This is a genomic window from Streptomyces albus subsp. albus (genome assembly GCF_000719865.1).
Classification (GTDB): Bacteria; Actinomycetota; Actinomycetes; order Streptomycetales; family Streptomycetaceae; genus Streptomyces; species Streptomyces albus_E.
In genome coordinates this window covers 56,277-113,207 of sequence record NZ_JOID01000019.1, presented here as the reverse complement: position 1 = coordinate 113,207, position 56,931 = coordinate 56,277, and the positions used below count along the sequence as shown (strand labels likewise).

Genomic DNA, 56,931 nt, shown 5'->3' with positions numbered 1-56,931 from the left:
GGATCTCCACGGCGTCGTCGGCCACGGAGAGTTCGACCTTCACCCCGGAGACCGCCAGCGGATGGCAGAGCGGGATGAGGTCGGGGGTGCGCTTGGCTCCCATGATGCCCGCGATGCGCGCGGTGGCGAGGGCGTCGCCCTTGGGGACGCCCTCGCCGCGCAGCAGTTCGACGACGCGCGGGGAGACGAGCACACGGCCGCTCGCACGGGCGGCGCGCGCGGTGACGTCCTTCGCGGAGACGTCGACCATACGGGCGGCGCCCCGGTCGTCGAGGTGTGTGAGGTGCTGCTGGGCGCTGCTCATCGTTCTCCCGGTCCGGTCCTTCCAGGGCAGCAACCGTACCGGGGCTTCTCCGGTTCAGCGCAGCAGGATGGCCTCCACCTCGCCGCCGGGCGGAACCGACGTGGTGTCCTCCGGGACGACGATCAGGGCGTCGGCGTCGGCGAGCGCCTTGACCAGATGGGAGCCGGGGCCGCCGACCGGGGTGACGAGACCGTCCGCGTAACGGCCGCGGAGGAACTGCCGCTTGCCCTCGGGCGATGAAGCGATGCCCTCGGGGCAGATCGCGCGGATGGTCTCGCGCCCGTCCGGAGCGAAGCCCATGAGGGCGCGGATCGCGGGGCGCACGAAGAGCTCGAAGGAGACGTACGCGCTGACGGGGTTTCCGGGGAGCGCCAGCAGGGGCGTGCGGTCGGGGCCGACGCGGCCGAAGCCCTGCGGTTTGCCGGGCTGCATGGCGAGCTTGCGGAAGTCGACGCGGCCGGGGCCGGGGGCGGCCGTCGCGGCGGGGGTGGCTCCGGGCTCCGTGGTCTCCACGGCCGGGGTCGCCGCGGCTGCCCCGGTCTCCGCTGCGCCGCCGGGGGCCCGTTCCGTTCCCGGCTCTCCCGTCTCCGGCCGCGCGTCCGTCTCCGCGCCCGGCTCCGCCGGCCGGTCGGCGGACTGATCGGCGGGCAGGTCTTCGGGAGCGTCTCCGGAGAAGGCTTCCTTCACGACGTCGTAGGCGCCGACGCTGACGCCGCCGCTGGTGACGACGAGGTCGGCGCGGAGGAGCTGGTCCTCGACGGCGGAGCGGAGGGAGGCCGCGTCGTCGGCGACGGCGGTGACGCGGTAGGCGATGGCTCCGGCGTCGCGGGCGGCGGCGGTGAGCGCGAAGCTGTTGGAGTCGTGGATCTGCCCGGGGCCCGGCTGGGTACCGGGCGGCACGAGTTCGCTGCCGGTGGACATGACGACCACTCGCGGTCTGGGGCGGACCCGGACGGTGGCCCGGCCGATGGCGGCGAGCAGCCCGATCTGCGGCGGGCCGAGGAGCGTGCCGGCCGACAGCACCGGGCTGCCGGCGGAGACGTCGCCGCCGCGGGAGCGGATGTGGGCTCCGGCCTCCGCGGGGCGGTGCACGCGGACCTCGCCGGCCGCGCCCTCGGGCGCGGCACTGTGGGCCGTCATGGCGGTGGCGGGGCCGCCGCCGGCGCCGCCGTCCGTCCACTCGACCGGCACCACCGTGTCGGCGCCGGGCGGCAGGGGGGCGCCGGTCATGATGCGGGCCGCCTCGCCGGGCCTGATGGTGGGCAGTCTGCCGCTGCCCGCCGCGATGTCGCCGATGACGGTGAGCACCGCCGGGGACTCCTCGGTCGCGTCGGCGACGTCGGCTGTGCGGACGGCGTATCCGTCCATGGAGCTGTTGTCGAACGGTGGCAGGGCCACGGCCGCGGTGACGTCCTCGACGAGGACGCAGCCCTGGGCGTCGAGCAACTGGAGCTCCAGCGGTTCGAGCGGCTGGATGTGCCGGAGGATGTCGGCCAGGTGCTCGTCGACGCTCCACACGCGCGGTGCGGCTCCGCTTCCCTGACGTCCCCGACCGCCGCCGGGCCCGCTCCGGCCGTCCGGGGCGGGGGACGGGACGGCGGCGGTTCCGGCGGTTCCGGCGTCGCCGCCGGGGTCACCGGCGCTGCCCGCGGGGGCCGTCCCCGGCTCCGCGGTCTCCTCTGCGGCCCGCTCAGTGGTGCTCAAGGTGCTACATCTCCTCCGCGACGTACCTCCGAAGCCAGTCCCGGAAGTCCGGTCCCAGATCCTCACGTTCGCATGCCAGTCTGACAATGGAGCGGAGGTAGTCGGCGCGGTCCCCGGTGTCGTAGCGGCGGCCCTTGAAGAGGACGCCGTGCACCGGGCCGCCCAGGTCCGGGTTCTGGGCCAGGGTCTGCAGGGCGTCGGTGAGCTGGATCTCGCCGCCGCGGCCGGGCTCCGTCTTCCGCAGCACGTCGAAGACGGCGGCGTCGAGGACGTAGCGGCCGATGAGCGCGTAGTTGCTGGGCGCCTCCTCGCGGCTGGGCTTCTCGACGAGGCCGGTGACCCGGTGGATGTCGTCGTCGCCGGTGGGTTCGATCACGGCGCAGCCGTAGAGGTGGACCTGGTCCGGGTCGACCTCCAGGAGGGCGACGACGCTGCCGCCGTACCGCTCCTGAGCCTCGATCATGCGGGTCAGCAGCGGGTCCCGGGGGTCGATGAGGTCGTCGCCGAGGAGGACCGCGAAGGGCTGCTGCCCGACGTGGGGCGCCGCGCACAGCACGGCGTGGCCGAGGCCCCGCGGGTCGCCCTGGCGCACGTAGTGCATGGTCGCCAGGTCGCTGGACTCCTGCACACGGGAGAGGCGGTCGCCGTCGCCCTTGTGGCGGAGCATCTCCTCCAGCTCGTAGTTGCGGTCGAAGTGGTCCTCCAGCGGGCGCTTGTTGCGCCCGGTGACCATGAGGACATCGGAGAGACCGGCGCTGACGGCCTCCTCGACCACATACTGGATCGCGGGCTTGTCGACGACCGGCAGCATCTCCTTGGGAGTGGCCTTGGTGGCCGGCAGGAAGCGGGTCCCGAGTCCTGCTGCGGGAATGACAGCCTTGCTGATCCGGGTACGCGATGCAGTCATGCGGAGAACCATAACCGGCGCGTATGAGCGGAACGTGATGATCCGGTAAGTGTGGCCGCATACGAGAGGATTCCCGGCTCAGATGACCACCCCGAAGTCTCGCAAGGTCCGGTTGCGGCACGGTCTCGGCAAGATGAGGTCGCGGTTGACGGAAGATGACGTGTCGGCGGCGGGGGCCGCGTTCGCCCGTCATGCCCTGGCGCTTCCCGAACTGGCGTCCGCCCACACCGTCTGCGCCTATGTGTCGGTGGGGCGGGAGCCCGCCACGGGGCCGCTGCTGGACGCGCTGCGCGCGCGGGGGGTGCGGGTGCTGCTGCCCGTCCTGCGGGACGACGACGACCTCGACTGGGCCCCGTACGCGGGGCCGGAGCGGCTGGTGGCGGCCGGCCGGGCGGGCCGGATGGTGCTGAGGGAGCCGGCGGACGCGCCGCTGGGCCTGAACGCCGTGCTGGAGGCCGACGCGCTGCTGCTGCCGGGGCTCGCGGTGGACGGCCGCGGGCTGCGGCTGGGCCGCGGCGGCGGCTCGTACGACCGGGTGCTGGAGCGGCTGGCGGAGGCGGGGGCGGACCCGGCGCTGATCATGCTGGTGTACGAGGAAGAGGTGCTGGAGGAGGTGCCCGCCGAGGCGCACGACCGGCCCGTTCAGGCCGCCGTGACGCCCTCGGGGGTGCGCCGCTTCGGTGCCTGACGGCGCCCGGTGCGCCGCGGCGGTGCACTGCGGCCCGATGCGCCGCGGCCCCGGTGCGCCGCGTCGTGTGAGCGCGGTGCACCGGGGCCGCCGGTGGACGGTGCGGGGCCCGGAGCGCCGGAGTACCGGAGCCGCCCCGCGGCGGGCTCAGGGGATGAGCGCCAGGGTGTCCTCGGTCGCCTTCTCGACGCTCTTCTTGCTGAACGCCCAGGGCAGCAGTTCGCCCTTGGCCCACTTGGTCGTCTGGTCGCTGTAGTGCGTGTTGTACGCGTGCCCCGACGCCCCGGAGAGGTTGATCCACTGGGACTTGTCGAGGTCCGCGAGGTTGACGATCATCCGCATCGACGGCACCCAGACGACGCCGTAGCCGCCGGCCGCGTTCCAGCCGGTCGCGTTGACTGCCGCCTCGCCGCCGCCGAGGTTCCACGGGCCGCGGTTGAGCGCCCAGCGGAGCACGGCGGGGCCCTTGATGCCCAGCGTCTGGTTGCGCAGCGTCAGCTGGTGCAGCCGGCCCCAGCTCCAGCTGTCGATGTCCTTGCCGAGCTTGGCGGTCAGCTCCCAGCGGGCGTCCGCCATGGCCTGCTTCAGCAGCTTGTCGCGGTCGCCCTCACCGGAGTCGGGGCGGGTGCTCGTCTTCCACCAGTCGTTGTCCTCGTCCTCCAGGATGGTCCGGACGACCTCGAACCAGCGGTCGCCGCCGTCCGGCTGGGCCGCGTCCCGCGCCCGCTCGCCGCACTCGCGGACCAGGGAGTCGCCGTCCAGGTCCTCCAGCGGGCCGGAGTCGTCGGCCGGCGGCACGCGCAGGCATTCGCCGGTGACCCGCAGTTCCTTCGGCAGCTTGTGGCCGAAGGCCAGCTTGAGGGTGTTGCGCCAGACGCCGTTGAAGTAGGCGGCGGCCGCGGAGTCGGAGTCCTGGGTGTAGTCCCAGCCCTCCAGCAGCTTCTGCGCCTCGCGGATGTACGGGTCCTCGATGTCGATCTTGAGCAGGTAGGGCGTCAGCAGCTTGGCGATCTCGCTGCTGTCGTCCGTCTGCATGGTCTGCATGTCCTTGGTCGAGATCTTGCCGCCGTCCTTGATCTTCGACTGGACCAGGTTGTCGAGCCGCTGGCTGCGCGCTCCGTAGCCCCAGTCCTCGGTGAGGAGGTAGGGGTACTTCTCCGGGTCGATGACGGCCTGGTTGGCGGTCACGATGTAGCCGCGGGCGGGGTCCTTCTCCCAGGGGAGCGCGGACTGGGGGACGTAGCCGGTCCACCGGTACTCCGGGTCCCAGCCCGGGGCCGGGTAGCGGCCGTCGCCCTTGCCGCGGACGGGTATCCGGCCCGGCGCCTGGTAGCCGATGTGGCCGTCGGTGTCGGCGTAGAGGAGGTTCTGCGCGGGGACGTCGAACAGCCGGGCGGCCTTGCGGAACTGGTCGAAGTCGGCGGCCTCGTTGAGGGCGAAGACGGCGTCCATGGTGCGGCCCGGGCTGAGGGCGGTCCAGCGGAGCGAGACGGCGTAGCCGCTGGCGCGGTCGGGTGAGCCGTCGGTGACGGGCGCTGTCTTGCCGACGTCGCCCATCTCGTCGCTGCGGTCGGAGACGATCGGGCCGTTGGCGGTGCTGCGAACGGTGATCCGGCGGTCGGCGCCGCCCGCGACCTTGATGGTCTCCTTGCGGGTCGTGAACGGCTTCTGCTCGCCGTCGTAGAGGTAGCCGTCGGCGGTGATCTTCTCCAGGTAGAGGTCCGTGACGTCGGCGCCGAGGTTGGTGAAGCCCCAGGAGACCTTCTGGTTGTGGCCGATTATCACGCCCGGCATACCGGAGAAGGTGAAGCCCGCGACGTCATAGCGGCACTTGTCGCTCACGGAGCGGCAGTGCAGGCCCATCTGGTACCAGAGGGACGGCATCTGCGGTGCCAGGTGCGGGTCGTTGGCGAGCAGGGGCTTGCCCGTGGTGGTGTGCTTCCCGGAGACCACCCAGGAGTTGGAGCCGATGCCGTCGCCGTTGGGGCCGAGGAGGGCGGGGATCTCCTCCAGGGTCTTGGAGAGGGCACCGAGCTGGGACTGGAGGCCGCCGGTGCCGGCGCCCGTGCCCGTACCGCCGGTGCCGGTGCCCGCGCCCGCCCCGGGAACACCCGTGCCCGTGCCGCCGGCGCCCGTGCCGCTGCCCGTGCCGGTCTCCGTGGCGGTCGCCTCCGGGTCGAACGTGTCGGTCAGTTCGCCGACCGCGCCGTCGCGCACGATGGGCTTGTTCCGGTCCGCGGGGTAGTCCGGGTACAGCTGGTCTATCTGCTTCGCGGAGAGCCTCGTCGTCATCAGGGAGCGGTCGATCTCGTCCTGCATGTTGCCGCGCAGGTCCCAGGCCATGGCCTTCAGCCAGGCGACCGAGTCCACCGGGTCCCAGGCCTCGGGCTTGTAGTCGTTGGTGAAGCCCAGGGCCGCGTACTCGACGGAGAGCGCGGCGCCCTCGTGCTCGGCGAGATAGGCGTTGACGCCGTCGGCGTACGCCCGGAGGTACTTCTTCGTCCGGGACGACAGCTTGGTCTCGTACTCCTTCTCCGCGACCTGGCGCCAGCCGAGGGTGCGGAGGAAGGCGTCGGTCTCGACCTGGCTCGCGCCGAACATCTCGGAGAGCCGGCCGGCGGTGAGATGGCGGCGGACGTCCATCTCCCAGAAGCGGTCCTGCGCCTGCACATAACCCTGCGCGCGGAAGAGGTCCTCGTCGCTGCTGGCGTAGATCTGCGGGATGCCGTGGCCGTCCCGTTTCACCTCGACCGGCCCGGACAGGCCCTTGAGGCGGATCGATCCGGTGGTCTCGGGGAAGGACGCGCGGACGGTGCTCACGCTCCAGAACGCGCCGTAGCCGACACCCGCCACGAGGGCCAGCACGATCGCGATCACGAGGAGCCGCGCGCGGCCCCTCTTCTTCTTGCCGGAAGGGCCGTTTGTGTTGGCGGGCATCGCTGTCCTTCGCGGGGCAGGGTGGTCCTGGGAGTGCTGGAGCAACTGTAGGCGCAGGCACGCGGTCGCCCCTACACGGAGTCAAGTCCGGCGGTACGGCTCACGGAGACGTCAAGAACCCGTAAAATGTTAGGTAAGGCAATGAAGTTCCGGCCGGTCGCGCGGGACGAAACGTCCCATACCTCACGGAAGGGTCCAGGCCCCTGACTATCCATCAGCTGAATGAACTCATGCTGCTCGGCTCGGTCGTGCTGCTCGTCGCGGTGGCGGCGGTACGGATCTCCTCGCGGTCCGGGCTTCCCAGCCTGCTGATCTATCTCGGCATCGGGGTCGCGATCGGGTCCGACGGGCTCGGAATCGACTTCAGCGACGCCGAGATGACCCAGGTGATCGGCTATGCCGCTCTCGTCGTGATCCTCGCGGAGGGCGGTCTCGGCACCGCGTGGCATGAGATCAGACCCGCGCTGCCGGTGGGCGCCGCGCTCTCCACCGTCGGTGTCGCCACCAGCGTGGGCATCACGGCCGCCGGTGCGCACTATCTCGTCGGCCTGGACTGGCGGCAGTCGCTCATCATCGGCGCGGTGGTGTCCTCCACCGACGCGGCCGCGGTCTTCTCCGTCCTGCGCAGAGTGCCGCTGCCGTCCCGGCTGACCGGCGCGCTGGAGGCGGAGTCCGGCTTCAACGACGCACCCGTGGTCATCCTGGTCGTCGCCTTCGCCACCACCGGTCCGGTCGACGCCTGGTACCTGCTGATCGGAACGATCGTCCTCGAACTGGCCATCGGCGCGGCCATCGGCCTGGCGGTCGGCTGGCTCGGCGCGCTCGCCCTGCGGCACGTCGCCCTGCCCGCCTCCGGCCTCTATCCGATCGCCGTGATGGCGATCGCCGTCACCGCCTACGCGGCCGGTGCCCTCGCGCACGGCAGCGGCTTCCTCGCCGTCTATCTCGCCTCGCTGGTCCTCGGCAACGCGAAGCTGCCGCACGCGCCGGCGACCCGCGGCTTCGCCGACGGGCTCGGCTGGCTGGCGCAGATCGGCATGTTCATCCTGCTGGGCCTGCTGGTCACACCGCACGAACTGGTCGACGACATCTGGCCCGCGGTGATCGTCGGACTGGTGCTGACCTTCGTGGCCAGGCCGCTGTCCGTGCTGCTCAGCAGTCTGCCGTTCCGGATGCCGTGGCGGGAACAGGCCCTGCTCTCCTGGGCCGGGCTGCGCGGCGCGGTACCGATCATCTTCGCCACCATCCCGATGGTGGCCGGGGTGCCGGGAAGCCGGCGGCTGTTCAACATCGTCTTCCTGCTGGTGATCGTCTACACCCTGGTGCAGGGCCCGACGCTGCCCTGGGTCGCCCGCCGGCTGCGGCTCCGGGACCCGGAGGCCGCGGCGGACCTCGGCATCGAATCGGCGCCGCTGGAGCGGCTGCGCGGGCATCTGCTGTCGACCACGGTCGCCGAGAATTCCCGGATGCACGGCGTGGAGGTCGGCGAGCTGCGACTGCCGCCGGGGGCCGCGGTCACCCTGGTCGTCCGCGACGGCGAGAGCTTCGTCCCGGGCCCGACGACCATGCTGCGCCGCGGGGACGAACTCCTGGTCGTCGCCACCGACCCGGTCCGGGACTCCGCGGAGAAGCGGCTCCGGGCGGTGGCCCGGGGCGGCAAGCTCGCGGGATGGCTGGGCACGGAGCCGGGAACGGGCTGACGGCGGGGGCGGCGTACGGGGGCGGCGGGGCGCGAGGGCGGCGCCCGCCGCGGGGGCGGGTGGCGGCCGGGCCCGGTGCGCGGCCGGTGCTGTGCTCGCATTGGCGTTCGGTCCCGCGCGCGGCGCTGCGCCCGGTGCCGGTCTCGGCGCGGGCCCCCGCTCGCCGCGGTGACTGGCGGGCGGATCGGCGGGCTGGGCCGAAGACGGGCTCCCGGTCCACAGTGGCAGCGCCCGCCCGCGTCCCGGCCCTCGCCCCGGCCCCCGCGCTCGTACTGGCGTCCGGCGCGCCAGGCGGCCGCCTTGTACGATGGCCGGGCAACCGACACACCACCCTGCCTGACGCAGAGCTGGCGCGACCGTACGGCGGCCTCGGTCCCCTGACATCCCGTCCTCCTGGGATGCGGACCCGGTATCTACCCCGGTTCGGCGCAAGAGGACAGCTCTCGGCGCACCCGGCGGCCACGCGCCGCGGATGCGCTACCAGGCGGCAGAAAGGTACGGCCGTGGCAGCCACGGTCACCAAGAGTTCCGGCGGGCGCCGTCCCGGTTACGGCTCGCTGCTGCGCACTCCCGGCGCATGGACGTTCCTGCTCCCCGGCTTCGCGGCCCGGCAGCCGTTCGCGATGCTCACGCTGAGCATCGTCTTGCTGGTGGAGCACACCACCGGCTCGTACGGCACGGCGGGAGCGGTAGCGGCGGCCACCGGTGTCTCCATGGCGCTGTTCGCGCCGCAGAGCGGCCGGCTCGCCGACCGCTGGGGACAGGCCGCGGTGCTCGTCCCGGGCGTGCTGGTCCACACCGCCGCGGTGGCCCTGCTGACGGCTCTGGCGCTGCTGGCGGCGCCCCTGTGGGCGCTGTTCGCGGCCGCCGTCCCGGCGGGCGCCTCGGTGCCGCAGGTGGGGCCGATGGTGCGGGCGCGCTGGGCCGCCCTGCTGAGCGGTGACGCGGACGGCCCGGCCCGGGACGCTCCGAACGCCGCGGACGGCGGCTCTGGTGGCGGGCACGGCGGCGGACGCGGGGGACCGTCGCCGCTGCTGTCGACGGCTGCCGCGTTCGAATCCGTGACGGACGAACTGACCTTCGTCATCGGCCCGGTGCTGGCGACAGCCCTGTGCATCGGTGTCCACCCGGCGGCGGGGCTGGTCGCCGAGGGCGCCCTGACATTCCTCGGCGGCCTGCTCTTCGCGGCGCAGCGGCACACGCAGCCGTCCGTACGACGGGCCGCCGGACAGCCCGGCGCGGGAGCGGGGACGGGGACGGCGGCAGAGGCGGCCGGCGCGGCTTCCGGACCGGCGGTCCGCGCGGGACGGCGCGGGGAGCGTCCCGCGTCCGCGCTGTCGGTGCCGGGCGTGCGGGTGCTGGCGGTGCTGTTCCTCGGGATCGGATCCGTGTTCGGGGGAATGCAGGTCTCGCTCACGGCCTTCACCGAGGAGATCGGCCACCCGGGCCTCAACGGGGCGCTCTACGGGGTCTTCGCGGGCGGCAACATGCTGGCGGGCGCCGTCTCCGGTGCCGTCGCCTGGCGGCGGCCGCCGCACCGGCGGCTCCTCATCGCGTACACGGCGCTCGCCCTGGCGACGTCGCCGCTGTGGGCGGTGGACTCGGCCGCCGCCGTCGGCGCGCTCGGACTGCTGGTCGGGCTGTGCATCGCCCCGGCCCTGGTCACCGGATACACCCTGGTGGAGTCGCTCGTTCCGGCGACCGTGCGGACGGAGGCGTTCACCTGGCTGACCGGGGCGGTGGCGCTGGGGCAGGCCCTGGCGGTCACGGCCTCCGGACGGCTGGCCGACGGCTTCGGCGCGCACGCCGGATTCACCGTGCCGCTGGCCGGGACGGGGCTCGCCCTGCTGGTGGCGGTGGCGCTGCGGTCCCGGCTCGAACCGGCCCTGCCGGGGCGGGCGGTGGCACGTGGGGTGGATCACCGTCGGGCGGCCGCAGTGGACTGAGACCACGGAATGCTGCACTATGGAGCGTCGTTAGCACTCAATGAGTGAGAGTGCCAGGAGGAGCAAGTGCCGACCTACCAGTACCAGTGCACCGAATGCGGCGAGGGCCTCGAAGCGGTGCAGAAGTTCACCGACGAGGCGCTCACCGAGTGCCCCGCGTGCGAGGGGCGCCTGCGCAAGGTGTTCTCCGCGGTCGGTGTCGTCTTCAAGGGCTCCGGCTTCTACCGGACCGACAGCCGGGGCGCCTCGTCGTCCAGCAGCGCCTCCTCGTCGCCGAAGGCGAAGAGCGACAGCGGCTCGTCGTCCGCGGGATCCGGTTCGGGCTCGGGTTCCGGCTCCGGCTCGTCCTCCGGTTCGGCGTCCTCCTCGACGGCCTCGTCGTCCGGGGGCTCGGCCGGCTCGTCGGCCGCCTGAGGCCGGCCTGACGCCCGCTCGGCGTTGGCCTGCCGCCCGCCTGGCACCTGCCGTTTCGCGTTCGCGTGCACGCCGGTCACCGTTCCTTCCCGGAGGACGGCGGACCGGCGTTGCCGTGCGCCCGTAAGGTAACGGGCATGGCGGAGACCAGCAGCACACACGCGAACAGCACGGGCCCTCTGGCGGAGATCGGGGTCATCGGCGGGTCGGGGTTCTACTCCCTCCTCGACGACGTGACCGAGATCACCGTCGACACCCCCTACGGCGCCCCGAGCGACTCCCTGTTCCTCGGCGAGATAGCCGGCCGGAGCGTGGCGTTCCTCCCCCGGCACGGCCGCAAGCACCATCTGCCGCCGCACCGCATCAACTACCGGGCGAACCTCTGGGCCCTGCGCGCGGCCGGTGTCCGCCAGGTGCTCGCACCGTGCGCGGTGGGCGGACTGCGCGAGGAGTACGGCCCCGGCACACTCCTCGTACCGGACCAGGTCGTGGACCGGACGAAGTCCCGGATCCAGACGTACTTCGACGGCGAGCCCCTGCCGGACGGCTCGGTGCCCAACGTCGTGCACGTCACCTTCGCCGACCCCTACTGCCCGGCCGGGCGGCAGGCGGCCCTGGCGGCGGCGCGCGGGCGCCACTGGGAGCCCGTCGACGGCGGGACGCTCGTGGTCGTCGAAGGGCCCCGCTTCTCCACGCGCGCCGAGTCGCGCTGGCACGCGGCGCAGGGCTGGTCCGTGGTCGGCATGACCGGTCACCCGGAGGCCGTACTCGCCCGTGAACTGGGCCTCTGCTACACCTCGATCGCACTGGTCACCGACCTGGACGCGGGCGCCGAGACGGGCGAGGGCGTCTCCCACACGGAGGTCATGAAGGTGTTCGCCGAGAACATCGGGCGGCTTCGGCCGCTGATCTTCGACGCCGTCGAGGCCCTGCCGGAGACCGGTGCGCGGGACTGCCTGTGCACGACGGCGCTGCAGGGCCTGGACACGGGGATCAAGCTGCCCTGACGGGGCGCGGCTGGCGGGGTGCCGGGCGCTTCGCTCCGGGGGGACGGCGCCCGGGTCGGAGTGCCGGACTGGAGCGCCCGGGGCGGAGTACCCGGGCATGAGCCGGGTGCGGGGGCCGGGGCCGGGCGGTCCGGCGTCATCGGCGGGGCTGTGTCTCCGCGACCCATGTGGCCCCTGTGGGTGAGCGAGTTGTCCACAACCCGTCGGTTGTCCACAAGCTCCGGCGGCGTGCGGGAAACGAGGGCATCGTGAGGGCGGAACCGAGATCCGGCCCTCTTCGCCCAGGTGGTGACCCTCATGTCCGAGTACACCGGCACGCCCGAGCACCTCGCCCTGTCCGGCGTTCTTCCGCTGCCCGGTGATCGATCCCTGCCCGATGACCGCCCCCTGTATCGGCGCGCCTCCGCCCCCGGGCAGACCATCGCGCCGCCCGGGGCCGGGGAGCGCAGGTACACCGAACGCACCGGGCCGCTGCCCCCGCGACCGGGGCCGCACCACCGGGCCGGGCCGCCGCTTTCCGGGCGCGGGCAGGAACACGGGGAGGGGCACGGACGGTACGGAAACGGGGGCGGACCGGAGTGGGGCCGCGCCGGACGGGAGTGGAGCGAAGCCGGACGGGGCGGCGCCGGACGGGAGTGGAGCGGCACGGTGCCCGTCGGGCCACCGCAGCCGGTTCCGCCGCCGAGGCATGTGCCGCAATTCGGGCCACTACGGCTCGGTGGCGGCCGCTGGTGGACACGGAGCGACGTACGGCGCGGCTGGCCGGCCGCCATGGCGCTGGCAGCGGTGGCGCTCGCGGTACCCGCCCTCGGCACGCTCGCCGAGCGATGAAGCCCCCGTTGGACAGGGTGTGCCCCCTCCGTCCACCATTGCCGTCGCGTCACTTCGGAACACCGAGTTCCGATCCACCGAAGGGAAAGACGGTCCGTGAACGAGGACAAGCAGAGTGTGTGGGAGGGCTTCAAGGCCTTCCTGATGCGGGGGAACGTCATCGACCTCGCGGTCGCGGTCGTCATCGGCACCGCGTTCACCAACGTGGTCAACTCGGTGGTGAAGGGACTCATCAACCCCGTGGTGGGCGCCTTCGGCACCAAGGATCTGGACCGGTACCGCTCCTGCCTCGACGGTCCCTGCAAGACCGATCAGGCAGGCGAGGTCGTCACGGGCATTCCGATCATGTGGGGGACCGTGCTCAGCGCCACGCTGAGTTTCCTGATCACCGCGACGGTCGTGTACTTCCTCATGGTGCTGCCGATGGCGAGATTCCTCGCCCGCAAAGCGGCCCGGCAGAAGCAGGTGGAGGAGAAGCAGGCCCAGGCGGAGGCCGCCGAGATCGTGCTGCTGCGGGAGATCCGCGACGAGCTGATCGCCCAGCGGGGCGGCTCCGCTTCCCGGGTTCCCAGCCCGAAGTAGCCGGCGTTCACGGGCGCGGCAGCGCGTCCGGAAGGGCGGCTCCGGCGGGGGCGAGGGCGGCGGGCTCAGATGTGGTGCGGCGGCTTCTCGTCCAGGAACCGGGCGAGGTCGGCGGCGCTGTCACCGCTCGCCGGCCGCTCACCCCAGCCGCTGTCGGTGTCGTCGGCGGACGGCTGCGCGAGCGGATCGTCGAAGACGAGGGAGTCGGCCGGATCGCGGCGCGCGGGGCGGGATGCGGGGCCGGGGCCTGGTGCGGCGGGGGTGCTCATTTGTCCAGAGTACGGCTCCGCCGGTCTCCCGTTCTCCGTGCTCTCCGGTGGCGGCGCGCGCAGAGCCCCGGTCGCCGGGGGGCGCCGGGGCTCTGCGCGGTGAGGCGGCGGAGCGGGCCGTTCCCGCCGCCGGGGCGGCCGTCAGGCCGCCGCGTCGAAGCCCGTGTCGCGGGCCATCTTCTTGAGTTCCAGCAGGGCGTGCTTCTCGATCTGCCGGATCCGCTCGCGGGTGAGGCCGTGCTGCTTGCCGACCTCCGTGAGCGTGCGCTCCTTGCCGTCGTCGATGCCGTACCGCATCTTGATGATCGACGCGGTGCGGTCGTCGAGCTTGCCGATGAGGTCGTCCAGCTCCTCACGGCGGAGCATGATCATCACGGACTGCTCGGGCGAGGCGGCGGAGGTGTCCTCCAGCAGGTCGCCGAACTGGGTCTCGCCCTCGTCGTCCACGGACATGTTGAGGCTGACGGGGTCACGGGCCCAGTCGAGCACGTCCGTGATCCGCTCGGTCTTGGCGCCCAGCTCCTTGGCGATCTCGGAGTGGTCCGGCTCGCGGCCGTGCTCGCGGTTGAACTCCCGCTGCACGCGCCGGATGCGTCCCAGCTCCTCGACCAGGTGGACCGGCAGCCGGATGGTCCGGGACTGGTCCGCGATGGAGCGGGTGATGGCCTGACGGATCCACCACGTGGCATACGTGGAGAACTTGAAGCCCTTGGTGTAGTCGAACTTCTCGACCGCGCGCACCAGGCCGGCGTTGCCCTCCTGGATGAGGTCGAGCAGGGGGAGCCCGCTGCGCGGGTAGCGGCGCGCCACGGCGACGACGAGCCGGAGGTTGGAGCGGATGAAGACGTCCTTGGCGCGCTCGCCCTCGGCGGCGATCGCCTCCAGCTCTTCGCGGCTCGCCCCGGCGGCGTTGGCCTCGGGCCGGGCGGCCCCGCTGTCCGCGCCGACGTCTCCGTCGAGGATCTGCCGGGCGTAGACGCCCGCCTCGATGGCCTGGGACAGCTCGACCTCCTTGGCGGCGTCGAGCAGGGGCGTGCGCGCGATCTCGTCGAGGTACATGCCGACCAGGTCGCGATCGGCGATCTCGCCTACGGCGCGAACACTGCTGGCCCGGTCATCCACACCGGAGGCGGTGGGCTGACGACGGGCGACGGCACGGGTTGCCATGCGTGCTCCCTTACGATGAGTAGGTCGCGGTCTGTGGCGGCGGTACACCCAACCGGGTGCCCGTTCCGATGGAAACAACGACTGCAATCCGGACAGAATTCCCATGCCGACCACCGGTTTTCCCGATCATGCAGTACCCTGTCCGGCCACATATGGGGGAACAATGGCGAGTCGGCGTACAGAAGTGCAGGTCAGACCGGGTGGGGAGCAGGACCTCCAGCAGCTGACGGACCTCTACAACCACTATGTGCGTGAGACACCCATCACGTTCGACACCGAGCCCTTCACGGCCGAACAGCGCCGCCCGTGGCTGCTCTCCCACCCACAGGACGGTCCGCACCGCCTTTTGGTTGCCGTGGAGACACCACCCGGGAGCGCCGGGGGCCGGATCCTCGGCTACGCCACCAGCAGCCCGTTCCGCCCGAAGCCGGCCTACGCCACCTCCACCGAGGTGACCGTCTACTGCGCGCCGGACGCCGGCGGCCGGGGCGTCGGAACCCGCCTCTACACCGAGCTCTTCCGCATCCTGGACGGCCAGGACCTCCGCCGCGCCTACGCGGGGGTCGCCCTGCCCAACGCCGCCTCGGTGCGACTGCACGAGCGTTTCGGCTTCGACCGGGTCGGCACGTTCCATGAAGCGGGCCGGAAGTTCGGCCGGTACTGGGACGTCGCGTGGTTCGAGCGGCGGCTCGGGTCCGGGGAGGCGGGGTAGGGACCGGTCCCCGGCCTGCCCGGCCCGTCGGCCCGCGGCCGCACCCCGGCTCGCCGGCGTCCGCCGCGGGTCCCGAGGCTCAGTCCCGGTCCCCGTGGGTTCAGCCGCCGAACTGCACCGAGCGCTTTGCCAGACCCATCCAGAAGCCGTCGATCACGCTCCGCCCGCTGCCGAGGTCCCCGGCGGCCTCGGCCGCCCCGAGGGTGACGAAGAGCGGCGCGAAGTGCTCCGTGCGCGGGTGGGCGAGTTCACCGGCCGGGGAGGCGTGCCGGAAGTCGAGCAGCGCGTCGACGTCGCCGTCGGCCAGCGCCCGCTGCCCCCAGTCGTCGAACTCGGCCGACCAGCCCGGCACCCCGCCGCCCGCATGGCGCAGCGCCGCCAGGTTGTGGGTGAAGAAGCCGCTGCCGACGATCAGCACTCCCTCGTCGCGCAGGGGCGCGAGCTTGCGGCCGATTCGCAGCAGCCGCTCCGGGGCGAGGGTGGGGAGGGAGATCTGGAGGACGGGGATGTCGGCGTCCGGGTACATCTCGGCGAGCGGCACATAGGCCCCGTGGTCGAGGCCCCGGTCGGGTACGTCCTGGACCGGGGTGCCGGCGGTGCGCAGGGTCTTGCGGACGCGTTCGGCCAGCTCCGGGGCGCCGGGGGCGGCGTAGCGGACCCGGTAGTAGTGCTCGGGAAAGCCCCAGAAGTCGTACACGAGGGGCACGGTCCCGGTGGCACCGAGGGCCAGCGGGGCTTCCTCCCAGTGGGCGGAGACCATCAGGATCGCGCGGGGGCGGGGCAGCCCGGCCGCCCAGGCGGCGAGTTCGCCGGGCCAGACGGGGTCGTCGGCCAGGGGCGGAGCGCCGTGGCTGAGGTAGAGGGCGGGCATGCGCTCGTCGGAGGCGGTGGGGGACATGACGACTCCCGGGTTGATGCGGTTGCTGCGGTTACTGCTGCTGGTGCGGCTCGTTCGGCTGGTGCGGCGTGCTTGCTGCGGCGCCGGTGCGGCTTGGGGCGCTCGGCGTGGGCACTGCTTGCCGATTCCCGTCCCCCACAGCCATTGCTTGATGTTTCAAGTTCCACTCCACCGTACGGGCGTTTCATTTAATCTTCAAGCTTCTGTACGGTGGAACCATGACGACGGCCCCCGGCGGCGAGCCCCGCTGGCTCAGCGACGAAGAACAGTGCACCTGGCAGGCGTATCTGCACGCGACGGCCCTGCTGGACGACCATCTCGACCGCCAGTTGCAGCGCGACGCGGGAATGCCGCACGTCTACTACGGCCTGCTGGTCGAGCTCTCCGGGGCGCCGGAGCGGCGCATGCGCATGACCGAACTGGCCCGCAACTCCAAGATCACTCGCTCCCGGCTGTCCCATGCCATAGCGCGGCTGGAGAGCAACGGCTGGGTGCGCCGGGAGAGCTGCCCGTCCGACAAGCGCGGACAGTTCGCCGTCCTCACGGAGCAGGGGAAGGCCGTCCTGGAAGGCGCGGCGCCGGGCCATGTGGCGGCTGTACGGGCCGCGCTGTTCGACCGGCTCAGCCCTCAGCAGGTCGAACAGCTGGGTGAGATCTGCCGGTTGGTGGCCGAAGGGCTCCAGCCCGACCGTGCTGACGCCGATCTCCCCTGGCTTCGCTGAGGGCGCCCGGGCCGCCGGGGGCGTGCCGCAACGGCGGCGGTGAGGCCCGGGCGCCGGCGGGGAAGCGTCATGGGCGCGGCGGCGGAAACGGGCCTGCGCCAAAGGGAAGGACCTCGCTCCCCCCGAAGCGAGGTCCTTCCCGGGATGAGGGTCCGGAGAGGGCCGCGGGTCAGTCCCGGCCGGTACCGCTCCGTACCGCGTCGCGGCTCGCGCCGGTCAGTGGGCGAGCACCGGGACGGTGATCTCGTCGCCCCGCTCCCCCTCCCCCGGCTCCCGGCCGTCCTGCCCGTTGCCGCGCGGGCCGGTGGCCACCGCGGGGCCCTGCCGTCCGGCGTTGACCAGCGTGAACGCGGCCACCGCCGCCAGCACCAGAATGGCCACCGCCCACCAGATCGCCGTCGTGAAGCCGTGCACCATCGCCTGGAGCCGCAGGGCCTCGACGGCCCCGGCGGCGGAACCGGCACCGGCCGCGTGCGAGGTGACGTACGCCGTGGTGGCGCTGGCCGCGATGGTGTTCAGCAGCGCGGTCCCGATGGCGCCGCCGACCTGCTGCGACGTGTTGACCATGGCCGAGGCGACGCCCGAGTCCTGCGGCTGCACCCCGTGCGTGGACAGGCTCATGGCCGGCATGAAGGCCGTGCCCATGCCGAGGCCCATGAGCACCAGTCCGGGCAGGATGACGGTCGCGTACGGGGTCCCGACGTCGATCCGGGTCAGGATCAGCAGGCCGAGCGCGGCGACCAGGAAGCCCGGAGCCATCAGCAGCCGCGGCCGGACCCGGTTCATCAGCCGGGCACCGATCTGCGTGGAACCGGTGATCATGCCCGCGACCATCGGCAGGAACGCCAGGCCGGTGGTGACGGGACTGTAGGCCTTCACGACCTGGAGGTAGTACGTCAGGAAGAGGAACAGCCCGAACATGCCGATGATCGCCAGGCCCAGCGACAGATAGACGCCGCCCCGGTTCCGTTCCGTCACCACGCGCAGCGGCAGCAGCGGGTTGCGCACCCGGGACTCGACTGCGGCGAACGCGATGAGGAGGACGCCCGCCGCGGTGAGCAGGCCGATCGTCGGCCCGGCGCTCCAGCCGTCGGCCTCGGCACGGGTGAATCCGTAGACGAGGGCGACCAGGCCGGAGGTCGCCAGCAGGACCCCGGGCACGTCCAGCCGCGACGGGTTGCGGCCCTCGGCCGGCTCCTTGATGACGAGGAGCGCGCCCGCGGCGGCGACGACCGCGAACGGGATGTTGACGTAGAAGGTCCAGCGCCAGTCGAGGTACTCGGTGAGCAGTCCGCCGAGGATCAGGCCGATGGCTCCGCCACCGCCCGCGATGGCGCCGTAGATACCGAACGCCTTGGCCCGCTCCCGGGCCTCGGTGAAGGTCACCGCCAGCAGCGAGAGCGCGGCCGGGGCGAGCAGCGCGCCGAAGACGCCCTGGAGGGCGCGGGCACCGAGCATCATCGCCGTGTTGACGGCGGCACCGCCGAGCGCCGAGGCGACGGCGAAGCCGACGAGGCCGATGACGAAGGTGCGCCGGCGGCCCCAGAGGTCGGAGACCCGGCCGCCGAAGAGCAGCAGACCGCCGAACGCGAGGGCGTAGGCGGTGATGACCCACTGCCGGTTACCGTCGGAAATGCCCAGGTCGGCCTGGGCGGAGGGCAGGGCGATGTTCACGATGGTCGCGTCGAGCACCACCATGAGCTGGGCGAGCGCGATGAAGACCAGCGCCTTCCAGCGCTGTGGATCGGGTGTCTGCCGCTGTTCGATGTCGGGCATGACGGGTCCCCCCTGTTGGTGCGGATTCCGGTACGGATTTCGGTACGAACGTCGGTGCGAGAGTGTCGGTACGAAGTAGACGAAGTGACGCATGGCGAAGTGACGGTCGGGCGAAGTGGCGAAGCGCCCAGAGGAACTTCGGCCGGCAATACGTGTGGGGGGAGAGGGCCGGGCGTGCACCGGAGTGGTCATGGCGCTCCCCGGGGGGAGCGCACGCTTCCGGGCGTGAACGGCCGCGGGCCCGGCGCCGGGTGGGGACGGCGGGGTCCTTGGGGACGCGGAATCCCTGATCCGCCGGATTCCGCGGGCTGGTCGGCTGTGGAGTGGGCTGGGGTCTGGGTCTCGGGCTGGGTCCGGGTCTCGGCCCCAGGGGTGAGGTCTGGGGCTTGTGCGATGCGGCCTGGTGGTGGTTGGGCCGTTCTCCGGCGCGCCGGGGGGTGTCAGCGTCTCTGCCGGAGGTCCTCCAAGGTCGCGGCGGAGCCGGGGAGTTCGGAACGGGCGGGGCTCTGGAGCCCGTCCAGGAAGAGCTGCAGGTGCCGGTGGACGAAGCTGTCGAAGTCCAGGCAGCCGCTGGAGGGCAGCGGACGGGTGAGCTGCGTGAGAACCACCATGAGATCGCCGATCTCGATGTCGGCCCGCAGCCGCCCGCAGCTCTTGGCGCTCTCCATCAGCGCTTCGACCGCCAGCTCCAGCCGCTCGCGCGCCGCGGACAGTTCCCCGTCCTCCCACGCCTCCCCCGCGAGCAGCGGGCACAGGGCGCCGATCCGCTCGGCGACGGCCGCGTGGACGAAGCGGCTGAGCGCTTCGAAGCCGTCCGCCTCCTCCGCGAGCGCCGCGGCCGCCTCGTCGGCGACCCGGTGGGTGACGTGAAGGGTGACGCGGCGGACCAGCTCGCGCCGGTCGGTGAAGTGCCGGTAGAGCGTCGCGTTGCCGACCTTGGCGCGGCGGGCGACCTCGTCGAGCGGGATGTCCGGCCCGTGCTCAACGAACATCTCCCGGGCCGCCGCGACGATCCGCTCCCTGTTGCGGAGGGCGTCGGCCCGCAGGCGCGGTTCCGTCCTGCTCATCGGCGTGGCGGCGACGGGGTTCACGACGGCACTCCTTCCGGCTTCTGGTTCCTGGCTTGCGGCTTCCGGGCTCCGGCTCTTCCGGCTTCCCGTCCCGGTCTCGTTCTCCTCGGCACTCGTGCTTCGGCGTTCCGCCCGGAACCGGGGAGGTCTTCCCCGGTTCGGCGGAACACTTGTCAAGAACGGGGAGCAGGTCCCCGGTTATTTCGGGTAGCACTGTGATGCCCGTCACTCGTTCGTGAGAGCACCCGGCCGGGAAACCCCGCCGCTCCTCCCGGCCCCCGATCGGAGCACCGTTTCCCCACGTTCGGCCGCTCACCGCGCGCGCCCGTACGGTCATTCGGCGCACGGTGATCACACCAGAGAGCGGCCGGGGCGCAGCACGGCCGCCCCGATCACGAAGGCGGCCGCATGCAGCAGGACGTCCCCCACCCGGGCGGCACCGACGGCACCCGCCCGGACGAGCGCACCCACCGGGGCCACGACACCGGTTCCCGCACCGGCCCGCGCACGGGCCCCGCGCGAGCGCGGGGCGCGCACCCCCTGCGCCGCGTCTCCCGGGCCCCCGCTCCTGAAGCCTCCGCGTGCCCGGGCGCACCCCCGTCCCCGTCTCCGTCCCCGTCTCCGTCCCCGTCTCCGTCCCCGTCTCCGTCCCCGTCTCCGTCCCCGTCTCCGTCCGCCTCGCGGTCCCGGTCGCGGCCCCGGCTGACGACGGCCGCGCTCGCCCTCACGTCCATGTCCATATCCATGGCGGCAGCGCCGACCGCCGTCCCCGTCACCCACCCCGGCCCGGGGGCCCCGTCCCTGGCGCAGACCGGCGCCGCCTGCGTCCCGGGTCGTGCCGAGGGCATACAGATGTCCGAGGGGATCCCCACCCCGCCGGGGCACGCCCCCAGCACCGGCACGCTCCGCGCCCTGACCCTGATGATCGACTTCCCGGACGCCCGGGGCGAGGGCAGCGCCCGCGAACGCTTCGCCGAGTTCTTCCCGGCCACCGCCGACTGGTACGAGACCAGCTCCTACGGCGCCCTCGACTACCGCGCCGAGACGCCCGTCAAGGGCTGGCTGCGGATGCCGCGCCCGTTCTCCTCGTACGGCATCGAACGCGGGGCCGGCTACGAACCGGGGTACCGGAGGCTCATCGACGACCTCGCGAAGGCCGCCGACGACCGGATCGACTTCGGCCTCTACGACCTGATCAACGTGCTGGTCACCCCCAACGCGGGACCGTCCGCCGCGGAGACCGTGCTGTCCGTCAGCTTCACCGGCGTGGCCGACGCCCCGCGGGCCGACGGCGTACCCCTCAACCGCATCTCGTTCATCTACAGCCGCCAGAACGACGGTTCACCGGGCGCCGCGGCCAACGCGTACCGGGTGCTGCCGCACGAGAACGCCCATTCGCTGGGCCTGCCCGACCTCTACACCGACGACGACGGCGGCAACAAGGCCGGCCACTGGGACCTGATGTCCGAGGACTGGGGGCCGGGGAACGACTTCCTCGGCTGGCACAAGCGCAAGCTCGGCTGGCTGGACGACGGCCGGCACGTGGAGTGCGCGGACGGCAGCGGCCGCAGCCACCACACGATCCGGCCGCTCGGGGAGCGGGACACGGGCGGGGACGGGGGCGGGTGGACGGACGTCCACGACGTCTACGAGCAGGCCGCGGCCGACGGGGAGGAGGGCGGAGCGGGCCGGGAGCACGGCGGGAAGGCACGCACCGAACCGGGATCACCGGGCGGGCAGCCGGGGCGGGCCGCACCGCCGGGGCCGGACGCCGTCAAGCAGTCCATGCGGACGGAGCAGACCGAACAGGCCGAGCAGACCGGGCCGGGTAAGCCGGCCAAAGAGACGAAACTCGTGTACGTACCGGTCACCGACAGCACGGGCTACGCGGTCGAGGTCCGTACCCAATCGGGCAACGACGAGGCCGTGTGCAAGCCCGGGGTGCTGGTCTACTGGGTCGACACCCGGGTGGAGACCGGCCGGGGCCCCGTCGAGGTCCGGGACAGCACCCCCGCCAGCGGCGGCTGCGCCCGGCTGCCGAACGTCGCAGCGGAGCTGACCGACGCCCCCTTCGGGGTCGGCGAGCGCTACCGGGACGCGCGGACGGGCGTCGCCGTGGAGGTCACCGGCCGGGATCCGGACGGCACCCACCGGATCACCGTGACGAGGCCCTGACCGCCTGCGTCCCGGCACCCTCCACCCGTACGCCCAGCGGCTCGGCCAGGCCGATGACGATCTCGTCCAGCCGCTGGATGTGCCGGGCCACCCGCGCACCGACCGGTGAACGGGAGGGATGCTCGATGACCGCGATGGTGAGCGTGTCGGAGCCCGGCAGCAGCGCCTCGTCCTGCTGCTCCTCCGGCTCCTCCAGGCTGCGGGTGAGCGTCCGCAGGTTGCGGGAGAGCCGCCCGGCCGCGGCGGCGACGCGGGGGTCGGGCGTGATGCGGCTGTCCCCGGTCAGCTGTTCGGCGACCGCGGCGAGTCCGCGCGCGTGGTACGCGGCGCTGTCCAGCAGCGTGACGACGTAGCGGGCGTTCTGGCTCCGCGAGCGCAGCGGGCTGACGGGGTGGGTCAGCGGCTGGACGGCGGACCGGAGTTCGTCCAGGGCGTCGTCGAGTTCCCGCGCCGCCTCCAGCAGATCGACGGACGGGGCGGACGGGACGGACGGGACGGACGGGACGGACGGGACGGACGGGACGGACGGGGCGGACGGGACGGCCGCGGGCGCACCGGAACCGGAACCGCCCGGCCGCTCACCGCTGAGCCGCCGTACCGCCTCCTGCGTGACGTCGCTCATCCGTTCCAGCACCGTGCGGAGAAGTTCGTCGGTGTGCTCGGCGGTCCGGATCGGCAGCACCAGCAGCGCGGCCGTGAGCCCGCAGACGACGCCGATCGCGGTCTCCTCGACGCGCAGCACGAAGATGTCCCGGCTGTAGGTGTTGAGGAGGGTGAAGAGCAGACCGAGCATCGCCGTCATGAAGAACGACGTCAGGGTGTGCGAGACGGGCGCGAAGTAGAAGGCGGCGAAGACGCAGAAGAGGATCAGCGCGAAGGACACACCGGTGTGGCCGGCCACGAGCCCGGTGAGCCCGGCGCCCGCCACCACGCCGACGGCCGTACCGGCCAGGCGGCGGTAGCCCTTGACGAGGATCTCGCCGGTGGAGGCGGTGCCGAGGAAGACCACCCAGCAGGTCAGCACGGCCCAGTACCAGCGCTGCGGCGACAGCAGTTCACCGCCGACGATGGCCATCGCCGAGCCGACGGTGACCTGGAAGGCCGTGCGGGTGCTCGGCCGCCGCAGTCCGCGTGGTTCCGCGGCCTGCTCGTCGTCCTGCGGGTCGCTCGTCCTCTTCCCGGAGGGGGCGTCGGGGCCGGTCCCGGGCCCGGCGCCCCCTCCGGTCCCGTCCTGCCGGTCGGTGCCGTCGGACGTGCCGCCCCCTTCCGGGTGTTCCTCCTCGCGCCGCCCGTGGCCCCGCGTGTCCCGGGTGTCCTTCGCGCCCCGGGTGCCCCGCGCGCCGTTCGGACCGCTCTCCGTCCGCGCGTCGCTCTCGGCCCGCCGGGACAGCTCCTCGGTCTCCAGTTCCTCGCGGTACTGGCGGGTGCGGGGGCTGTCGTTCTCGTCGTCTCCGTCCGCGGCGCCCAGCGCGACCCGCAGCCCCAGCACGCTGAACGCCAACTCGCCCATGGCGCGCAGCGCTTCCTGGTCGCCGGCCGGGAGCCCGGCGAGGTTCTCGCTCTCGCGGTAGCCGAGCAGCCGGTCCCGTACGTGGGCGAGCCCCACCGGCGTGCGCTTCTGCAGCCAGTCCCGGCCGACGGCCTCGTACAGTTCGCGCAGCCGGACGGTGACCACGGAGGTGTGCGGCGGGCGTTCGGCGTCCAGCAGCACGGCGGCCAGCCGCTCGGCGGTGACCTCCATGCCGGCGATACGACGCTGTACGGCCGCCGCGGTGGAGGCGTCGGGGGTGCTGTCCTCCAGCCGGTCCTGGATCATCAGCGCGCCCTCGTGCAGGCGTACGATCCGCTGCCGCAGGCGCCGCTCGGCGCGCTCCCGGGCGGCGCGTTCGGGCCCGCTGCCGGCCGGCTCCATGGCCGGCTCCATGGCCGGCTCCGCGGCCGGCCCGCCCCGCTCGGCCGCTTCCGCCGTTTCAGTTGCCCGCGCCGCATCCGCCGCCCGCACCGCATCCGCCGCCTCGGCCAGGGCGGCCATGGCGCCGACCGCCTGCCGCAGCCGGGTGCGGAACGAGCCCATGAGCAGGTCGAGTGTCTGTTCGGGTGTCACGCGCAGCAACCCGAACCGTACGAGCGCCCCGCAGCCGAAGGCCACCAGCAGCGCCAGCCCCACCTGCGCCAGCAGCCCCGTCTCCACCTGCACGAACTGCGCGATGAAGAACATCTGGAAGGCGATCATCCCGAGCGCCTTGCCGCGCAGCCCGAACCTCCGTACGTACACGGCGCCGAAGATGACCAGGACGAAGACGGCGTCGGCGGCGACCCGGTGCGGCGCCAGGGCCGTACCGGCGGCGACCGTCGCGCCGGCGACCGGCAGCCCGAGCGCGAGCGTCACAGCCTGGTCGCGGAGGCGCGTCTCGCTCACCGCGAAGGTCGAGATCAGCGCCGCCATGGCCCCGGTCACCTGGATCCGCAACGGAAGGCCCAGCAGCGCCAGCACCGCCAGGGTCAGCCCGACGGACAGCACGGTGCGGAGTGCGGCCGTGAGGCGCAGCAGTCCGGGGTCGGAGGCCGGCAGGGGGAGCCGCACGCGCCGCGACGGCCTGCGGCGCGCGTCCCGGCGGGGTATGGGCCCGCGACCATCGGCAGCTGAGGAGATCATGCTGCACGCTCCCCTACCCGGGGCGGCCGCTACCAGTCCTCCGCCTGCTGCCCGACCTGCCCGTTCCCCGCCCCGCCCCGCGGCAGGGGGCGACGCGGCCACGGCTTTCGGATCACGCCTCGTGAGCCCGGCCCCGGCCCCGGCCCATGGATCACGCCTCGTAGCCCCGGCTCCCGGCTCCCGGCTCCCGGCTCCCGGCTCCCGGCTCCCGGCTCCCGGCTCCCCAAGCAGGTACCACCCGGCCCTGTCGCGCGCCGTCCCTCCGGAGGAAGCCTGGGAGGGTGGCGACGTCCGGCCGCACCGGAGCTCCCGCACCGCAGCCCTCGCACCCATGGCCTCCGCAGCGCGAGGCCCGCACCACGACTCCCGCGCACGACCGGCCCCGCCACCGCCCGTCTGGTTTTCACCGGCACGACCCGGACACTCGGACATCCGGATCGCTCATACGGAGAGGAGGGCGACCGCCGTGCCCAGCATCGCCCAACGCGTCGCCGGACTGTTCCAGGTGAAGGCGAACAAGGCTCTGGACCGGGCCGAGGATCCCCGCGAGACCCTGGACTACTCCTACCAGCAGCAGCTCGAACTGCTCCAGAAGGTGCGCCGCGGCCTGGCCGAGGTGGCGTCCGCCCGCAAGCGCGTCGAGCAACAGGCGCAGCGGCTGCGGCAGTCGTCGGAGAGCCTGCGGGACCAGGCGGAACAGGCGCTCGCCGCCGGGCGCGAGGATCTCGCCCGCGAGGCTCTCGACCGCCGCACGGCCGCCGACGCGCGGATCATGGAACTGCGGGACGAGCACGCGTCGCTGCTGGCTCAGGAGGAGAAGCTCGCCCAGGCCGCGCGGCGTCTCCAGGCGAAGACCGAGACCTTCCGCACCAGCAAGGAGACGATCAAGGCCCGTTACACGGCCGCGGAGGCCCAGACCCGTATCAGCGAGACGGTCACCGGCATCGGCGAGGAGATGGGCGACGTCGGCCTGGCCGTGGAGCGCGCCCGGGACAAGACCGAGCAGTTGCAGGCACGCTCCGGCGCCCTGGACGAGCTGATGGCGTCCGGAGCGCTGGAGGACGCCACGCTGCCGGCCGGCCGCGACGACCTGCGGGCCGAGCTCGACGCCGTGACGGCGGAGGGGGACGTGGAGACCGAGCTGGCCCGGATGAAGGCGCAGCTCGCCTCGTCCCCGGGCCGGGCGGCGGTCGAGGGCGGCGGCCCGGCGGAGGCCGGGGACCGCACCGGAGACCGGGCGGCACCGGAGGACAGGCACGTCCATGACGCCGGGGAAGTCGGGCAAGCCGGAGAGGCCGCGGCAGCCGGGGAAGCGGGGCGGGAAGCCGGCGCGGCCCGGAAGAACCCGCGCCCGCCGGACCACCGGGAGGGGACATGATGATCGCGCGCATTCTCGGCGACGGCCAGTACGAGATCGCCGAGGAGCATCTCGACCGCCTCAACCGGCTCGACGCGGCGCTCCAGTCGGCCGTGCGGACGGACGACGCGCAAGCGTTTGCCGCCGCGCTGTCGGCTCTGGTGGGGACGGTGCGCGAGCTCGGCACCCGGCTGCCGGACGAGATGATCACCGTCTCGGACCTGGTCCTGCCCGACGAGGACACGAGCCTGCGCCAGGTGCGGGACCTGCTCACCGACGAGGGCCTGATCCCGGGGTGATGACGATGCGCAGCCGTTTCGAGCCCGACCGCGGGCTGACCGCCCGTATGGGGCTCACGATGTTCCTGCTCGGGCTGGTGTACGTGGCGTTCGTCGCCGCGCTGATCGTGCTGCTGGAATCACTGGTCCTGGTGATCGTCATCGCGGCAGGGCTGCTGGGCGCCCAGTACTGGTTCTCGGACCGGATCGCCCTCTACGCGATGCGCGGCCATCTCGTCACCCCGGAACAGCAGCCGCAGTTGCACGGGGCCGTGGACCGGCTGTGCGCCACCGCGGACATGCCGAAGCCACGGGTCGCCGTCTCCGACATGGACCTGCCCAACGCTTTCGCAACCGGCCGGAACGCCGATCACGCCGTCGTCTGCGTCACCACCGGGCTGCTGCGGCGCCTGGAGACGGAGGAACTGGAAGGCGTCCTCGCGCACGAGCTGTCCCATGTCGCGCACCGGGACGTGGCGGTGATCACCGTCGCCTCGTTCCTGGGAGTGCTGGCCGGGCTCGTCGTCCGGTTCGCCTTCTACTCGCAGCTGTTCGGCGGGCGGCGCGACCAGAACACGGCGGCCGTGCTGGCGATGGTCATGGCGGTCTCCGCGCTCGTCTACGCCCTCAGCTTCCTGCTGATCCGGGCCCTGTCCCGGTACCGCGAACTCGCCGCCGACCGCGCCGCGGCCATGCTCACCGGCAAGCCGTCCGCCCTGGCCTCGGCGCTGACGAAGGTGAGCGGTGACGTGGCCCGCATCCCCACCCGGGACCTGCGCACCGCCCAGGCGTTCAACGCGTTCTTCTTCACGCCGGCACTGCGACCGGGTACGGCGGTGGCCGCGATGTTCTCCACCCACCCGACCCTGGAACGCCGACTGGAGGCGCTGGCGGAGATCGCCGCACGACTGGGCGGCGGCGGGGGTGGCGAACGGCGATGAGAGCACGTCGAGAGGCCAAGGGACGGGGCCGGGGCGGCACACCGGGCTTCTGGAACGCGCTGCTCGGCCGGAGCAAACCCGTCCGCCCCGACCTCGACCAGCTCTTCGGCCTCCCCTCGGCGGCGATCACTCTCCAGGCGGCCGCCGGCTTCACCCCGACCGGGGCGGGCTCGGTGTGCTTCGCCACCATCGAGGGCGGCGCGTTCAACCAGGTCCGCCAGGAGGTCCAGGCCCTCTTGGACGCGGACTCCGAACGCGGCGGCGTACCCGTGGAGTTGATCCGTGACGCCTTCGGCTACTCCTGGCTGCTGTCCCACCGCGCTCCGGAGGAACTCCCCGCCCTGGTGAACGATCTGCACGCGGTGAACACTGCCCTGCAGGACAGCGGCTTCGGCCCCCAACTCCTCTGCTCGCTCGTCACCTTCCACGACACCGACCAGCGCGCGCTCGCGCTGGTGTACCTCTACAAGCGCGGCACCTTCTACCCCTTCGCGCCCCTCCCCGGCGAGAAGCGGGACAACCCACTGGAGCTCCAGATCAAGGCGGCCATCAAGGACGACCTCCGCATCGAGGAAGACCTGGGCCGCTGGTTCCCCCTGTGGGGCGCCCCGGGCCTGTGACAAGACCACGGCCTCCCCTTACCGCCGCGGAGACGGAAACGGAAACGGAACGACGCCAAGGACGGACCGGACGGCAACGGGTCCAGGACGGACGGCAGCGGCACCCGGCGAACGGCTCCAGCCGGAGCCCACCACGGCGAACCGGCCGGGAAGGCACCAGGGAACAAGAACCCCACGGCTGCCCGGCGAGCCGGTGCCCACACGGCGAGCATTCGGACCGCAGTCGATCAACGACCTCAGCAACCCGATGGCCTCCGGATCTCCACCCGCTACACTGACCGCGGCGGCGAAGCCCTCACCGGGCCCGCGGCCACAGCCCCGCCTCCGTAGCTCAGGGGATAGAGCACCGCTCTCCTAAAGCGGGTGTCGCAGGTTCGAATCCTGCCGGGGGCACAACGCGTTATCGCTCTGACCTGGGGTTTCTCCCCCAGGGAGGGGTTCTACTCGGCCTCGGACTCCTCGTCCGGGGCCGTTTGCGTGAGCGGTGCGTGAGCGGACGGAGAGTTGATCTCCGGAATTTCTCCCGACGGATCAGCATCATCCGGCACGGACTCCGGGCCGGGATGCTCCGCGTCGTCGGGCTCGGGCTCCGCTTCGGGGGCGGTGTTCTCGGAGGTGGCGCGGGCGCGCGGGACGAGTCGGGCTGCGGCTTCGGCGATCGCCAGGTCCGCTTCGGGGAGCAGGCTCGTGTACGTGTCGGCCGTGATGGTGATCGAGGAGTGGCCGAGCATCTCCTGGATGTCCTTCAGGTCGGCCCCGGCCGCGTGGGCGAGGGTCGCGGCACCGTGGCGGAGGTCGTGAAGCCGGACCGGCGGGAGACCGATCTCCTCGTACAGCTCGATGAACCGCCGTGTCACGTTGGCGGGGTGGAGCAGCTCGCCGTTCTCCTTGGTGAACAAGCGGCCGGTCTCCACCCAGGCGTTCTCCCACTCCTTACGGTCCTTGTCCTGCTGGACGCGATGCCGCTTGAGGGCCTGGACCGTGTCGGAGTCGAGCGCGATGGTGCGCGCGCCGGCGTCGGTCTTGGGGTCGTCCTCGTACACCTCCCAGCCGTCCACGACGAGTTGCTTGGCGACGGTGATGAGCCCGGCGTCCAGGTTGGTGTCGGTCCACTTCTGCCCGCACGCCTCGCCCCGCCGCAGCCCGCGGAACGCGATCAGGTGGAACAGGGCGTACAGGCGGTCCTGCGCGACGTGGTCGAGGAAGAGGCCGGTGTGCTCCGGCGTCCAGACCATCACTGACGACGGCTTCTCGCCGGTGCGCTTCCAGTGCAGGATGCGTTCCTCGGTCCACACGAGGGCCTTGGGCCGCTTGCCCGCCTCCAACTCAACGTGGGCCGCCGGGTTGAAGGTGATGAGCTGCTGGGCGATCGCAGCGTTCAGCGCGGCCCGCAGGGTGGAGCGGACACGCTGCCGCGTGGCCGGGCCCACGATGCGGCGGTAGGGCTCCATCTCGGCGATGGCTGCCTTCATCGCCTTGCGGCGGGCACGGTGCTCGCGCCCCTTCCAGGGAATCTGGGCGAGGTCTTCGAACGCCTTACGGCGGGCTGCGTTGCCCTCCGCGATCTCGACGTTGGCCTCGGCGATGGCCTCGAACATCTCCGAAAGGTGGGTGACCCGTAGGCGGTCGAGCCGCAGGTGCCCGATCCGCGGTTTCAGGTGCACCCGGATGTTGCTCTCGTCGCGGCTGATGGCGCTCTGCCGCCCCTTCTTGCCCGCCAGCCACATCTCCAGCCACTCGCCGACCGTGAGTCGGCTCGTCAGGTCCAGGCCGTGGCTGAGGCGCCTGCGGGTCGCCTCGATGTTCGGCAGAGGGGCCTTCTCGTCTGCCACCTTCTCCAGCAACTCGGCTATCTGGGCCATGCCCTCGGCGTCATCGGTGTCGGCGAGGCCGACGAGCGCGCGTATGTGGTCGAGGTCGGCCTGGGCGGCCTTGAGGGAGTCGTAGCCGGCGCGGCTGAAGGAGCGGCGGGTGCCGTCTTCGCGGGGCGGGAGTTCCTGGCGTATGGAGTACGAGCCGTGCTTGCGGCTGGTGAGCTTGGGGCATTTCTTGCCGAGCGGTTTACCGGTGTGTGGGTCGCGGCAGTAGCAGCGGCGGTGGGTGGAACCCTTCAAAGATCGTTCTCCTCATCGGTGTTGTCGACGTGCGGGTCGACGTCGGCGAGTTCTGGTGGCAGGTGAGGTGGTGTGCCGCCGTCTTCGCGGATGAAGGCGCGGGCGCTGCGGAGCCGGTATTTGGCTTCCAACGCCCTTTCGGCGTAGTTGGCTTGGGCGAGTACGGCTTCCTCGCGTTCGGCCTGGTTGGGTGCTGTCTCGGCTTTCCAGCGCTCGTGTTTCTCGCCCTTCAGAGCGGCCAGGGCGGCGCGCTGGTGGCGGATGTGGGCGCGGAAGTTGCGGAGCATGTCGTCTTCCATGCCGAAGTCCTCGCTGTCGCCGGTGAACCAGCGCATGGCATCCCAGGCCGGTTCGGAGTGCTGAAGGGGAAGGCGCTGGACTCTGTCGACGTAGCCGACGGGGTAGAGCAGGCAGATCGGGTAGGTCCGCAGGGCTTCGGCGAGGACGAGGACCTCGACCAGGGGCAGGCTGGCGCGGCGGCCGGACTCCATGTTGGCGATCACGTTGCGCGGGATTGGATAGCCGATTTCCTCGCAGCGGTCGGCCAGGTCCTGGGCGCTCATGCGCAGCTCCTTCCTTCGTCTGCGGACCTCGGCGGCCACCGTGGCCATCACCTGATCCACCCACTCCGGGACGTCGTCCTCGTCATCTCTAGGATCGAACCCGCGTTGTGTCATGAAGACACATTAGCTTCCCGATGATGGTTAGTGGTCGCCTGGAGTCGGACGTGATGCCGCGTTCGCCGAGGGCTCACTCATGGACGGAGTACTGCATGCGCAACAACGACACCGCCGAGCACCCCAAGGGCATGACGCGAGAAGAGCTGCTGGCCCTGCCCGCCGCCGTTGACCTGGACACCGGCAACCGGGCGCTGGGGCTGGGCCGGAGCAAGGGCTACGAGCTGGCCAAGCGCGGCCAGTATCCGTGCAAGGTCCTGCGGCTGGGCAAGGCGTACCGCGTCGTGACCGCCGACCTGTTGAACCTGCTCCGCCTGGCCGCATGACCGCCCGAGCCCATAGCAGACGCTTCTGCGCTGAGCTGACACAGAAACGCTGGACTGTGTCGGGGCGTGGACGTACTGTCCGTGTTCCCTCGCCCCGGCCAACGAAGCGAGAAAGCCCCCGGCGCGCCAACGCCGGAGGCTCCGCACACTCCAATGCCCGCATTCCAACGAACGACCTGCGTGAGTCGGGCCTGCATGCCCGACGTCACCGGATAAGGAGCTGCCCTGTGCAACCTACGACACCCGAGCCCTATTCCGCACCCGGCAAATCCGCACCCGGCAATGCGGCATGGCCGACGGTCGCGGTGCCCGGCCGGCCCGGCCACGCGCCCGAAGCCGCCCCGGCGGCCGGTGAGCGGGCGCCGGATACGGTTCCGCTGGATCAGCCCGCCGGGGAGGCGGTGCCGGACCCAGAGCCGACGTACGGCTCGGAGCTGCTGAACGAACTGCGTGCCCAGGTAGCCCAGTTCGTGATCCTGCCTTCCCAGCAGGCGCTGGACGCGGTCACGCTGTGGGTGACGGCGACGCACCTGCAGCCCGCGTGGCAGCACGCCCCGCGCCTGGCGGTGGTCGGGCCGGCGAAGCGGTGCGGCAAGTCACGGCTGCTGGACGTGCTGACCGAGACGGTCCACGAGCCGATGCTCACCATCAACACCACACCGGCGGCGGTCTTCCGCTCCATCACCGACGAGCCGCCCACGCTCCTGGTGGACGAGGCGGACACCATCTTCGGCACGCCGAAGCAGGCGGAGAAGAACGAGGAGATGCGCGGCCTGCTCAACGCCGGCCACCAGCGCAACCGGTACGTCACCCGCGTCGTCGGCAACGACCACACGCCCCACCGGTTCGCCACCTTCGCCATGGCCGCGCTCGCGGGGATCGGCGACCTGCCCGATACGATCATGGACCGGTCGGTGGTGATCCGGATGCGTCGCCGGGCCGAGGGCGAGAGCGTCAAGCCCTTCCGCTCCCGCCGCGACACCCCAGCCCTTCACGACCTGCGCGACCGCATCGCCGCATGGGCCCGCCCGCTGCTCGATGAGGCAGCCGACCTGGAGCCAGAGATGCCGGTGGAGGACCGGGCCGCCGACACCTGGGAGCCCTTGGTGCTCGTCGCCGACCTCGCCGCCGGAGCCTGGCCCCGCCTCGCCCGCGCGGCGTGCGCGCAGATGGTCACCGACGAGGCGCAGGCCGAGGAGGACCATCCCAGCTCAGCGCGGATCCTGGCCGACATCCGCCGAGTCTTCGTCGCCCAGCGCGAGGTCGACAGCCTCTGCACGGACGAGCTCCTCCACCACCTGCGCCAGGACCCGGAAAGTCCCTGGGCGGAGTGGGGGCGCAGCGGGCTGAGCCCGCGTGATCTGGCCGGGATGCTGGGCGGCTTCGGCATCAAGTCCGGCAACGTCCGCCTCGCCGACGGAACCCAGCGCAAGGGCTACACGCGCAACAAGTTCCTCGATGCGTGGCGCCGCTACTGCCCGACCGTCCACCCGGTCGACGCCGAGCCTGCCCGCAGCGAGGGCTGAGACCCCGCCCCGCCCCCGGTTGCCGTCCTTGCCGTCCCTGCCGTAACCCCGCAGGTCAAACGGCATACGGGCAGGACGGCAGCCGGGGCCAAGACGGCAACACGAGCATGACCGCCGTGCTACCCAAAGGGACGTTGCCCGCATCCGTCTTGTGCCGTCCCGGGCGTCCCCGCCGTATCACCGCAGGTCACAGCACATGCGGCCGGGACGGCAAGACGGATCCGATCCGTCCACGGCCACCTGGCCGCAGCACCCGCCGCCCGTGCGTGCCCCAGGACGCGCCGGCGCCGCCAAGACGGAACACCGACCCCTCTGCCGTACCGGCCCTGACCTGCGCTTGCAACGGCCAAGACGGCAAAGACGGACCACGCCACCACCCCAGGAGAACCCCGCTTGACCACCCACTCCGCACCCACCCGCCAGGACCCTCGCCCTGGCGAAGGAAGGCCGATAACGAGCAAGCAGGCTGCCGAGCGGTACGCGCTCATCGCGGCGGGAGTTGTCATCGTGGCGCTCACCGCCGGCGGGTTCTGGCTCTCGTACGCGCATCTCGCAGAGGTCGCCGGACAGCACGGCCTCAAGAGCTCCCCAGTCCGCCAGTGGGCCTGGCCTGCGACCCTGGACGCCTTCATCGTCGCGGGCGAACTCCTCATGCTCCGCGCGGGTCTGCGCCGCGTCACCGACGGCTGGGCGATCGCCCTCACCGCCACCGGATCGGTCGGCTCCATCGCACTCAACGTGGCCGGGGTCAGCGGCACGGGCAACGCCGGCATCGTGCCCCTGCTCGACTATGTGGTCGCCGCGGTTCCCCCGACCGCCGCGCTGCTGGCCTTCGGCGTCCTGATGCGGCAGATCCACCAATTGGTCGACCAACCTGCCGACCACTTGGACGCCGCGCCCTTCCAGTCGCCGAAACCACCGGTCACCGGGACCGCTGAGCCATCGACGGAGCCCGTACGGCCCACTGAGCCTCCGGCCGCTGGTTCCGTCCAGCCGACGGAACCACCGCCCGAGGTTTCGGAGAGCAAGCCGCGCGGTGGTCGTCCGCCCAAGGCCACGCTCGCGGAGCTCGTGGCGATCGGCCGGATCGCCCTCGCTGAGCACGGCACACTCAGCCGCTCCCTTCTCCGGAAGGCCGTCAAGGACAGGGATCTGACGATCGGCAGTCAGCGGCAGACCGAGGTGATGGAGATCCTCCGGCCCGAAATCGAAGCCGCCGCCAAGACCGCTCCGGACAGCGACTGACCGGAAACCCAGCCAGGTGACCGGAACCCCTTCCGGTCACCCCGGCCAGCCGACCACCGCACCGCTCACCGCCCGCTTATCCACACCTGTGCATGCCGCGCCGACCACCAGCACTCCACCAGCCCTTCCCCGCCGACCCGCCTGCCCCCGCCCCTTCCGGAGAGCCCCCCGTGACGCACAACCCGCACCGCCCCGACCACACTCCCGACGAGCCGCTGCCGCTGACGAAATCCCCTACGCTGATGGGGCGTTTGCGCCGCGCGTTCGGACGGGCTGCCCCTGGCGGAGCCAGTAGTACCCCGAGTCCGACTCAAGGCCGGGCTTCAGGGGTCTCCGCCCCGAGGGTGGCGGAGACAGCCCAGCGCCAGGGGGCGCCGGACCAGGGGGTCGGAGCCGAGGGCGGCTCCGACTCGGACACGCTTCACTCCGTCCAGCGAGCCGTCCTCCTCCCCGCAAACACCACAGCCATCGCCACCGACGAGCCTGCCGTGCAGAGCGTGCAGCCCACGATCCGCCGCTTCACCGGCACCAAACGCAACGACCGTGTCGGCCCGCTGCGCTTCACCGGCGACCAGCGAGCCCGTCTCCAGCAGGCCGCTGCCGAGCACGGCTACAAAGGCGACTCCGGCTTTGCCGCCGACATCGTCCTCGCCTTCATCACCGGACGGTTCACCGCCAACCTGCCCCTGTCCGAGGACCGCCGCCGCACCCACACCTTCCGCGCTCAGGTCCTGCGCCAGCTCAACCGGATCGGCGTCAACGTCAACCAGATCGCCCGCGCCCTCAACAGCGACCACACCCCACCCGACATACGTCAACGCCTTACCGAACTCCACCACCTGCTGGAGCTGATCGCCGAAGCCCTCCGCCAGCCCGCCGACCCGGAGGAGGTCTGACCAGCGTGATCGCCGCCATCAAGCCCGCCGGGACCAACACCCGTGGCCTGCTCGCCTACCTCTACGGCCGCGGAACCCACGACGAGCACTTCGACCCGCACATCGTGGCCGGCTTCGCCATGCTCGGCATGCCCGACCCCGGCCGCCACGAGAACGCCACCCTGACCGAACTCGCCCGCCACCTCGACGAGCCCGTGCGGCTGCGCAACAGCGAGTTCGGCAAGGAGGTCACCGACCATGTCTGGCACTGCCCGGTCCGCGCCGCCCCCGAAGACCGCTACCTCTCCGACGCCGAGTGGAGCGAGATCGCCCAGCGCATCGTCCAGGCCGCCGGCATCGCCCCGGCCGGTGACGACCTGGCCTGCCGCTGGATCGCCGTACGCCACGCAGACGACCACATCCACATCCTCGCCACCACCGTCCGCGAAGACGGACGCCGCCCGGGGCTCCACGACAGCGGCCTCCGCGTCGGCGACGCATGCCGCGAGATCGAGAAGGACTACGGGCTGCGCCGCCTGAAGAAGGGGGACCGCACCGGCGCCCGCCGCCCCACCCAGGCCGAGATGCACAAGGCCGAACGCCTCGGCTGGGAGCAGACCAGCCCCGAGTGGCTCCAGGACCGCATCCGCGCCTCCATCCCCCACGTGACAGGCGCCGAGGAATTCATCGCCTACCTCGAAGCCAGCGGCGTCGAGGTCCAGGCCCGGCGCGGCCCGTCAGGCGACCTCCTCGGCTACGCCGCTGGTCGACCCGGCGACGTCAACGAGGCCGGCGAGCAGATCTACCACCCGGGAAGCAAGATCTCCCCCGACCTCTCCCTGCCCAAAATCACCGCCCGCCTCGAATCCAGCCGGCCCGAAGAACACCCCACCGCCCGCCGCAACCACCCCAGCACCCCCTGGCACCAAGCCACCGACGCCCTCGACGCCCTCCACACCGACCTCACCGACCTCACCGACGACACACACGCCCAAGCCCACATCACCGCCCTCGGTGAACTCCTTGAAGCCACCGCCCAGAAGGCACCCGCCCATCTGCACGCCGAACTCCAGGCCGCCTCAAAGGCGTTCGCACGCGCCCAGCGGTCCCAAATTCGGGCGGAAGACCGTGCCGCCCACGCCCTGCGCAGCGCGGCACGCGACATCGTCCACACCGCCACCGGCCCCGGCGGCAGCGCCTTGGCCGCCCTGATCGCAGCCCTCGTCTGGGCCACCATCGTCGCCGGGCGCTGGCACGAAGCGAAGAACCACGCCCACCAGGCCGACGCCGCCCGCCAGGCCGTCCACCACCTCCAGACAGCCGCCGACCGCGCCCTCGCCCCGACGCTCGCCGAACTCACAGCCCGGCCACCCAGGGATCAAGCCCGCCGCGTTCTGGCCAGCGACGTACGGGCAGCCGTCCCCGAGCATGCCGAGCGCATCCTCGCCGACCCGGCCTGGCCCGCGCTCGCCACCGTCCTCGCCGACGCCGAAGCCCGCGGCCACCAACCCCACCAGCTCCTCAAGGATGCCGCTGCCCAGCGCGAGCTGACCACCGCCCGCCAACCCGCCCGCGTGCTCATCACCCGCATCCAGCACACCGGCCGAGACGCAGCACCCAACCGCCGAGCCGAAGCTGCCCGCCTGCAGTCGACCATGGCAGGCTCGATCCCCACTCAGCAGACCGGAAACGGTCGGCTCCCCTCGGTGCCTCCATCGCCTGCCAAACAGCAGCACCGACAGCGCCGATAAACACGGTCAGAACCGCAGGGGTTGCGTTCCTCCGGGATTGGAGGAACATGCGAGGCTTTCCCGGATCACGCTATCGCTGGCGCGCAGAGCCGCCGTCAGTTCTCCTCGCAGCTCGTCCGGGAGGATCCCGGCGCCGAGGGCGCAGGCGCGTACCAGCGCGCGACAGTCCTGCACTTGCCGGTCCGTGGCGATCTCGGTGAACAGAGGATGAGCCAAGTTCTCGCGGGCCGCGTAGCCGTCTTCGGCGTCCGTCGTCCTGCGGTGGAGGTCCTCGACGATGCGGTGCGCGGCGAGCGCCTCGGCGGAGCCGATCGCGTCGAGGACCGTTAGTCCGAGCCGGGTGTCGAAGACGGTCATCCCGGGTTCGGTCTTCCGTCCGAGGTAGGCCGTCACCAGGTCCGCCAGGTGGCCGTCGATCGGCTGCCCGGCGTCGCGGCGGCTTAGAACGGTCAGGCATGCCGTGACGGCTTGCTCCCACGGATCGCCGGGCATCGTGTCGGCAAGGAGGTCAGCTGCCCACGCGGTGTCACCCGCAGCGAGGGCGGCGAGCACGGCGACCTGCCGACCGTCGAGCATCCGCTTTCCGATGCCATGGTGGGCTTCGATGTGCGTCAGCGCCTCGGCCCATCGCTCCTCGGTGGTGAGGGTGCGCGTGCCGTCTGCGAGGAGGACACGCCACAGCCATGCGCGAACCTCCTGGCGGTCTTCCCCGGTCGCAGTCAGGTCCGCAGGTACGTTGATGCCCTCGAACCGGACGGTTGTTCCGGCCTCAACGGCCTTGTACAGGTCGAGCAGTCGCTGACGCCCCTCATCTGCGCGGCCGGCGCGGATCTGGAGGCGGGCCAGGTTGACGACCGGTTCCAGTCCTCGGATCGCGCTCATGCCGGGGAGGGGGCAGGCGTGGAGGTAGGCGGCGGCGTGCTGGTGGCACATCTCGCGGGCGAGGTCGGGGAGGTCGAGGTCGGAGGCGATGAGCGCGGCCTGGTTGTAGACGGCCGATGCGAGCCCCTGGTCGGTCTGTTCCACCGCAGTGTCGGCCAGATCGACGAGTGCCCTTACGCGTGCAGGCAGGGGCAGGCAGGCGGGGCGGAATCGTGCGACGAGCGGGAAGCGCTGGGCTATGGGGCCGTGCGGGTCCATGGATCCCCCGGGGTCGAGAGTGAGGACTGCTGAAACGACGGTGCCCGCCAGCCGTGTGCCGACGGGCGCCGTCCGCTACACGTGGGGCGTCATAGCCAGTCGACGACGATGCGGTTCAGCGGGGTGTCGAGGGCGAAGAGACCGGGGCGCTGCTCGATCTCGGGGGCGTCGAGAGGCTGGATTTTGAACGTGGCCTCGCGGTCGCGGTAGTCGCGATCCCAGGTGCGGATGGAGTCGGCGACCTTCGCGGCCAGCTCGTCGCTGCCGGGGCCGTGGCCGATGACGCCGAACTCCCAGAGCTTGCCGCCCTCGGGGGTCTTCTCCTTGCTCACGCGCCGGGCGAGGTAGGTGACGGCACCCTTGTCGACGACCGCGGTCGACGAGGGGTACGGGTCCTCGGTGAGCAGAGTGCCCTTGGCACTCTGGGGGAACAGCATCCGGATCAGACCGGAGGGCAGGGAGCAGGTCACGAACAGTTCCATCCACTCCGGCGACTCCATGGCGCGGACCGTCATGCCGGTCCACTCCTCGGTGCGCGGCTGGTCAAGTACACCTGCGAGGGCATCGGCGTCGATGCTGAGCCCGGCGGGGGCCTGGAGTCGTACGGCGCCGTCCGTGCTGAGCGGGATCACTCGGCGGTCGTCGTCAGCGATGCCCCGCCGAAGCGGCATGAAGGTGTTCATCTCGCTGCCGAGCGACACCCACCGGCCATCACGCTGCTCGTAGGCGATGGAGCGGGAGACGGTGCCCTTGAGGCGCTGGGGGACGAGGAGCCGGCCGCCGGGTGCGAGCTGCTGCAGCCAGGCGTGCGGTACGCCGTGCGCGCCGACGGTGGCGATGATCCGGTCGTACGGCGCTCCTTCGGCGTAGCCGAGCGCCCCGTCGCGGGTCACGGCCTCGACGTTGGTGATCCCGGCGGCGGCGAAGTGCGTGCGGGCACCCTCCACGAGGTCGTCGTCGACGTCGAGGGTGGTCACGTGTCCGTTCTCGCCGACCAGGTGGGCGAGCAGTCCGGCGTTGTAGCCGGTGCCGGCACCGAGTTCGAGGATGCGCTCGCCGGGCTGGGCGTCGAGCTGGTCCAGCATGAGGGCGACAACGCCCGGTTGGGAGGCGCAGGAAATGGACGTGCCGTCGGTGTCGTACTTGATGTGCACCGGTGCGTTGGCGTAGGCGTCTTCGAGGGACGTCTCGGGCACGAACACGTGGCGGGGCACGGTCCGCAACGCGGTCTCGACGGCGGTGGTGCGGGCGTGTCCGTCCGCACGGAGCTGGTCGACAAGGGCGTTGCGGAGGCGCTCGGCGTCCGCCGTGGGGGTGGTGATCGTGTCGGTGTTCACCGCGCCGACGCTATCGATGTCGGCCGTTGCCTCGGTGGGCGACTCGGTGTGGTCACTCGTTCCCATGACTACCTCTCGTGCGATGTGGGACAGGGCGCTCTGGTCGTCCCGGAGGAGACCGGCGCGGTTGGCGTGGAAGATCACGTGGTGGGCAATGACGGCACGCAGGCCACGGGTGAGGGCGCCGCGGCCTGCGAGTTCGGCGAGCGTGGCGCCGGCCTGTTCGAAGGCGGTCACCCATTCCTGGTGAGCGTGGAGTGGGCCGCCCAGGCGGCAGACGCTGTAGGCGTCAGCGGTCATGAGCTTCCGCATGGCCGGAGTCAGTTCGGCGGCTCGTTCGGGTGGTTGTGGAACGGTGGCCGGTCGAAGAGCTGCGACCTTCGCCCATACGTCACCCTGTTCGAACCAGTCGAGTCCAGCACCGCGCATCATGACGCTCGCCAGCAGGACGGCGGTCTCCCGGCGTCCCAAGTGCATCGGGCTCGTCTGGTAGGTGAGCAAGTGGCGGGAGTCGCTGTGGAACAGTTCGTGGGCTGCGTCCATGGCCTCGGGTCCGCCGAACGTATCGGTCTCGGGCTCGTAGATGCCGGGCAGACACGACACGGCCACGCCGTCGCCGATGAGATCGCTCAGGAGCGACTCAATCGCTGGTGAGGGCTTGCCGGCGAGGTAACGCAACGGCCAGGGCTGCTTGTTCATGAACCACCAGCTGGTGAGCTGCCCGTCGGCCTCGGCCTGGATCAGGGCGGGGCCGATGCGTTCGGCGATGGTGCGCCGGGCACTCTCGCGGTCGAAGAAGGTGATGTTGTGCTGCTGCCAGCGGTCGGGAGGCATAGAGGTCCTTCGGTCGGTGGATCAAGAGATGAGGAGGCATGCGTCCCAGGCGGACTGGGGTGGTGCTGCGGTGCTGGGCGCGAGGAGGGCCAGGGCTGTGCCGGCGGCGCCGTCGAGTAGGCCGGGTCCGCCTTTCTCGTCCTGGATGAGCGCCGTGGCCATGAGTTCGGGGTCGGTGCCCGGAGGGGTGACCGCAGCCAGGAGGGCCGGGATCACGGCGCGGAGTCTTCCCGCGGTCGAGGGGTGGGCATCGTCGGCCGTACGCGCGGCAGTGTGGGCGAGGCCGGCGAACCCGTGGCAGAGGCCGTTGTCCGTCGTGGCCTTCAGCTGCTCGAGGTCGGTGAGGGCGGCCACGAGCGCGTTCTCCGCGTCGATCTGGCGGCTGGCATCGCCGAGGGCCAGCGCGGCAAGTTGCTGGGCGCGGGCGAGGCCAGCGGTGCCGTAGCACCAGGAGGGCCGCCGGGGCGCGGAGGGGACGAGACGCCCCCTGCGCAGCTCGCCCTGCGTGACCCAGTACGGCCAGACCGGCCCGCCGTCGGCCTTCTCCTTCCAACGGTCCAGCCAGGCGAGGATGGTGCGCAATGCTGCATGGTGGCCATCGATGACGGAGCCGTTCCGAGCGGCGAGGGCCAGGAGGGCGAGCACGCCGCCGATGCCGTGCGCCATACCGGTGTTGGCGTGCCCGCCAGGGAATCGGTCGTCCGGACTGCCCGAGGGCCCGGTCTCCGCCCACCAGCCCGGCAGGGTCTCGCCGTGGTGGGTGATCGGTTCGGTGAGCCGCACGCAGTAGTCGAGAACGGCGCGCATCGTGGAGCTGCCGGGGTTTCGGCGCAGTAGATAGGCGCCGTATCCGGTGAGGCCCCGGATGACGTCGAACTCGGCGAGCTGCGGCAGGCGTCCGGCGTCGATGCGGCGGTGCGCGGCGTCGAGACGGCGTCCGACGTCGACTGCGACCTGTCCGTCCATCGCGTCGAGGGCGCGCTGGTAGGAGCCGGGAAGGTGGTCGGCGGCACAGCTCAGGGCATGGGCGAAGGCGGGCACTCCGTAGAACGGGTGGCTGTCCGAGCCGCTGGTGAGCGGCTGCCGGGAGGCGGCGGTGAGCCAGTAGTGGGCGCGGTGCCACGGGCCGAGGCCGTTCGCGGCCAGCTCGACGTGCAGGAGCGCGATTCCGGGCGGGCCGTAGGCGAGGTGCTGCCGGTCCGAGGACAGAGTCCTGGAGCCGAGGGGCACGGTGTCGGGGTCGGCGAGCTGAGCGGCGATGGCGTCGACCAGGCCGAGCGCGGGGTAGGCGGTCACGAAGCCCTCCCCCTGGTGCGGGCGGTCCAGGCCAAGGCGGCGGCACGCGCGAGGTAGAGGCACACCTCTTCCTCCGGGAAGTTCACGGCGACGTGGCGCACGAAGTGAACGTGCAGCAGGGAGGTCAGGACGTCGTCGACGGCGATGCCCTGGGTGTCCGGGCCGGGCAGGTGCGGCCGGTACGCGGCGAGTGCCGCTTCCCGGTCGGCCCATCCGGACACGATGGCGTCTCCGCCCGGGACGCTACGCAGGGCTGACCAGTCGTCGCTCGGGTCGGCGAGCCGTACGGCCTCGGTGAACTGCGGGCGTGGAACCGGTTTGGGGGCTGTCGGCGGAATGTGGTCGATCAGCCACCGCATACCGGCTGCGGTGCTGCCGAGGAACGCAGAGGCGATGGCGACCGTGTGGGCCGCAACCAGCGTGCGCAGTCCGGGGCGCTGTGGCTGCGCGAGCTGGGCCAGGACGGCGCGCGAGTCCGCCCGGAACACCTCCTCGGCCGCCTCCCATGCGGTGCCGGAGCCCCAGCGGCCCATCTCGCGGTAGGAGGTGGGATAGCGCAGGTCGGCCATCAGTCCGATGCTTCGCAGCTCGTCGGCCCAGGCGCTCACCGTTCGGGCCGTGTCGGCGAAGGCTTCCGGGTCGGGGAGGGCGATGCGTACGCGGAGGTGTTGGTCCGGGTCGCGGAAGCGGATGAACCACCACGGCGGGTTGCCGAGCTGTTCGAGGAGGCCGGGCAGGTGCCGGAAGAGCAAGACGTCTTGGCGGCGGGGGTCACCGTAGAGGGCAGCCAGAAGAACCGACGAAGAGGCAGGCGTCTGCATCTGGGCCGCAGACAGGGCACGGGCCCGGCTGGGAGCTGGCAGTGGCGGCCATGCCGACGGCCTGGTTGCTTTGAGTGGCACCACGACCTCGTGGGCTCGCCCGCCGCACCAGCCGTAAGCCTCCGGTTCCGGGGCCTCGACGAGTACGGCCAGGCGCGTCCGGTCGAGGTGTCTGCGCAGGAGCGCACGGTGGCCGGCCTCGTCAAGGTCGAGGAAGAGGCGCCGGTCGTCCTCCATGAGGTAGACGCGGCGCGGCAGCCTCCGCCGGGCACGCCAGTCGCTGAGCGCGGCGTCCCACTCGGCCCGAGGGCGGGCATGGCCGGGCAGTTCGGACTCTTCCAGCCGCCAGCGTGCCGGGGCCAGCACGATGCGGCCGTACCGCAGACGTGGAAGGAACGGCATCGCCGTTGCGACGCCCCAGTCGAAGACGGTGACCTGCGCGCACTGGGCGCGGGACAGTTCGGTGAGGAACCGCACCAGTGGCGGAGTGTGGGTGCGCAGATTCAGCGCGTGCATCCCGACGGCCTCCACGCGGTGGCCTCGCTCGGGGACGGCGAGGTACATGCGGCGGCCGTCGCACCCCACAGCCAAGTCCTCCGGGGTGAGGACGGTGTCCTGCGGGGCGCGGTGCTCCTGAAGGCTGATCACGGTGGGTAGAACCTGTGGGGAGCGGGTGACGTGGGCGCTCTCGGAGAGCAGGGGCGGGAAAGAGAGCTGCACGGGCATGGTGTTGCCGTCTGCGGCCGGGAGGTCGGCAAGCTCTGTGACCAGGGTCTCCCGGTCGGCGCGGGCCAGCACGCTGAGGAATCGGCCCGTGGAGACGCCGACACCACGGGACACGCTCACGGCCTCCAGCCGGAACCGCCCGCGCTGCAACTCCTCCAGGCTGGCCGCGTGCACCCGCACCACGATCTCCAAGTGCGGCGGCAGCCGCGGCTCGTCGGGACCCACGTCCAGGGCCTCAATCTGTTCGTCCGTGAGGATCACTTCGTCACGGCCGTCGAGCGCGGCGGCCTGAGCCAGCCGTACGAGGGCGTCATCCCGAGCGGAGACGCGGGGCCTGCGTGCGCCGGCCGGAGCGCCTGGGTAGCCGTCGGGATAGCCGGTGCCGCTGTCCGCCACGGTCTCCGCGAGCGGCACCATCGTGCCGATGCCGTACCGCTCGTAGAACCGCTGGTGGTACTCGTTCCAGGCGGCGGTCCCGTACGGGCGGATGCTCAAGCGGGTCAGGATGAGAGCGGCGCGCTCGATCTCTCGGGCGACAGCCTCCGGCAGAACGATCTGCGCGTCCAGGCGGAGGTCGAGCGCGACGGGGTGGCGACGCAGGCCAGGGACGAGGTCTCGCATCCGCGCCGCGGCGCTGTCCCGGCCGCCGCGCGTGGCGCACTCCTCCAGGCCCGCCCGGACCGCGTGGAGTTCGCGTACGGTCTCCGCGACCGGAGTGAGGCTTCCAGCGTCGATCGCGTCAAGTTGGCCGAGCAGGTACCCGAGGGCGTCGATCTCGGTGCTCGGAGCGTGCAGGCTCGTGATCAGTACCCGCCGCCGGATCAGCTCCGCCAGCAGTTGACACGCCTTCTCGGGACCGGCCTCGGGGAACTCCGCTTGGAGCTTGTCCACGAGGGTGCCGAACCGGATCGGCGCACGGCTCGCGGTAAGGACCGCGCGCACCGGTCCGGTCAGGGCCAAGGACGCCTCGACCGCGCGAGTCCGGTCGTCCTGAACATCGGGCTGGAACGGCACGATGAGCCGGTCACCCCGGTACGTCACGGTGTTGTTGATAACGACGGGCAGCCGTTCGAGGAGGTCCGGGCATGACTCCAACTGTGCGACCAGGGCCGCCAGCCACTCTGCCTCCGCGCGGCCGATGGCCACGTGCTCCTCGCCCCAGTCGGCCCGCGCCTGCGGGCCGAACTCCGCGGTGGCCACGCCGGCGAACAGGCCGAAAGGCGTAGCCCGGTGCAGGGCCCGCAGCAGGTAGCGGGCCACGGACAGCGCCGCGCGCTGCACGTCCCGGAAGGCGGGATGCTCGGCCGCGCACAGGATCCCTACCTGTGCGGCCAGGACCGGGCTGGAGTGCTGGAGTGCCTCGGCGATGTCCTTGTCCGCCCAAACCGCGCGTAGCCACGCCACACGGGCAGACGAAGCACTGGGCGAGCGGTCATCGAGGTCAGGGCATGGAGGAAACGGCAGCGAGGGCCATGCCACGGCGCGGACGAGAGCAGTGGGACCGGTGCGGAACGCTGCGGGCGGAGCAACCACCGAGTACCTCCGTACGTGAGGGGCCGGGTGGCTGGTGCCGCCGCGTGGAATCGCGGCGGCACCAGACCGGGGTGATCTCGGGACCGGGTCAGGCGACGTTGGTGGTGCAGGCGCCGCAGGTGGACCCGCAGTTGTCGTCGGTCAGGTTGACCAGGCCGGCCGGGTCGGCGATCTCGACGAGGGAGACGTCCAGGTCGAAGCCGTCCGACGCCCCGGGGATCTGTGGGCGTACTTCGGTGCGGCTGGAAACTACGGTGCTGCGCGTCATGCTTCAACTCCTCGTAATCGTTGTGGTGTTACTGGGCCGGAGCGCCCACCAGGCGCCGCCACGGGAGTGTTGCCAGACGGCTGCTCCCCGGACGGCTCCTGGCCACCCGGCGCGAGGGGGCGTGTTCCGCGTAGGAAGTCCCCGCGGGGTGCCTGCCTCACGCCGGGAAGTCGTGTGCCGTGAGTCTGATCAAGCGGGTGCCGGTCGCCGCTCCATGAAGTAGGCGAGCGCCTGGGACTTGAGGCGATCGAGGCACGGCTCGCACGCGTAGAAGGGGGCGTGCTGCCCGTCCCACTGCACCGGGCCGAGCCAGATCACCAGGACTCCGGTACGCCGGCAGCCGAGCCAGCAATCGCCGGTGATCCACGGCCGCTCCATGGGAGGACATCCCCTTTCTCAGCTGGTCGGGATAGTCGATCTGGTGGCCTGGCAGTTGGGAGCGCAGGCCCAGAGCTGGAACGGCAGGCCTCGGTGGCGTATCTCGTCCAGCCGTCGACCGCTCGCTCCCAGCGGCCGGGCGCAGAGGGCGCAATCCATGGCCATCTGCTGTCGGGGTCGGAGTCGGGCGAGATCCGGAAGGGGCGAGGGTGCCGTGGCCGGGATGCTCACTTGCCGCCCTCGGTGCGGAGTTCCGCCCAGACCTCTTTGCCCCAAGGGCGTCTGCCCGAGCCGTGCAGGTCGTAGCCCCACCGGTCGGCGACAGCATCGACGAGGAGCAGTCCGCGGCCCGACTCGTCGTCGTCAGCCGCCTGGCTGAGTATGGGCAGACGCGATGCTTCCCGGTCGACGATCCCGATACGCAGTCGTGTCGCGTCCGGCCGCCCAACCGTGAGGCGGACCTCGGGACACGGAGTGTGCCTGGAGGCGTTCGCAATCAGCTCCGTGACGATCAGCGCGGCACGGTCGGCGAGGCCGTCGAGATGCCACACACTGAGGAGGTCTCGGACGAGTTCGCGGCCGATCTCGGCCGTGGTCGGCTCGCACGGGAAGGTCTGGGTGTACGTGGGGTGGCCGACAGAGAGGGCCTCAACTGGCGTTTTCAGACTCGTCATTGGGGTGGAGCCTTCGTGTCGTCTCGGCGCCCGGCCCACCCCCGCGGGGGAACCTCAAGGGCGGGCCGGGCCGTCAACAGCCGCCCGCACGGTGCGGCGTAGGGGGCGACCGGTACCCAGACAACTCCCTTGCCCGGCAGGTTGGTTAGGACGTTCAGAGGTTCAGCCGACGGACCGACCTAGGGCGTTTTGACCTCTGCTTTACCTGGCAGGTGGGGATCGCGCGGACTACCGTGCCCGCATGGACACCACCCGCAATACCGTTTTTGAGGCGTGGATGACCGAACACGGCTACAGCTCCAACAGCCTCGCCGAGGCCGTGAACAGGGCCATTGAGCGGTTGACCGGGCGCCCTGGAGGACTCGACGGCTCATCGGTCCGAGCATGGAAAGCGGGCCGGGTCACGTGGCCAAAGTCGGCCTCCCGTAAGGCACTTGAGGATGTCAGCGGCCTGCCCGCCGTCGCTTTAGGGTTCGTGCCACGGGGCCGGCCTTCGTCCACCCCGGCCCCACCGCAGCAGGAGGACCCCGATATGAAGCGCCGTGCCCTCGTCGGCAGCATCGCGGCGGCTGCCGCAGCAGCAGCCGCACCCGGCACCGCATCGCCGCGCCGCATCGGCATGAGCGACGTCAATCGCCTCAACAAGCGCTTCGCCGAGATCATCGCCAGCGACCACCGCCACGGCGGACAACTCGGTATCGAGCAGCGGGCCGCCTCCCTCGCCGACGAGGCGCTCAATCTCCAGAACGCCGGCAGTGCCACCCAGCGCGTACGCAGCAACCTCTATGCCTCAGCGGCCGCCTTCCGCTCCTCCGCGATGTGGGCCGCCATCGATGGCCGGCGCTACGACGTGGCCAAGGCTCACATGCGCGAGGCCCAGGCCCTCGCCGAGATGTCCGGCGACCAGGCCATCAAGTTCCGCATCTGGAGCCACGCGGGCACCATGTACCGGCACCTGGGTCGCCCCGCCGACGCGTCCGCCGCCAACGACGTCGCCCGCAACCTGCACCTCACTCGCCGAGACCCCATGTTCGCCTCCCTCGGCCTGGCCCGCCAGGGCGCCATCCACGGCACAGCTCAGGACCGCACCGGCACCCGACGGGCGTTCGATCAGGCGCAGGACGCCATGCTGCGCGCCGACCCCGCCGACTACCGGCCGGTGTGGATGCTCGCCTTCTACGACCAAGCCGAACTGGACTCCCTGGCCCTCTCTGCGCACCTGGCGCTCGGCAACTACTCGACCGCCGAGTACCACGCCCACCGCTGCCTGTCCGCCCTGCGGCCCCACATGGTCCGATCCCGGGCCATCACCACGACCCGGCTCGCGCACGCCCAGCTCGCGCAGGGCGCCCCCGATGCCGCCACGGCCACCGCGATGAAGGTCCCCGCCGAAGCCGCCACCCAGCACGCCCGGGTCACGCGCATGCTGCAGGAGTTCGGAGCCGCACTGCGCGCCACCGCGCCGGGCACCTCCACCGTGCAGACCTGGACCGAGCACACCGCCACCTGGAGGATGACCGCATGACCACGGCGCCCGCCATCGAACTGCGCACCTTCACCACCCTCGAAACAGCCCGCGGCGACCTCCTCGACGTGTACGCCGAAGTCCGCGCCCCGCTCCTCCACTTGCCGAACTACGCGGTCACCGCCTTCGGCGAACGCCTTGACCGGCACGGCACCGAGCCGGGATTCACAGCCGTCCTCGCGTACGCGGACGGACAACCAGTCGGCTACGCCTACGGCAACACCATCGAGCACGGCGACCGCTACTGGCAGCGCACCACCCCGACGCCGGCGGACAAGTACACCGAGCGCCCGACCGTGGCCCTGAAGGAGATCGGCGTCCGACTGGCCTGGAGGAAGACCGGCACCGCCCGCCGCATCCACGACGCCCTCCTCGCCACGCGCAACGAGCCGTACGTGACGCTCATGGTTAATTCGGCCGCCGGTGACGGAAAGGTCCACGCGCTCTATAGATCATGGGGGTACGACGACATCGGGCAAAGCCAGCCGTCGCCGGCCTCACCGGTCCTCACCGTGATGATCCGTGCCAGCCGCTGACCCAAGCGACGGGCAACGCAGGAACTGCCCCTCGGGGCCCAGTCTCGGAGCACGTCCGGCGGGCCCCGTTGAACATGTTGGGCGCGCAGACGGGGCGTCCGAGCGGGGCCGTGCTCGTCGTAGCATCTACCAGCCCGTAATGACAGGAAACCTCTACCCTGGACACCGATTGTCTGGTGCGTCTGGAACGTGAGGGCTGCGAGTGAGACTGAGGCAAGAGGCTCGTGTCCTCAAGGAGAAGGCTGTTTCTTCGATGGTTGCGGCGGCCGAGGCGTTCAACTCGCCGCACGACCGAGGGCGAGAAACGAAGGTACTTCTGCACCTTCAGCACTCCTTCGAGATGCTGCTGAAAGCCGCGCTCGTCCAGAAGGGCATTAGCGTCTTCGACCCGGCCCTGGGCCGGTCACTCGGATTTGAGACCTGCGTACGCAAGGCTGCCGAACACCCGGACATCAAGCTCAGCGAGCCTGACGCAGGAACGCTCAGAGCCATCGACGCCATGCGTGATGACGAGCAGCACTGGTTCAACCAGGTTTCCGAGCAGCTGCTGTACGTGCATGCCCGAGCTGCCGTGACACTCTTCGACGACCTGCTCAGGGGCGTATTCAAGGAGTCGCTCGCTGACCACCTGCCCGACCGCGTACTGCCGGTGTCGGTTGACCCGCCCCGTGACCTTGCGCTCCTCCTGGACGAGGAATACACACAGATCGCAGCCCTGCTCAAGCCGGGCCGACGCGCGACGCACGAGGCGCGAGCCAGGATTCGAACCTTGCTGGCGATGGAGGCTCACACCGGGCCAGAGACCCGCGTCTCGAGTAAGGACGTCGATCGCGTTCAGGCCGGCATACGCGGGGGATCGACGCGCTCGGAAGTCTTCCCTCGCTTGGAGGAGCTGGCCACTGCTACGGACGGTGAGGGGCTGCTGATCAAGGTGCGCTTCGTCAAGAACCAGGCGGCTCCGCCTGTGCGCTATGCAGCTGATGAATCTGTGCCAGCGGCCGCGATCCGCGAGGTGGATCTCCAGGCCAAGTACCACCGCTCGGCGGCCGAGCTCGCCGAGGCCCTTGACTTGACCCAGCCGAAGTGCCTCGCGTTGCGGCGACACCTGGGCATCGACGCTGATCCCGCGTGCTGCCACGAGTTCGTCTTCAGCTCCCAACGCCTGAAGCGCTTTTCCGACAACGCCTTCACCCGCATGCGCACCGCGCGCGACACGTTGGATCTGGAAGCCGTCTGGCGAGCTCACAACCCGTCCGCCCGCCAACCGGAGTCCTGCAAAGTACCCGGCTGTCGAGCTGGGTGACCGTAGCAACGCACGGCGATCTTTGACGACTCTGCGGAGACCATCACGCTCTGGACGTCGGAGTATCGCTGCCAACGGTTTTCGGGTGCTCTGCTCGTGTCAGTGGGCTGCGCTAACGTGACATCCGCTCTGCCGCTGTCGCCGCCGAAGGCGCAGCCTGATCAACCAGGCACTGAGGGGAAGCAATGCGTCAAGAAGAAATCACCGAAGACTGCCCTGGGACAGGACAGAAGGGGTACATGGATGAAAGTGCACCAGGCGACGAGTGGTACGTGATCTGCCCAGTCTGCAGGATGAAGTGGGCAGGAGGCAGCACCCTCATCGAACCCCACAAAGACTGGCGGAAGCGCTGAGGGCGGAAGCTGGCAGTAGGCGAGCGGTCCTTGACCGAAGGCCCGCCTGCTGGGGCGCGACGTGCGTGCTGCCTGAATCCACCTACTGATCGATCGCTGCTTCGTAGAAGGCATCCGCGAGGGCAACGATGATCGAGTTGATGGCCGGCCCGTCGGTGAAGAAGTAGTCAGCCATCGTGTTGTGGGCGTCCTGGTTGTCTGCGACCGCCTCCGTAACGGCTGCTTGGAAGTCTGGTGACTCCACGAACTGCTTCTTGGAGTTCACCTTGGTCTGCCTGATCAGGTTCGGGTCGGCGAGCAACCGCTGGACGAGTCCCTGCACGAACTCCCTGACCTGCGACTCGGCGAACGATTCGGCGCCGAAGAGGTCGTTCATCTTGTCTATGACGACCTGGAGCGCGACGTACTTCGGATCCTTCTTCATTCCCGTGCCGGCTGCGCTGATGCCCTTCAGCTGCCCGTCGCCCACGAGCGAGATGTTGACCGGGATTGCCTTGTTGTGCTTGACGCCGACCAGCACCACGTCGGAGAGGTCCACGTCGGCCGCCCAAGCGGACTCGGCGATGACCTTCTCCAGCAGGCGCAGGAAGATCGAGAGCATCTCCATGTAGGGGTCGCCGTAGTCGACGATCTGGGACATGAAGTCATAGAGACGTACGTAGGTGGAGACGTCCTTGCGGAATAGGTCGAGCGCCTGGAGCGTGACCTTGTCCTCCTCCTCGATCGCCCGCGCGTAGCGGCGCCGGAAGTCGTGCTGCGCCGGGCTGATCGCCGCCGAGAGCGCGTTGTTGCCCTTCCGGGTCACCCACAGTTCGGCAACCTTGCGGACGTCGTCCTCGGTGTAGATTCCGGCCTGGGCAAGCTTGTTAGCCAGGTGGACGACGACGTACGGATCGGTCTCGGTCTCCAGGGTCGCGTTCTTGAAGTACGGCTCGAAGGCTGCCTTGATGTCCTCGGGCTTGTTGGCGAAGTCGATGACAAACGTCTTGCGCTTCTGCTCCCCACCAGCGGTGCGATGGGTGCGATTGAGCCGCGAGAGCGTCTGCACTGCGGTGACCCCTGACAGCTTCTTGTCGATGTACATCGCCGAGAGTAAGGGCTGGTCGAAGCCGGTCTGGAACTTGTTGGCGACCAGCATGATCTTGTACGTCTCGCCCTTGAATGCGGCTGCCAGATCACCCCCGGCGCCGGGGTTCATGTTGGCCTCGGTGAACTCGTCATCCTTCGACGGCTGCGGGCCCCAGTCGCTGTGCCAGGTCTCGTCCTCGGTCATCGTCACCCCGGCGGAGAAGGCGACCAGGGTGCGGTAGTTGTACGAGGCGTCCTCGGTGCGGCGCCTGGCGATGTAGGCGTCGATGGCCAGCTTGTACTTCACCGCGGACTTGCGCGAGTCGGTCACCACCATCGCCTTCGCCTTGCCTTCGAGGAGGTAGGCGACGTTGGCGTGGAAGTGCTCGACGATGATCTGCACCTTCTGGCTGATGTTCGTCGGGTGGAGCTGCACCCACCGCATCAGACCCTTACGGGCGGCGGCCTCCTCTACCTCTCCCCCGTCACCACTCTCGGCCCTGCCGGCGATCTTCAACGCGGTGTCGTAGGACTGATAGCCCTTGAGCACGTCGAGGATGTAGCCCTCCTCGATCGCCTGCTTCATCGAGTACAGGTGGAACTCGCGCGGCTTCCCATCGGCATCCTTGCGGCCGAACAGTTCGAGGGTCTTGTTCTTCGGCGTCGCGGTGAAGGCGAAGTAGGAGATGTTCTCCGACTCGGCCCGCTCGGTCATCTCCGAGGCCAGCACCGACTCCACATCGACCTCGCCACCCTCCTCGATCTCCTTGACTTCCTCCGCCGTCAGCACCTGCTTCAGCTTCGAGGAGATCTGACCCGACTGGGAGGAGTGCGCCTCATCGGCGATGACGGCGAACCGCTTGCCCTTCAAGCCAGCGTCGGTCCGGATCTCGTTCAGCGCATGCGGGAAGGTCTGCACCGTCACGGCGATGATTAGCTCACCGTTCTTCAACGCCTGCGCCAGCAAACCCGACTTCGACTTCGCGCCGGCCTTGCGGACGTCCTCGGGGCTGATAGTCGCGACGATCTTGCCGGTGCCGTCGATCTGCCGAATCGCATCCTGCAGTTGAGAGTCGAGCACGGTGCGGTCCACGACCACAATGACCGAGTCGAAGACCTTCCGATCATCGACATGCAGCCGCGCCAGCCGGTGGGCCGTCCAGGCGATGGTGTTCGTCTTCCCCGACCCGGCCGAGTGCTCAATCAGGTACCGCTGCCCGACACCCTCCTCTTTCACCGCCTCGACGATGCTCGTAACGGCCTCCCACTGGTGGAACCGTGGGAAGAGCATGCTCGTACGCCTCACCGACGTGCCGGTGGTGACGTCCCACTCCTCCTTGGTCTGCACGATCAGCAGCCGCCCGATGATATTCAGCCAGGCGTGTTTCTCCCAGACGCGTTCCCACAGGTACGCCGTCGACGACCGTCCGTCCGCGCCGAGCGGGTTGCCAGCACCGCTTTCGAAGCCGACGTTGAACGGCAGGAAATGGGTCCTCTCCCCCTCCAGCCTGGTGGTCATCGCCGCGAGGTTGTTCGAGACCGCGAAGTGGACCAGAGCGCGATGTCCGAAGGACAGTAGCGGCTCAGGCCGCCCCTTAGTCAGTGGGTTGCGGTCCTGCTTGTATTGGTTGATCGCCTCATCCAGCGACTGGGTGAAGTCGGTCTTCAACTCCACCGTGGCCACCGGAAGACCGTTGACGAAGAACACCAGATCAAGGATGCGCTGGTCAGCGGTCGAGAAGTGCACTTGCCGCACCACCCGCACCCGCATCGCCTCGTAGTGCGCCGTGCTGGTCGCGTTGAGCGAGGTCTCGGGGCGGAACTGCGCCATCTTTAACCGACCGCCACCGATGTACTGCACCCCGTTGCGCAGGATGTTCAGTGTGCCCCCGCCATGCTCCAGCGGCCTGTCCAGAGCCGCGGTCAGCACGTCGAGGAACTTCGTCTGCGAGCCGGCCGCCTTCAACGCCTTCTCGTACGCCGGCTTCTGTGTCTCCTCCAGCCACGCGTACAAGTCGTTCGGGAATAGCGCCCGCTCCCGGTCGTACTCCCCGCCGTCACGGTCGTTCTCCGAGTACAGCCAGCCGTGATCCCGGAGGTACTCGCAGATCTCCGTCTCGAAGACCACCTCGTTGTGGTCAGCCATCACGCCGCCTCTCGTACGTCGATCTGCCCCGTCACCGCCGCCGTGATCAACGCCGACCGCCGCTCCCTGGAGAGCTCAATGAACCGCTCGGCCTCGGCGATGAGCGTGTCGATCTTTGCGGTCTGCTCATCCAAATACGCAGCGATCCGCCGCTGCTCATGGATCGCCGGAAGCGGGATGGGTGTCCGGGCCAAAGTGCCGAGGTTCAGTCGGCGGAACGTTGCGCCCATGATCTGGTAGTCCCAATACTCAGCCGTCTGCCGTGACAGCAGCGCCCACACGAAAAATCTCGTGTCGACTAGATCCGGCCGCAGTGCAACTCGCACCGTATCTTGCGTCAGATTCGCACCAGCCAAGTCGTCCGATACGACGGCCACCTTCCCGTACGCCGGGCCGATCGAAACGACCACGTCACCACCCTTGAGAACTGACCGCTTGTACGCGCTCGCGATTTCAGGTGTTGTCGTTCGCAGGGCATCTCTATCCGGGGATTGGCCCTCGCCCTGAATGTCCGACGGTCCGATGTAGACAACCCCACCGTCGACCGGCTCACCACACTGCAGAATGCCGTAGGTCATCGGCCGATCGTGATCGACGAGTCGGCGCACCTGGGTCCGCTCGTAGCCGTCCAAGGTCTCAGCGACTGTCGCTACGCGACGCTCGCTGAGCATCTCGATCAGCCGCCGCTGCTCCTCGACGAGCGTGTCGATGCGGGCCGTCTCGCGGTCGAGGTAGTCGGCGATGGCGCGCTGCTCCTGCGTTGATGGCAGCAGGATCGGCATGAGTCTGAACTGATCGTTGTCGATCTCTGCCTGTCCGATCCGGACGCCCCGGGAAAGCAAGCCGTAGCCATTCGTGTAGGCCGTCGAACGCAGCAGCCAGTTGAGGTACCGGTTGTCTTCGCCGTGGCGAGGAGCGAAGCAGATGTAGTGCCCAGAGACGATGCCCCGGAGAGAGGAGATTCCCACCGAGCCCTGCCACGCCTTCATGCGGTTGGCGACGAGCCAGCCTGGATGCACCAGCTGGTAGATGCTGCGGTTCTCAGCGGTCCTATTGAGATTGTCGCGAGAGTCCTTCGCGACGACCCCGAATTCGCGGAAAACGGAGAGCATCTGCTCTTCCGGGTGGTCGACATCCTTGATCCGCTCGAACATCGACCACAGAGGCTTCGTCTTCCAGCCAGTCGGCACGCGACCGAGCCACGGCACACCAGAGTCGACCAAATCCGTGCGTGACCTCATCCCTCGACCTCCCGCAGGAGATCCAGGATCTTGGCGACCTGTTTCTCCAGGTCGGCGTCGATCTCGGAGAGCGGGCGGGGCGGGGTGTACCTGTAGAAGTAGCGGGTGAATGGAATCTCGTAGCCGGTCTTGGTCTTGGCCCAGTCGATCCAGGCGTCAGGAACGTGCGGTTTCACCTCCGCGTCGAAGTACGTCTGGATGACTTCGCGCTCCCCTGCCGCGCTGGTGGTTGAGCCGCCATAGGTGAAAGGCACGTTTTCGGTTTCACGCTTTTTCGAGTCGTGCTTCGGCTTGCCCTTACGGTCGACGACAGGGTTCCCGTCCTCATCGAGCAGGGGACGCTCGATGGTGATGGTCCAGTAGCCGAACTCTTCGTTGCGCAGCACCTTGGAAAGGTCGGGATCGGCGTCCTCAAAGTCGGCGTACAACCGCAGGACCTCGGCGCGGTCATCGTCGCTGATCTCACGTCCCTTTGACCCCAGGTTCTTGCGCATCTTGGTCCAGAACGACGTGCCGTCGATGAGCTGGACCTTGCCCTGGCGGTCGGGGTGCTTGGTGTTGTCGAGGATCCAGATGTAGGTGGCGATGCCGGTGTTGAAGAACATGTTGGTCGGCAGTGCGACGATCGCCTCGACCAGGTCGTTCTCCAGCAGCCACCTGCGGATGTTGGAGGGGCCGGATTCGGCGGCGCCGTTGAAGAGCGGCGAGCCGTTCATGATGATGCCGACGCGGCCGCCGCCATCCTCGGGTGCGCGCATCTTGTGGGCCAGGTGGAGCAAGAAAAGCATTTGGCCGTCCGAGGTCGCAGGGAGTCCCGGTGCGAATCGGCCGTAGGGGCCGGCGGAGTCGCGCTCCGCCTTGACCGCCTTGGCGTACTGCTTCCAGTCCACCCCGTAGGGCGGGTTGGACATGCAATAGTCGAACTGGCGGCCCTTGAAGGCGTCGTCGGTGAGCGTGTTACCAAAGGCAATGTTGGTCGCGTAGTGGCCCTTGGCGAGCAGGTCGGACTTGCAGATGGCGTACGACTGCGGGTTGTACTCCTGGCCGTACAGGCTCAGCTTCGCCCCGGAGTTCTGGGCGAGCAGGTGCTCCTCTGCCAAGGAGAGCATGCCGCCGGTGCCGGCGGTTGGGTCGTACAGCGACCGGATAATGTCGCCCTCGGAGAGGTCGACGTCCTTCTCCGCGAAGAGCAGGTCGACCAGCAGCCGGATCGCGTCGCGCGGCGTGTAGTGGTCTCCGGAGGTCTCGTTCGCGGCCTCGTTGAACTTGCGGATGATGTACTCGAACGCATCCCCCATGTCGGCGTTGGACACCACTTTGGGATGCAGGTCGACGGCGCCGAAGGACTTGACGATCTCGCGCAGCAGTCCAGCCTTCTCCAGGGCCAGGATTTCCTTCTTGAAGTCAAAATACTCGAACACGTCCACATCGGCTGAGAACCGGTCAATGTAGTCAGCGAGGTTGTCCGCCAGCCCGTCCGCATCGGCCAGCAGGTTCGAGAACTCGTAGTTGGAGGTGTTGTAGAACGTCCGCCCCGTGGCCTTCTTGACCTCGACCTTGAGCCGGTTCGGGTTCTCGTACCTCGCAGCCAACTCCCGTACCGCCGCACGGTCCGGCTCAAGTACGCAGTCGAGCCGTCTCAGGATCGTGAACGGAAGAATCACAGTCCCGTACTGGTTGGGGCGATAGGGGCCTCGAAGCTGGTCAGCGATTGACCAGATGAAGCTACCGAGCGTGCTCACAAGGTTCCTCACGAGAATCGTTTAGCAGTGCCGACCACTTTGCCAGAGGCAGCAGCCAGGGTCCGACGGTTCAGCTATGGGACCCCCTCACCGGGCCTTGCCGATCGGCCCGGGTGCCTGCACGCGTTGCCGGAGTGGCGACTCCGCTTGCGTTGGTAGTGGCAAGAACGAACCCGGCGCCACAGACCCACTACGGCGCGATGGAGATGCGCCAGCACGGCACCGAGGTACCTCAGGTGCGTGAGCGATGCGTGAGCGGACTGACCGATACAGGGCGGCATGACCCGGATCAAGTGGCTTGCCGCCCGGTTCTGATCAGGGGAAACAGCACCGAGCGGCAGCGCAAGGCACCCCCGGCAAGGATCCAATCCCACTCCTAAAGCGGGTGTCGCAGGTTCGAATCCTGCCGGGGGCACAGCGAAAAGGGCCAGCCCAGGAGGGATTTCCTCCCGGGCTGGCCCTTTGCGCCGTGTCCAGACACCGGACTCCTCACCCAGCCGGGTGCGGGTCAGAGCGGGACAGCCAGAGAGAATCCCGGCCGTCCCGGCTCCGGGCGCTCACGGCCCCACCAGAGCCCTCGCCCGGAGAGAACTACGCCGCCGCACTGCCCTGGTTTCCGCTGGCCGGCATGCGCAGGGTGTGGTCGCCGAAGTCCGCGACCAGATCCAGCCTCCCACCGAGCGCCTCCACGTAGCGGGTGATGACGTCCAGGGTGGCGCCCTCACCGTGTTCGATCTGGGAAATGCGGGCGACGCTGACTCCCATGCGGGTCGCCACATCCCGCTGGGTCAACCCCGACTGCTTACGCGCCTCGGCGAGCTGATGGCCGCGTGCCTCGGCGAGAAGCCGGCGCGACCCCGCCTCCACCTCGGCGGGCTCCACACCGGCCTCGTGCAGCTCCTGCTCCAGGACTTCCCAGTCCTGCGTAGCCTTCTTGGGCATAGCCACTCCTTCAGTCCTCGTCGCCGACGTAGTCGTGGTAGAGCTGCTCGGCCAACGGAATGTTGTCGCGGTACCAGCGATCCCAGTTACCGGCCTGTCACCGCCCAGGAGCAGCAGGGCCGAGCGACTCGGATCGAAGGCGAAGACGATCCGGATTTCGGAGCGCCCGCCCGAACCCGGCCTCAGCTCTTTCAGGTGATGCAGCCCCGAGCCCTTCAACCGGTCCACAAGAGGGCGTCCCAAGGTCGGCCCCGCCTCGCGCAAGGCAGCCACAGCCTGCGCGAACCTGGGAGGCCGAACTCAGATCTTCCTTGATCAGAAGCCTGAACCACTCCGCGTACTCGTCGGTGCCCTTGATCGCCCAGCTCAAGACGGCTCCCTTCGACACCAAGACCGACCTTAAGCTTTTCCTTAAGTCCCGGCAAGCGTCGACGGTGCCGTCACAGTCGGAGCCCGTAGAGTTCCGTCCATGGTGGCCGCGACTGTCCGTGAGTGGCGCGACGAGGAAGGGTGGGGCGTGCTCGACTCCCCGGAGACGCCCGGCGGTTGCTGGGGACACTACTCCCACATCCAGACGGAAGGGTTCCGCTCGCTGTCTCCGGGACAACGGGTAGACCTCCAGTGGCAGGCCTCTGGCGTCAGACAGGACGGATACGACTACCGAGCGGTGAACATCGTGCCTCGGCCGGTCTGACATCCGCGTCTGCCGTCAACGACGGCGGAGAGCAGCGGCTACGGGTGACCGAGGCGACCTGGCCTCCCAGGCGTCCGGAGCTCTTGAAGCCGCGTCGCCCGACATCCGTATTGGACGGTCGCCTTGTGAAGCGTGATGTCGTTCGGCTGGCAGACTTGCTGCTTGTCGTGGGGTTTCTGACGGGGGCGAGATGAGCAGG

General features: G+C 70.5%; 47 protein-coding genes, 1 tRNA gene and 1 pseudogene (2 of these 49 running past the window's edge). 25 read left to right on the top strand and 24 right to left on the bottom strand.

Translation table 11 applies throughout. The features are described 5' to 3' along the window. The 3 genes from moaC to galU form a co-directional block, all read right to left on the bottom strand. Positions 1-304 carry the 5' portion of a cyclic pyranopterin monophosphate synthase MoaC gene (moaC, locus tag IF83_RS0120995; RefSeq protein WP_030546402.1) on the bottom strand. 197 nt of this gene lie to the left of the window's left edge, so only the first 304 of its 501 coding nucleotides appear in the window; the start codon lies at positions 302-304; the stop codon falls past the left edge of the window. Between the two features lie 54 nt (positions 305-358). Next, positions 359-1,822: a molybdopterin molybdotransferase MoeA gene (locus IF83_RS0120990; protein WP_030546401.1), complete on the bottom strand. Its 1,464-nt coding sequence runs from the start codon at positions 1,820-1,822 to the stop codon at positions 359-361. A gap of 190 nt (positions 1,823-2,012) precedes the next feature. Further along, the gene (galU, locus tag IF83_RS0120985) at positions 2,013-2,915 is read right to left on the bottom strand and encodes a UTP--glucose-1-phosphate uridylyltransferase GalU (protein ID WP_030546400.1); all 903 of its coding nucleotides are present in this window, start codon (positions 2,913-2,915) and stop codon (positions 2,013-2,015) included. A gap of 82 nt (positions 2,916-2,997) precedes the next feature. Here galU and IF83_RS0120980 point away from each other — a divergent pair, with 82 nt between their 5' ends. Further along, the gene (locus tag IF83_RS0120980) at positions 2,998-3,603 is read left to right on the top strand and encodes a 5-formyltetrahydrofolate cyclo-ligase (RefSeq protein ID WP_030546399.1); all 606 of its coding nucleotides are present in this window, start codon (positions 2,998-3,000) and stop codon (positions 3,601-3,603) included. Between the two features lie 147 nt (positions 3,604-3,750). Here the strand turns inward: IF83_RS0120980 and IF83_RS0120975 are convergent, their stop codons facing one another. Further along, entirely contained in the window at positions 3,751-6,540 is a 2,790-nt protein-coding gene (locus IF83_RS0120975) for a penicillin acylase family protein (protein WP_030546398.1), read from the bottom strand. A 230-nt stretch (positions 6,541-6,770) separates the two neighbouring features. Here IF83_RS0120975 and IF83_RS0120970 point away from each other — a divergent pair, with 230 nt between their 5' ends. The 6 genes from IF83_RS0120970 to mscL all read left to right on the top strand — a co-directional run bounded on the left by IF83_RS0120970 (position 6,771) and on the right by mscL (position 13,020). Then, positions 6,771-8,240, top strand: a complete 1,470-nt coding sequence (locus IF83_RS0120970; protein WP_107046835.1) for a potassium/proton antiporter — start codon at positions 6,771-6,773, stop codon at positions 8,238-8,240. A 503-nt stretch (positions 8,241-8,743) separates the two neighbouring features. Then, positions 8,744-10,186, top strand: a complete 1,443-nt coding sequence (locus IF83_RS0120965; protein WP_030546396.1) for an MFS transporter — start codon at positions 8,744-8,746, stop codon at positions 10,184-10,186. 66 nt (positions 10,187-10,252) lie between these two features. After that, complete coding sequence (locus tag IF83_RS32395; RefSeq protein WP_078843689.1) at positions 10,253-10,600, top strand: FmdB family zinc ribbon protein; 348 nt, start codon at positions 10,253-10,255, stop codon at positions 10,598-10,600. A gap of 137 nt (positions 10,601-10,737) precedes the next feature. Further along, positions 10,738-11,607 (top strand): S-methyl-5'-thioadenosine phosphorylase, encoded by an 870-nt coding sequence (locus IF83_RS0120955; RefSeq protein WP_030546394.1) that lies wholly within the window; start codon positions 10,738-10,740, stop codon positions 11,605-11,607. Between the two features lie 297 nt (positions 11,608-11,904). After that, complete coding sequence (locus tag IF83_RS33305; protein WP_158711083.1) at positions 11,905-12,438, top strand: hypothetical protein; 534 nt, start codon at positions 11,905-11,907, stop codon at positions 12,436-12,438. A 96-nt stretch (positions 12,439-12,534) separates the two neighbouring features. After that, positions 12,535-13,020 carry a large conductance mechanosensitive channel protein MscL gene (gene mscL / locus IF83_RS0120945; RefSeq protein WP_030546392.1) on the top strand — a complete coding sequence of 162 codons (486 nt, stop codon included), beginning with the start codon at positions 12,535-12,537 and terminating at the stop codon, positions 13,018-13,020. A gap of 65 nt (positions 13,021-13,085) precedes the next feature. Here mscL and IF83_RS0120940 read toward each other — a convergent pair whose 3' ends face one another. Then, a complete protein-coding gene (locus IF83_RS0120940; protein ID WP_030546391.1) occupies positions 13,086-13,289 on the bottom strand; it encodes a hypothetical protein in 204 nt (67 codons plus the stop codon). A gap of 141 nt (positions 13,290-13,430) precedes the next feature. After that, positions 13,431-14,456: a sigma-70 family RNA polymerase sigma factor gene (locus IF83_RS0120935; protein ID WP_030546390.1), complete on the bottom strand. Its 1,026-nt coding sequence runs from the start codon at positions 14,454-14,456 to the stop codon at positions 13,431-13,433. A gap of 163 nt (positions 14,457-14,619) precedes the next feature. Between IF83_RS0120935 and IF83_RS0120930 the strand changes: the two genes are divergently transcribed. Next, positions 14,620-15,168: a GNAT family N-acetyltransferase gene (locus IF83_RS0120930; RefSeq protein WP_030546389.1), complete on the top strand. Its 549-nt coding sequence runs from the start codon at positions 14,620-14,622 to the stop codon at positions 15,166-15,168. Positions 15,169-15,268: 100 nt separating this feature from the next. Here IF83_RS0120930 and IF83_RS0120925 read toward each other — a convergent pair whose 3' ends face one another. Next, entirely contained in the window at positions 15,269-16,066 is a 798-nt protein-coding gene (locus IF83_RS0120925) for a dioxygenase family protein (RefSeq protein WP_030546388.1), read from the bottom strand. Positions 16,067-16,284: 218 nt separating this feature from the next. On the opposite strand from IF83_RS0120925, the gene IF83_RS0120920 reads away from it, so the two are divergent. Continuing rightward, entirely contained in the window at positions 16,285-16,788 is a 504-nt protein-coding gene (locus tag IF83_RS0120920; protein WP_030546387.1) for a MarR family winged helix-turn-helix transcriptional regulator, read from the top strand. Between the two features lie 216 nt (positions 16,789-17,004). Here IF83_RS0120920 and IF83_RS0120915 read toward each other — a convergent pair whose 3' ends face one another. Both IF83_RS0120915 and IF83_RS0120910 read right to left on the bottom strand, forming a co-directional pair. After that, the gene (locus tag IF83_RS0120915) at positions 17,005-18,564 is read right to left on the bottom strand and encodes an MFS transporter (protein WP_030546386.1); all 1,560 of its coding nucleotides are present in this window, start codon (positions 18,562-18,564) and stop codon (positions 17,005-17,007) included. Positions 18,565-19,004: 440 nt separating this feature from the next. After that, entirely contained in the window at positions 19,005-19,631 is a 627-nt protein-coding gene (locus IF83_RS0120910; protein WP_030546385.1) for a TetR/AcrR family transcriptional regulator, read from the bottom strand. A gap of 735 nt (positions 19,632-20,366) precedes the next feature. Between IF83_RS0120910 and IF83_RS34915 the strand changes: the two genes are divergently transcribed. Continuing rightward, positions 20,367-21,809 (top strand): M6 family metalloprotease domain-containing protein, encoded by a 1,443-nt coding sequence (locus IF83_RS34915; RefSeq protein WP_244177145.1) that lies wholly within the window; start codon positions 20,367-20,369, stop codon positions 21,807-21,809. Here the strand turns inward: IF83_RS34915 and IF83_RS30485 are convergent. Continuing rightward, the gene (locus tag IF83_RS30485) at positions 21,790-24,465 is read right to left on the bottom strand and encodes an FUSC family protein (RefSeq protein ID WP_078843686.1); all 2,676 of its coding nucleotides are present in this window, start codon (positions 24,463-24,465) and stop codon (positions 21,790-21,792) included. The genes IF83_RS34915 and IF83_RS30485 overlap by 20 nt on opposite strands. Before the next feature lie 466 nt (positions 24,466-24,931). Here IF83_RS30485 and IF83_RS0120895 point away from each other — a divergent pair, with 466 nt between their 5' ends. From IF83_RS0120895 to IF83_RS0120875, 5 genes are all read left to right on the top strand, one after another. Then, positions 24,932-25,843: a PspA/IM30 family protein gene (locus IF83_RS0120895; protein WP_244177144.1), complete on the top strand. Its 912-nt coding sequence runs from the start codon at positions 24,932-24,934 to the stop codon at positions 25,841-25,843. Next, the gene (gene pspAA, locus IF83_RS0120890; protein ID WP_030546377.1) at positions 25,843-26,121 is read left to right on the top strand and encodes a PspA-associated protein PspAA; all 279 of its coding nucleotides are present in this window, start codon (positions 25,843-25,845) and stop codon (positions 26,119-26,121) included. The genes IF83_RS0120895 and pspAA overlap by 1 nt, the downstream gene beginning before the upstream one ends. A 5-nt stretch (positions 26,122-26,126) precedes the next feature. Beyond that, entirely contained in the window at positions 26,127-27,041 is a 915-nt protein-coding gene (gene htpX / locus IF83_RS0120885; RefSeq protein WP_030546375.1) for a zinc metalloprotease HtpX, read from the top strand. Continuing rightward, positions 27,038-27,661 carry a PspA-associated protein PspAB gene (pspAB, locus tag IF83_RS0120880; protein ID WP_051723050.1) on the top strand — a complete coding sequence of 208 codons (624 nt, stop codon included), beginning with the start codon at positions 27,038-27,040 and terminating at the stop codon, positions 27,659-27,661. The genes htpX and pspAB overlap by 4 nt, the downstream gene beginning before the upstream one ends. A 320-nt stretch (positions 27,662-27,981) precedes the next feature. Then, positions 27,982-28,054: transfer RNA gene (locus IF83_RS0120875), tRNA-Arg, on the top strand. 47 nt (positions 28,055-28,101) lie between these two features. On the opposite strand, the gene IF83_RS0120870 is transcribed toward IF83_RS0120875, so the two are convergent. Together IF83_RS0120870 and IF83_RS0120865 are read right to left on the bottom strand one after the other, a co-directional pair. Further along, positions 28,102-29,775 (bottom strand): site-specific integrase, encoded by a 1,674-nt coding sequence (locus tag IF83_RS0120870; RefSeq protein ID WP_030546371.1) that lies wholly within the window; start codon positions 29,773-29,775, stop codon positions 28,102-28,104. Further along, a complete protein-coding gene (locus IF83_RS0120865) occupies positions 29,772-30,452 on the bottom strand; it encodes a helix-turn-helix domain-containing protein (protein ID WP_030546370.1) in 681 nt (226 codons plus the stop codon). The genes IF83_RS0120870 and IF83_RS0120865 overlap by 4 nt, the downstream gene beginning before the upstream one ends. Positions 30,453-30,547: 95 nt before the next feature. Between IF83_RS0120865 and IF83_RS0120860 the strand changes: the two genes are divergently transcribed. From IF83_RS0120860 to IF83_RS0120840, 5 genes are all read left to right on the top strand, one after another. Next, positions 30,548-30,778, top strand: coding sequence for a hypothetical protein (locus tag IF83_RS0120860; protein ID WP_030546367.1), 231 nt, complete (start codon positions 30,548-30,550; stop codon positions 30,776-30,778). A 227-nt stretch (positions 30,779-31,005) separates the two neighbouring features. Continuing rightward, positions 31,006-32,304: a DUF3631 domain-containing protein gene (locus tag IF83_RS0120855; RefSeq protein ID WP_030546365.1), complete on the top strand. Its 1,299-nt coding sequence runs from the start codon at positions 31,006-31,008 to the stop codon at positions 32,302-32,304. A 393-nt stretch (positions 32,305-32,697) separates the two neighbouring features. Next, a complete protein-coding gene (locus IF83_RS0120850; RefSeq protein ID WP_030546363.1) occupies positions 32,698-33,549 on the top strand; it encodes a DUF2637 domain-containing protein in 852 nt (283 codons plus the stop codon). A 344-nt stretch (positions 33,550-33,893) separates the two neighbouring features. Beyond that, the gene (locus IF83_RS0120845; RefSeq protein WP_030546361.1) at positions 33,894-34,445 is read left to right on the top strand and encodes a MobC family plasmid mobilization relaxosome protein; all 552 of its coding nucleotides are present in this window, start codon (positions 33,894-33,896) and stop codon (positions 34,443-34,445) included. A 5-nt stretch (positions 34,446-34,450) separates the two neighbouring features. Beyond that, positions 34,451-36,175 carry a relaxase/mobilization nuclease domain-containing protein gene (locus IF83_RS0120840; RefSeq protein WP_030546359.1) on the top strand — a complete coding sequence of 575 codons (1,725 nt, stop codon included), beginning with the start codon at positions 34,451-34,453 and terminating at the stop codon, positions 36,173-36,175. A gap of 6 nt (positions 36,176-36,181) precedes the next feature. On the opposite strand, the gene IF83_RS0120835 is transcribed toward IF83_RS0120840, so the two are convergent. The 7 genes from IF83_RS0120835 to IF83_RS0120805 all read right to left on the bottom strand — a co-directional run bounded on the left by IF83_RS0120835 (position 36,182) and on the right by IF83_RS0120805 (position 45,182). After that, positions 36,182-37,315 (bottom strand): hypothetical protein, encoded by a 1,134-nt coding sequence (locus IF83_RS0120835; protein WP_030546357.1) that lies wholly within the window; start codon positions 37,313-37,315, stop codon positions 36,182-36,184. Between the two features lie 89 nt (positions 37,316-37,404). Continuing rightward, entirely contained in the window at positions 37,405-39,486 is a 2,082-nt protein-coding gene (gene fxlM / locus IF83_RS0120830; protein WP_030546355.1) for a methyltransferase, FxLD system, read from the bottom strand. A gap of 21 nt (positions 39,487-39,507) precedes the next feature. Further along, a complete protein-coding gene (locus tag IF83_RS0120825) occupies positions 39,508-40,782 on the bottom strand; it encodes a lanthionine synthetase C family protein (RefSeq protein WP_030546353.1) in 1,275 nt (424 codons plus the stop codon). Continuing rightward, positions 40,779-43,733, bottom strand: coding sequence for a lantibiotic dehydratase (locus IF83_RS0120820; RefSeq protein WP_030546351.1), 2,955 nt, complete (start codon positions 43,731-43,733; stop codon positions 40,779-40,781). The genes IF83_RS0120825 and IF83_RS0120820 overlap by 4 nt, the downstream gene beginning before the upstream one ends. A 217-nt stretch (positions 43,734-43,950) precedes the next feature. Then, entirely contained in the window at positions 43,951-44,130 is a 180-nt protein-coding gene (locus tag IF83_RS0120815; RefSeq protein WP_030546349.1) for an FxLD family lanthipeptide, read from the bottom strand. A 189-nt stretch (positions 44,131-44,319) separates the two neighbouring features. Then, positions 44,320-44,508 carry a hypothetical protein gene (locus IF83_RS0120810; protein WP_030546347.1) on the bottom strand — a complete coding sequence of 63 codons (189 nt, stop codon included), beginning with the start codon at positions 44,506-44,508 and terminating at the stop codon, positions 44,320-44,322. Between the two features lie 227 nt (positions 44,509-44,735). Beyond that, entirely contained in the window at positions 44,736-45,182 is a 447-nt protein-coding gene (locus IF83_RS0120805) for an ATP-binding protein (protein ID WP_030546345.1), read from the bottom strand. 241 nt (positions 45,183-45,423) lie between these two features. On the opposite strand from IF83_RS0120805, the gene IF83_RS0120800 reads away from it, so the two are divergent. From IF83_RS0120800 to IF83_RS0120790, 3 genes are all read left to right on the top strand, one after another. Then, positions 45,424-46,707, top strand: a complete 1,284-nt coding sequence (locus IF83_RS0120800) for a Tat pathway signal sequence domain protein (RefSeq protein ID WP_078843684.1) — start codon at positions 45,424-45,426, stop codon at positions 46,705-46,707. After that, on the top strand, positions 46,704-47,243 hold the full coding sequence (locus IF83_RS0120795; protein ID WP_030546341.1) for a GNAT family N-acetyltransferase: 540 nt from the start codon (positions 46,704-46,706) through the stop codon (positions 47,241-47,243). The genes IF83_RS0120800 and IF83_RS0120795 overlap by 4 nt, the downstream gene beginning before the upstream one ends. 202 nt (positions 47,244-47,445) lie before the next feature. Continuing rightward, positions 47,446-48,546 (top strand): DUF3644 domain-containing protein, encoded by a 1,101-nt coding sequence (locus IF83_RS0120790; protein ID WP_347877112.1) that lies wholly within the window; start codon positions 47,446-47,448, stop codon positions 48,544-48,546. A 435-nt stretch (positions 48,547-48,981) separates the two neighbouring features. Here IF83_RS0120790 and IF83_RS0120785 read toward each other — a convergent pair whose 3' ends face one another. From IF83_RS0120785 to IF83_RS32375, 5 genes and pseudogenes are all read right to left on the bottom strand, one after another. After that, the gene (locus IF83_RS0120785; protein ID WP_030546337.1) at positions 48,982-52,113 is read right to left on the bottom strand and encodes a type I restriction endonuclease subunit R; all 3,132 of its coding nucleotides are present in this window, start codon (positions 52,111-52,113) and stop codon (positions 48,982-48,984) included. After that, entirely contained in the window at positions 52,113-53,267 is a 1,155-nt protein-coding gene (locus IF83_RS0120780; RefSeq protein ID WP_158711081.1) for a restriction endonuclease subunit S, read from the bottom strand. The genes IF83_RS0120785 and IF83_RS0120780 overlap by 1 nt, the downstream gene beginning before the upstream one ends. An 83-nt stretch (positions 53,268-53,350) precedes the next feature. Beyond that, a complete protein-coding gene (locus tag IF83_RS0120775) occupies positions 53,351-55,096 on the bottom strand; it encodes a type I restriction-modification system subunit M (protein ID WP_030546333.1) in 1,746 nt (581 codons plus the stop codon). A gap of 591 nt (positions 55,097-55,687) precedes the next feature. Continuing rightward, entirely contained in the window at positions 55,688-56,038 is a 351-nt protein-coding gene (locus tag IF83_RS0120770) for a helix-turn-helix domain-containing protein (protein WP_030546331.1), read from the bottom strand. 10 nt (positions 56,039-56,048) lie between these two features. Next, positions 56,049-56,426 (bottom strand): annotated as a pseudogene (locus IF83_RS32375) (type II toxin-antitoxin system RelE/ParE family toxin). Positions 56,427-56,507: 81 nt separating this feature from the next. On the opposite strand from IF83_RS32375, the gene IF83_RS32370 reads away from it, so the two are divergent. After that, entirely contained in the window at positions 56,508-56,732 is a 225-nt protein-coding gene (locus IF83_RS32370) for a cold-shock protein (protein WP_078843683.1), read from the top strand. Between the two features lie 190 nt (positions 56,733-56,922). Then, positions 56,923-56,931, top strand: partial view of a hypothetical protein gene (locus tag IF83_RS33815; RefSeq protein ID WP_158711080.1) — the 5' portion only. It continues 258 nt past the right edge of the window; 9 of the gene's 267 nt are visible here — the first part of the coding sequence; its start codon is at positions 56,923-56,925; the stop codon falls past the right edge of the window.

What these genes read in the sequence shown, in the direction of transcription:
- IF83_RS0120835 (WP_030546357.1), bottom strand. Translation starts at nt 37,315, where the DNA reads ATGGACCCGCACGGCCCCATAGCCCAGCGCTTCCCGCTCGTCGCACGA.
- pspAB (WP_051723050.1), top strand. Translation starts at nt 27,038, where the DNA reads ATGAGAGCACGTCGAGAGGCCAAGGGACGGGGCCGGGGCGGCACACCG.
- IF83_RS32370 (WP_078843683.1), top strand. Translation starts at nt 56,508, where the DNA reads ATGGTGGCCGCGACTGTCCGTGAGTGGCGCGACGAGGAAGGGTGGGGC.
- IF83_RS0120865 (WP_030546370.1), bottom strand. Translation starts at nt 30,452, where the DNA reads ATGACACAACGCGGGTTCGATCCTAGAGATGACGAGGACGACGTCCCG.
- IF83_RS0120970 (WP_107046835.1), top strand. Translation starts at nt 6,771, where the DNA reads ATGCTGCTCGGCTCGGTCGTGCTGCTCGTCGCGGTGGCGGCGGTACGG.
- IF83_RS0120935 (WP_030546390.1), bottom strand. Translation starts at nt 14,456, where the DNA reads ATGGCAACCCGTGCCGTCGCCCGTCGTCAGCCCACCGCCTCCGGTGTG.
- fxlM (WP_030546355.1), bottom strand. Translation starts at nt 39,486, where the DNA reads ATGCCTCCCGACCGCTGGCAGCAGCACAACATCACCTTCTTCGACCGC.
- IF83_RS0120860 (WP_030546367.1), top strand. Translation starts at nt 30,548, where the DNA reads ATGCGCAACAACGACACCGCCGAGCACCCCAAGGGCATGACGCGAGAA.
- IF83_RS0120915 (WP_030546386.1), bottom strand. Translation starts at nt 18,564, where the DNA reads ATGCCCGACATCGAACAGCGGCAGACACCCGATCCACAGCGCTGGAAG.
- IF83_RS0120910 (WP_030546385.1), bottom strand. Translation starts at nt 19,631, where the DNA reads ATGAGCAGGACGGAACCGCGCCTGCGGGCCGACGCCCTCCGCAACAGG.
- IF83_RS0120785 (WP_030546337.1), bottom strand. Translation starts at nt 52,113, where the DNA reads ATGGCTGACCACAACGAGGTGGTCTTCGAGACGGAGATCTGCGAGTAC.
- IF83_RS0120930 (WP_030546389.1), top strand. Translation starts at nt 14,620, where the DNA reads ATGGCGAGTCGGCGTACAGAAGTGCAGGTCAGACCGGGTGGGGAGCAG.
- IF83_RS0120770 (WP_030546331.1), bottom strand. Translation starts at nt 56,038, where the DNA reads ATGCCCAAGAAGGCTACGCAGGACTGGGAAGTCCTGGAGCAGGAGCTG.
- galU (WP_030546400.1), bottom strand. Translation starts at nt 2,915, where the DNA reads ATGACTGCATCGCGTACCCGGATCAGCAAGGCTGTCATTCCCGCAGCA.
- IF83_RS0120810 (WP_030546347.1), bottom strand. Translation starts at nt 44,508, where the DNA reads ATGGAGCGGCCGTGGATCACCGGCGATTGCTGGCTCGGCTGCCGGCGT.
- IF83_RS0120920 (WP_030546387.1), top strand. Translation starts at nt 16,285, where the DNA reads ATGACGACGGCCCCCGGCGGCGAGCCCCGCTGGCTCAGCGACGAAGAA.
- IF83_RS30485 (WP_078843686.1), bottom strand. Translation starts at nt 24,465, where the DNA reads ATGATCTCCTCAGCTGCCGATGGTCGCGGGCCCATACCCCGCCGGGAC.
- IF83_RS33305 (WP_158711083.1), top strand. Translation starts at nt 11,905, where the DNA reads ATGTCCGAGTACACCGGCACGCCCGAGCACCTCGCCCTGTCCGGCGTT.
- IF83_RS34915 (WP_244177145.1), top strand. Translation starts at nt 20,367, where the DNA reads ATGTCCATATCCATGGCGGCAGCGCCGACCGCCGTCCCCGTCACCCAC.
- IF83_RS0120940 (WP_030546391.1), bottom strand. Translation starts at nt 13,289, where the DNA reads ATGAGCACCCCCGCCGCACCAGGCCCCGGCCCCGCATCCCGCCCCGCG.
- IF83_RS0120980 (WP_030546399.1), top strand. Translation starts at nt 2,998, where the DNA reads ATGACCACCCCGAAGTCTCGCAAGGTCCGGTTGCGGCACGGTCTCGGC.
- IF83_RS0120795 (WP_030546341.1), top strand. Translation starts at nt 46,704, where the DNA reads ATGACCACGGCGCCCGCCATCGAACTGCGCACCTTCACCACCCTCGAA.
- IF83_RS0120955 (WP_030546394.1), top strand. Translation starts at nt 10,738, where the DNA reads ATGGCGGAGACCAGCAGCACACACGCGAACAGCACGGGCCCTCTGGCG.
- IF83_RS0120925 (WP_030546388.1), bottom strand. Translation starts at nt 16,066, where the DNA reads ATGTCCCCCACCGCCTCCGACGAGCGCATGCCCGCCCTCTACCTCAGC.
- htpX (WP_030546375.1), top strand. Translation starts at nt 26,127, where the DNA reads ATGCGCAGCCGTTTCGAGCCCGACCGCGGGCTGACCGCCCGTATGGGG.
- IF83_RS0120800 (WP_078843684.1), top strand. Translation starts at nt 45,424, where the DNA reads ATGGACACCACCCGCAATACCGTTTTTGAGGCGTGGATGACCGAACAC.
- IF83_RS0120815 (WP_030546349.1), bottom strand. Translation starts at nt 44,130, where the DNA reads ATGACGCGCAGCACCGTAGTTTCCAGCCGCACCGAAGTACGCCCACAG.
- pspAA (WP_030546377.1), top strand. Translation starts at nt 25,843, where the DNA reads ATGATCGCGCGCATTCTCGGCGACGGCCAGTACGAGATCGCCGAGGAG.
- IF83_RS0120805 (WP_030546345.1), bottom strand. Translation starts at nt 45,182, where the DNA reads ATGACGAGTCTGAAAACGCCAGTTGAGGCCCTCTCTGTCGGCCACCCC.
- IF83_RS0120780 (WP_158711081.1), bottom strand. Translation starts at nt 53,267, where the DNA reads ATGTTCGAGCGGATCAAGGATGTCGACCACCCGGAAGAGCAGATGCTC.
- IF83_RS0120975 (WP_030546398.1), bottom strand. Translation starts at nt 6,540, where the DNA reads ATGCCCGCCAACACAAACGGCCCTTCCGGCAAGAAGAAGAGGGGCCGC.